This is a genomic window from Rhizobium sp. SRDI943 (assembly GCF_057653695.1).
Map to the genome: position 1 here is coordinate 3,843,301 of NZ_CM172787.1, position 57,421 is coordinate 3,900,721.

Consider the following 57,421-nt stretch of genomic DNA (forward strand, 5'->3'; position numbering starts at 1 on the left):
GATCGACGAGGATTTCCGGCCGCGAGGATTGCGGGAAGAAATTCTGCGGAATGAACTGGAAGGCCCAGAGGCTGGTGACGAAGGTGCCGAGCGTCAGCAGCAGCACGATGACGCGGTGGCGCACCGCCCAGCCGACCGTGCCGCGCAGCCGGCGATAGAAGCCGGTGTCGAAGGCGTCGTGATGCTCGCCGGCGTGATGGCGCTGCTTGAGGATCATATAGCCGAGCCACGGCGTGAAGTAGACCGCGACGAACCACGAGGTGACAAGCGCGATGCCGACGACGTAGAACAGCGAGCGCACATATTCGCCGGCCGTCGAGGCGGCGAAGCCGACCGGAATGAAGCCGGCCGTGGTTATCAGCGTGCCCGTCAACATCGGGAAGGCAGTCGAGGAATAAGCGAAGCTTGCCGCGTCGATCTTGACGAGCCCCTCCTCCAGCTTTCGCTCCATCATCTCGACGACGATCATCGCATCGTCGACAAGCAGGCCGAGCGCGATGATCAGCGCGCCGAGTGAGATGCGCTGCAGATCGATGCCGAGTTCGTACATCAGCGCAAAGGTGGCAGCCAGCACCAGCGGAATGGCGATGGCGATGACGAGGCCCGATCGCCAGCCGATCGACACGAACGAGACGACGAGCACGATGATGAGAGCTTCGCCGAGCGCATGCATGAATTCGCTGACCGCATCCGTCACCACGTCGGGCTGGTTGGCGATCTGATCGACGGCGACGCCATAGGGCAGCGCCTCCTCGAAGCGCTGATAGGTCGCCTCCACGCCCTTGCCGACATCGGTCACGTTGAAGCCCTTGGCCATCACGACGCCGACCTGAACGCTGTCGTGGCCGTTGAAACGGTACTTGCGCTGGTAGGGATCTTCGAGCCCGGAACTGACGGTGGCGATATCGCCGAGGCGCGTTACCTGGCCGCCGGCGCGAAGGCGCAGCTCGCGGATATCGGCCGCCTTCTTCACGTCGCCTTCGACCGATATGCGCACCGAGCGCAGGCCGGTATCGACCGAGCCTGCCGGATCGACATTGTTTTGGCCCTTGATGGCGTTCTGCAGATCGAGGATCGTCAGGCCGCGCTCGGAAAGCGCCTTGGACGAGACGTCGATATAGATCTTCTCAGGCTGGTCGCCGATGATGACGGCCTTTTCGACGCCCGGCGTCGTCAACAGCATGTCGCGCGCCTGGATCGCGAATTTCTTCAGTTCCGGATAGGAATAGCCGTCGCCGCTGATCGAATGCAGCGTGATGAAGGTGTCGCCGAACTCGTCGTTGAAATAGGGGCCGAGCAGGCCCTGCGGCAGCTCGTTGGAGATGTCGCCGACCTTCTTGCGCACCTGGTAGAAGGCATCCGCCACTTCTTGCGAATTCGTGTCGCCCTTGACCTGCAGGGTGATGATCGCACTGCCCGCCCGCGTATAGGACTTGACCCAGTCGATATGCGGCGTTTCCTGCAGCTTGCGCTCGATCTTGTTGACGACCTGGTCTTCCATTTCCTGGATGGAAGCACCTGGCCAGATCGCCTGAACGACCATGACGCGGAAGGTGAATTCGGGGTCCTCGCGCTGGCCCATGCGCATCAGGCCGAGCACGCCGGTGATGATGATTAGCCCGAAGAGGAAACGGGCGATGCTCGGATGTCCGATTGCCCAGCGCGACAGATTGAAGGGCCGCTTCTCGGTGGTGGCGTCCATGGTCTTTGTCCCTATCCTATGGCGCGATCAGCGGACGGTCTGGTCCGTGGCGGCCAGGGCCGATTGCTGGTCCGGCACCTTCACCTTCAGGTTTTCGCTCATGAACTGCGCGCCGGCCGAAACGACGAGATCGCCGGTATCGAGACCCTCGGTCACATGCACGCCGTCGCCGGTGAAGTCGGCAACCTTGATGTCACGGCCGTGCACGGTCGCCGTGTCGCGGTCGACGGTCCAGACCATCTGCTTGCCGTCCTTTTCAGCCAGGGCGCTGAGCGGGATCGAGACATAGCTGTTGCCGTTGCTAACATCGGCCTCTATCGTCGCCGTCATGCCGAGCAACACCTGCGGATCGTTCGGCAGGCTCACCCGAACCGCAAAGGTACGCGACTGCTGGTCGGCGCTGCCGGAAACCTCGCGCACCTTGCCGTCGAGCACCAGCCTGTCGTCAGCCCAGAAGCTGGCTTTGACTGTCTTGCCCGGCTTGAATTCGGCAATGTCGTTTTCCGGAACCGCAATCTGCACTTCCTTTTCGCCGTCGACGGCAACGGCGACGACGGGAGTGCCCGACGCAACGACCTGGCCGACATCGGCATTGATCGTCGTGACAATCCCGTTGTGGTCGGCCTTCAGCTCCGCATAACTCACCTGGTTCTTCGCCTGATCGAGCGCCGAGACGGCGGCATCGCGGCTTGAAACGGCCTGATCGTAGCTGAGCGACGCTTGCTCGAGCTGGGATTTCGGCGAAACATTCTTGTCGAACAGCTGCTGATTGCGCTTGTTCACGAGATCGGCGGTTTCGACGCCTTTTTCAGCGGCTGCGAGATTGGCTTCCGCCGTCTTGACCGCCAGCTGGTAATCGGTGGAGTCCATCCGAGCGAGCACGTCGCCCGGCTTCACTTTGTCGCCGATATCGACGAGGCGTTCGGTGATCTTGCCGGCGACGCGAAATCCTAGGTTCATCTCCGTGCGCGCCTTGACCGAGCCCGAATAGTCGAGCTTGCGGGTGTCGCCGGCCTTGGCGATCTCGACGACCTTCACCGGCCGAATGACTTGCTTGACCTCAGCCTTCTCTTCCGAGCAGGCGGAAACGCCGATGCCGATGGCGCCGAAGAGCACGAGACTGGCGACGGACGGCATGCGATGGCTGAGGGTCTTGAGCGAAAACATCTTCCGCACTCCTGGATCGTTTCGGGGGTTCCGACGGCGGCTGCCGTCCATTATTTCTTCAGCGCCCTGATCACGTAGTCGATCAGTTCGTCGACGCTCGCGCGGTTGGTTTTGGCAAGACATTGCGCCACCATCTGCGGATGGCAGAGCGTGTTCGTCGCCGCGCCGAAGCAGCGCGAGGCAACGACCGGGTCCTGCTCGGCGAACTCGCCGGCTGCAATGCCTTCAGCAATGATTTCGGCAATGAGATCATGAATGCGATCGATGTGTTTTTCGATGACGTGCCAGTCGCGATCGATCGCGACAATGATCATCTCGTGCACCTTCATCTCGTCGAGCATCACATCCAGCGTCAACTGATGCTGGGTCTCGACATAGCGGCGCAGCCGTTCGCTGGCGCTGATCGGCTGATGGCGGATGTCGTAAGCCATCTGGTAAGCGGTGGCGAGCATGCGGCCGCAGAGCGCTTGGTGGATTTCCACCTTGGAGGCGAAGAAACGATAAATATTGGCCGGCGACATGCCGAGATCACGGGCAATGTCGGCCACCGTCGTCTTGCTGTAGCCATAGTGCCGAAACAGCCGCTCGGCTGCATCCAGAATGCGCGTGACATTCTCCTGCCGCGTGATGTCGAGCGTATTTTCCGCGATGTCGTTCATGATTTTCGAGACCCGAATTATGACTGACGATTTTCGAATTTCGTCAGTCATAAAATATCAGACGTTACTTGTCAATATACTGGGGCGCAGCACAAGGTCTCGCCGGACGAGCCCGGCGGAAGCGATAACTCGATGAATGGTGAGAAGGCCTGTCCGACAGCCGATGACGTCGGAATAGGCGGACCCTGACAATGGGGGCAGCAAAATGGAAAGTGCCGCGGCGAGAAGCGCGCGGCACTTCGTCAATGGAGTGACGGGTCAGACGACCTTGACGTCGAGTGTGATCGGAACGGAGGCGAGCGCCTTCGAAACCGGGCAGCCGGCCTTTGCCTTGTTGGCGAGTTCGGTGAAGGTCGCCTCATCGGCACCGGGAATACGGCCGGAGAGCGAGAGATGGATGGCGGTAATGGCAAAACCGCCCTCGACGCTTTCGAGCGTCACCTTGGCGGAGGTTTCCATATGCTCGGCGGTAAAGCCGGCTTCACCGAGGATCAACGACAGCGCCATGGTGAAGCAGCCGGCATGGGCGGCACCGATCAGTTCTTCCGGGTTGGTGCCGGCAACACCTTCGAAGCGGCTCGCAAAGCCGTAGGGGTAATCCTTCAGGGCGCCGCTCTGCGTCGAGATCAGGCCTTTTCCGTCCTTGAGGCCACCGGTCCAATGAGCCGAAGCCGTGCGATTGATCTGCATGCCGTCCTCCTGTTTTCGATTGTGCTTTCAGAGCATGATGTCGAAAAGCGTGCGCGGTTTTCGGACAACATCATGCTCCAACTGTTTCCAGAAAGCGGCGGGGGCCGCTCCGTGCCTGCGGGAGATCAGATAGCCTTCCCGATGGGCAATATAATGCTCTATCCCGAGAAGACGACAGGCTTGTAAAAATAGCGGGATCGAAGCCCTTCAGGCAGGATGCTGCAGCACGCTGAGGCCGCCGTCGATCGTCAGGCAGGTGGCATTGATGAACGGGCACTCGTCGGAGATCATGAACACGGCCGCCATGGCAATCTCCTCCGGCGTCGCGATGCGACCGCCGGGATGCAGTTTCATCGTTTCGGCCTTTGCCGCCTCCGGATCGGGAAAGCCGTTCCAGTAATCGATCACCTTCTGAGTCGAGACATAGCCCGGCGCCAGCGCGTTGACGCGGATATTGCGGGCGGCATATTCGAGCCCCAAGGATTTCGTCATTCCGAGCAGGGCGTGTTTTGCCAGCGGATAGGGAAATGTATGCGGGATGATGGTGAAAGCGTGCGTCGAGGCGATGTTGAGGATAACGCCGCCGCCCTGTTCGATCAGGCCCGGCAGCACCGCCTTGCAGCAGTTCCATGCGCCCTTCAGATTGATGTCGAAGCAGCGGTTCCACTCCTCGTCCGTCGTCTCGAGCGGTTCGGCAAAGACATTCACCCCGGCATTGTTGACGAGCGCGTTCAGCTGTCCGATTTCTTCATTCGCCTGAGCGACCAATGTCGTGATCGTCCCGGCATCGGTAATATCGGCCGGCAGATAACCAAGCCGGCCACCACTGCTCTGGAGCTCTTTCGCCGCCCGCGCCAGCAGCGCCGCATCGCGATCAACGAGGAAGACGGCGGCATCCTCCCGCATGAAAGCCTTCGCCATCGCAAGCCCGATACCCTGCGCAGCACCTGTTATCAGGATGTTCTTGCCTTGCAGACGGCCGCCCATCTATCCCTCCTCCGACCGAACCGGCAGCGCCGACATCAGGATCGTCACCGTGCCGGCAAGCGCCTCCCCCGGCGCAAGCGGCGCGAGCCCACCGAAATCAGGCAGATGGTGGCCGTTCGGCAGATGGCTCATCGGTTCGAGGCAGAAGAAGTCGCTCCGGTTGACCGGCATATACAGCATGAAGCGATCGAGCGCACCGTCGGCTTCCAGCCCCGCCTGAATTCCAAGTTCCGGCCAGGCGATCGCAGCCCGCCCATTCCAACCCTCGAAGGCATTGTTCATCCATCTCTGCGGCAAAAGCTTTTCGGATCTGAAATCGAAATAGTCCGGCACAGAGCCAGGCATCTCCGGAAGATGGTCCGGCCGCTCGCTCCAATAGCGATCGGCCGCAATCGTCAGTCGCGTCTTTGGCGTGCGCGCGAAGAAGGGATGTTGACCGAGCCCGAAGGGAAGAGCGGTTTCGCCTCGGTTTTCCACGGAAAGCCTCAGCACCAGAGCATTGCCGGCGAGACGGATCTCCTGCCGGGTAAGATAGGCATAGGGTGAAACCCCGTCGGCGCTGCGGGAAAAGCAGAACTGCGCATGCTCCGGGCTGGAGTCTTCAAGCTGCCAGAGGCTGAGCCAGCCGTCGCCGTGCCGATAGAGCGGATCGGAAGTATTCGGCTGGAAGGCATAGTCGCGTCCGGCAAAGGACATGATATTGCCTTCCACGCGGTTGCCGAACGGCACCATCGCGAAATTCGCCATCGCGCCCTCCGGCCCGCCGGCCGCCACGAGAAAGGGCACGCCTCGATAGGTCGCGGCGGTGACGGCGGCACCCCGAGGGCTGACCCGGACGGCGAGATCGCCGTGCCTCAGTTCGATGTCATCGCCGGTTTGTCCCTGGTTCATCCGCGCCGTCCCGCAGCCGAAGACCTCAAATTGTCGAGCAACACTGCGATCAGCAGGATCAGCCCGCGTACCACATACTGATAGAACGCCTGGATATTCAAGAGGTTCATGACGTTTTCGGCGATGCCCATAATCAGCACGCCGACAATGACGCCGCTCATCGCCGCCCGGCCGCCGGCCAGCGAAACACCGCCGAGAACGCAGGCCGAAATCACCGAAAGCTCAAGCCCTGTCGCTGCATTCGGCTGGCCGGAGGTGATGCGCGAGGCAAGCAGGATGCCGGCAATGCCGCAGACGAGACCCTGCAGGGCAAAGATCCAGATCCGCATATTGACGACATTGACGCCGGCAAGCCGCGAGGCCTCCGGATTGCCGCCGATCGCCAGGGTGTTCTTGCCGAAGACGGTGCGGTTGAGCACGAAACCGAAGAGGATGAAAAGGATCAGCATGATCCAGATCGGCGTCGGCACGGTGAGAAATCGCGACAGGGCAAGCTGGTAGAAGGCGGGATCGTTGATGCCGACGGCGCGGCCATCGGAAGCGATCAGCGCCAGCCCGCGCACGATCTGCATGGTCGCAAGCGTGGTGATCAGCGCATTGATGCGAAACCGCGCAATGACGATACCATTGACGAAACCGACGACGGCGCCGCAAAGCAGGGCGGCGAGCAGCCCGACGGGAATGGAGCCCGTCGCATTCGAGACCATCACCGCGATCATGCCGGAGAAGGCGACGATCGATCCAACCGAAAGGTCGAAATCGCGCGACGCCAGGCAGAACATCATCGTGCAGGCAACGATGCCGATCGTGACGACCGACTGCAGCAGCCCCAGCATGTTTCGCTCGGTCAGGAAGTTCGGAACGAAGAGCGAGACGATCACGAAGGCGGCAGCAAAGATCACCACCAGCCCTTGTTCGCCGAGGAGAATTTTTTTCAACGAATTCATCGTCCGTATTCCCAATTCTAAAGGGTGCCTGCGGCATTCTTGTCGGGAAGCGCTGCCGTCAGGATGCTGCGCTCGTCGAAATCCGGACGGGCGACGTTGGCCGCCACCCTGCCCTGGCACATCACCATGATGCGATCGGAGATGCCCATGACTTCGGGCAACTCGCTGGAGATCACCACGATCGCCATGCCGCCGGCCGCAAGCTCATAGAGAATTTCGTAGATTTCCGATTTCGCCCCGACATCGATGCCGCGCGTCGGCTCGTCGATGACCAGCACCTTGATCCCCTGCTCGGACAGCCAGCGGCCGAGAATGACCTTCTGCTGGTTGCCGCCCGATAGATTGATGATGTCCTGCTTGCGCGACGGTGTTCGCACCCGAAGCTTGGCGATGAACCGATCTGCCAGCGCCGCCTCTTGTCTCGGGCTCAGAATGCCGAAGGGCGAAAAGTGCCGGCGTGACGAGATCGCGATATTTTCTTCGATCGATCGGCCCTGGACGATGCCGTCGAACTTGCGGTCCTCGGGGCAAAGCACCATGCCGGCATTGATCGCCGCTTTCGGATTGTTCGGCGAAACGGCAACGCCGTCGATGGTCACCTGGCCCTGATGCCTGGCATCGGCGCCGTAAAGCAGCCGCGCCATCTCGCTACGGCCAGCGCCGATCAGGCCGAAGAAACCGAGGATTTCGCCCTCGCGGACGGAAAAGCTGATCGGATGGCGCAGCCTCGGCCCCGACAGGCCGTTGACCTCCAGCCGAATGCCGCCGAACGGACGTTCGCGCCATCCCCAGACATTGCTGATCTCGCGTCCGACCATTTCCGAGATGATCTGCTCGCGCGTGGTTTCGGCGATCTGAGGATGGTGGGCGGCAAGCTTGCCGTCGCGCAGCACCGTCAGGCTGTCGCAAAGACGAAAGATCTCATCGAGACGATGCGAGACGTAGAGAATGACCGTTCCCTGCGCCTTCAGCCTGTCGATGAGCGAAAACAGGATTTCGCTTTCGCGCGAGGAAAGCGAGGAGGTCGGCTCGTCGAGCGCGATCACCCGTGCATCGAGCATGACGGCCTTGGCGATCTCGACCATCTGCCGCGCACCGATCGAAAGCGAGGCGACCTTGGCCGACGGATCGACATCGATGCCGATCTCCTCGAGCTTCGACCGCACCGTCTCGATCAGCACTTTCGTATGGATGACGCCGCCCTTGGCCGGAAAGCGTCCGAGCCAGAGATTTTCGGCGACGGTCAACTCCGGAACGAGTTGCAGTTCCTGATGGATGACGATGACGCCGGCATGGAAGGCGTCGCGGACGGACCCGTATCTCTGCTCCTCGCCGTCGATGAGGATGTTGCCGGCATCGGCGGCCTGATCGCCGGACAGTACCCGGATCAGCGTCGATTTACCGGCGCCGTTTTCACCCATCAAGCCGTGGACGGCACCCTTCTCGACAGTGAAGGACACATTCGCCAGCGCCTGCACGCCGGGATAACCCTTGGAGATATTGCTGAATTCGAGGAAAGCCATCATTGCTCCACCGAGAAGGACCCGGCGGCACGCTAGGCGGCCGCCGGACGACATCATCTTGGAAGGACGATCACTCGATGCCAAGATCCTTGCGGACCTTTTCAAAATCGCCGCGCAGTGCCAGGGAACCGGAGGTCAACGTCAGCTTTTCCGGCTCCTTGTCGTTGGCGATCCAGTCATACATGTTGAGCGCCGTCTCATAGCCGTGACGCTTCGGCGAGATGATGACGGTGCCGAAGAAGCCCGTCGCCGCCGGCTTCTTGAACTCGTTGATCGCCGATTCCGCACCGCCGATGCCGACACCGATGACGTTGGCCGCCGGAATGCCGACCGATTCGGAAGCACGGACGGCGCCGAGGACGGCTTCGTCGTTGAGGCCGAAGGCGACCCAGTATTTCACGTCGGCATGTTTGTTGAAAACGGTGGTTGCCGCGTTGAGCGCCGCTTCCGTATCCGTCTTCGCCTGTGGCGCATCATAGATGTTTTCGGCCGGGAAGCCGGCGGCCTTCAGCACCGACATCGCGCCTTCGACGCGGTCGACGGCGGTCGGCAGCTGGTCATAGGAGACCCGCACGGCGCCGACATTCTTCATGTCCCAGCCGCGCTTCTTGATTTCGTCGACGATCGCCTGGCCGACGGTCTCGCCGATCTTGGTGGCTGAAATGCCCATATGCGGCACGTCTTCCAGCGGCTTGCCGTCGGCGCTGACGAGGCGGTCGTCGACCGTCATCAGCTTCAGCTGGTTGGCTTCGGCCTTGGCGACAATGCCGGGGCCGAGCTTGACATCGGGCGTGCAGATGATGAAGCCCTGCGCACCCTGGGCACCGAGATTATCGATCGCCGACTGGACCTTCTCGCCGTCTTCGGCGCCGATCTTGACGACGGTGAAGCCTTTTTCCTTGGCGGCCTGGTCGGCGAATTTCCATTCGTCCTGGAACCAAGGCTCCTCGGGCTGCTTGACGATGAACCCTATCTTGACGTCCGCGGAAAATGCCGAGCCGGCTGCCAGAATGGCGAAAGTGCCAGCCAGAATGGCTGCTTTGAACAAGCGCATGTCTCTCTCCCTAAACTCTCAAAAACCGAGCAGCTGCCTCCCAGGCAACGTCCAATGAATTATGATAAATCATCATACCAGTCAATTGCCAATGTATGATGATTGGAATAATAGGATTATTGACGAGATGCCGGGAGGAAGCGTCGCAAAGCGGATCGAATTCGGATAATCAGGTTCGATTGCTTCGCACGCGAGACAGAGCGGAGAGGTGAGTTGGAAACAATCGAGCGACAGGGCGGGGCCGAAAGCCGCCGCATCGAGCGCCGCCCGCGCGTACGCCGCAACGTCACGGCGGCGATCGCTCAGGATATCTGTGCGGACCGCTATCCCGCGGGCTCACCGCTGCCCCGCGAGAACGATCTCTGCGAGCTCTACGGCGTCAGCCGCACCGTCATTCGCGAATCGCTGAAAGTGCTGGAATCCAAAGGCCTCGTCCGCGGTAAGCCACGCATCGGAACCACCGTTTGCGACAAGGACGATTGGAATATCCTGGACGCTGACGTGCTTGAATGGATGGGTCCCTATATCAAGGATTTCGACCTGCTCGGCTGCATCCTCGAGGCCCGCCGCACCATCGAGCCGGCAGCCGCCGAATATGCCGCCGAGCGCGCCAGCGCCCAGGAGATCGCCGATCTCGACAATGCCTGGCGGCAGATGCGCGACAGCGCTCGCGACCCGGAAAGCTTTACCGATGCCGACGTCATGTTCCACACGGTGCTGCTCACCGCCAGCCACAATCAGGTCTTCCGCCGCCTGTCGAGCGCCATTCACGCGGCACTGAAATATGCGCTGCATGCCTCCAATATCGGCGTCGAGAATCGCGAGGATGCGGTGCTCGTTCACGGCCAGCTGGTCGAGGCCCTGCGCATGCGCGACAAGGCGGGCGCCCGCGAATGCGCCAACCGCATGCTCGATCTTGCAGTGCGCGATCTTGCCGCCGCCGAAAAAGCGATCGGCAGAACGAAATGACCGATCACGACAAATCTGCGGACGCGCCGCCGATCGCAAACCCGGGAAGAGACTGAAAGAACAGCGATGAAGATCACCAAACTCACCACCTATATCGTTCCCCCGCGCTGGCTGTTTTTGAAGGTCGAGACCGATGAAGGCATCGTCGGCTGGGGCGAGCCGGTCGTCGAAGGCCGTGCGCTCACCGTTCAGGCCGCCGTCCATGAGCTGGAAGACTACCTGATCGGCAAGGATCCTTTCCTGATCGAAGACCACTGGACCGTGATGTATCGCGGCGGCTTCTATCGCGGCGGCGCCGTCCACATGAGCGCAATCTCGGGCATCGACCAGGCGCTGTGGGACATCAAGGGCAAGGCGCTCGGCCAGCCGATCCATTCCCTGCTCGGCGGCCAGCTCCGTGATCGCATCAAAGTCTATTCCTGGATCGGCGGCGACCGTCCCTCGGATGTCGCCAACAATGCCAAGGAAGTGGTGGCCCGCGGTTTCAAGGCGATCAAGCTCAATGGCTGCGAGGAAATGCAGATCGTCGACACCAACGAAAAGGTGGAGAAGGCGGTCGAGACCATCGCCGCTATCCGCGAGGCGATCGGCCCGCATATCGGCATCGGCGTCGATTTCCACGGCCGCGTCCACAAGCCGATGGCGAAGGTTCTCGCCAAGGAGCTCGATCCCTACAAGCTGATGTTCATCGAAGAGCCGGTGCTTTCCGAAAACAAGGAAGCGCTGCGCGATATCGTCAACCACACCTCGACGCCGATTGCGCTGGGTGAACGCCTCTTTTCGCGTTGGGACTTCAAGCAGGTTCTCTCCGACGGTTATGTCGACATCATCCAGCCGGATCTCTCCCATGCCGGCGGCATCACCGAATGCCGCAAGATCGCAGCCATGGCCGAAGCCTATGACGTGGCGCTGGCGCCGCATTGCCCACTGGGTCCGATCGCGCTTGCCGCCTGCCTGCAGGTCGATGCCGTCAGCTACAATGCCTTCATCCAGGAACAGAGCCTCGGCATCCACTACAACAAGGGCAACGACATCCTCGACTACATCTCCAACAAGGAGGTGTTCCAGTATGCCGATGGTTTCGTCTCGATCCCGCAGGGTCCGGGTCTCGGCATCGAGGTCGACGAGGCCTATGTCATCGAACGCGCCAAGGAGGGCCACCGCTGGCGCAACCCGATCTGGCGGCATGCCGACGGCAGCTTCGCCGAGTGGTGAAAGCGCATAACCCCGAAAATCGGAGCCGATTTTCGGAAAGGATTATGCGCAACTCAAAGTGATAGGGTCGCGCGAGCGGCCCTTTTTCATTCCCCGTGTAGGATATCGCGTGTCCCGTCCGTCATAGTGGAAGCTCAAAGAGGAGATTTCAGGATGGCCAGAGCAATCGCAATCATCGTCGCCCGCATCATCTTCAGCTTCGTCTTCTTCATGGCCGCCGGCTTCAAGTTCGCCGATATCGGCGCAACGGCGGGCTATATCACTGCCGCGGGCTTTCCGATGGCGACATTCCTTACCTGGATCGCCGCCTTCTTCGAGATCGCGCTGGCGCTCGCTTTCATATCAGGAGCCTTCTTCACCGAGGCCAGCCTGCTCGCAGCCATCTATGTGATCTTCCTCGCTTTCGCCTTCCACGGTCCGTCCCATTGGCAACAGAACCAGGCCGAGTTCGGCTTCTTCATCGATCACTTTACCTTCCTCGCCGGTCTGCTCTTTGCCGCCGTCCACGGGCCGGAGAGATGGGCGCTGAGCCATACCCTCCTCAGGAGGCTCTAGCACCGCGCTCTAGCGACCTGCTCTCCTTCGGAACCAAGAGCCGTGCCGAACATTGGCCTACCGGCAAAACGGCAAGGAGAGCCCGCCCATGGAGCTGAAGGGAAAGATCGCATTGGTAACAGGCGCCGGTTCCGGCATCGGCAAAGCGGCCGCTTTGCGGCTCGCTGCCGAGGGGGCAAGGGTCGCAGCATTGAGCCGCACCGCCGACGAGGTCGAAAAGACCTGCGCCGAGATCAAGGCCGCCAGCGGCCAGTCGATCGCGCTGACGGCAGATACCAGCGACGAAGCTCAAATGCGGGGCGCCGTCGCGCAACTGACCGACACCTTCGGCGGCCTCGACATCGTTGTCGCCAATGCTGGGATCAACGGTGTCTGGGCGCCGATCGACGATCTGAAGCCGGATGAATGGGACAAGACCATCGCCGTCAATCTGCGCGGCACCTATCTCACCCTGCATCTGACGGTTCCGCATCTGAAGCGCCATGGCGGTTCGATCATCGTCGTCTCCTCGATCAACGGCACCCGCACCTTCACCACGCCCGGTGCCACCGCCTACACCGCAACCAAGGCCGGCCAGGTCGCCATGGTCCAGCAGCTCGCCCTCGAACTCGGCCGACACGGCATCCGCGTCAATGCCGTCTGCCCCGGCGAGATCGAGACCAATATCGGCGCCAATACCGACAGCCGCCACCGCGAGGAGACGGAGGTTCCGGTCATCTGGCCTGAGGGGGATATTCCGATTGCCGGCGGCAAGACAGGCAAGAGCGAAGATGTCGCCGAAACAATCCTTTTCCTCGCCTCCGAGCGCGCCCGACACATCACCGGTACGCCGATCTGGATCGACGGCGGCCAGGGCCTGTTGCGATAGCCCTTGCAGTCAGGAACTCAGCCGTTCAGCCGGGCACTGTCGAGGGTGTAGAGTTCCTGCGCGCGCTGCACGCCGCGCAACGCATAGCGTCCGACGCAGGCGAGTGCGGTACGCTGCTGCTCCGGTATCACCGCGGCGAAATCGGAGGAGATCAACAGGTTGAGATCGACGGAACGACACATCGAGGCGATCCGGCTGACCTCGTTGACGGCAGGTCCGATGACGGTGAAGTCCAACCGGTCCTGGCTCCCGATATTGCCGTAGAAGACATCGCCGATATGCAGGCCGATATAGACGTCGGTCGTCGCCCGGCCGTCGGCCGCACGCGCGGCATTCAGCGTGGTCAGCTTTTCCCGCAGCAACGATTCGGCACTCAGCGCCGCACGACATGTCTCCGCCGGCACCTCGCCCTTAAAGATGGCGAGCACACCGTCGCCGATCAGCTTCAGCACGTTGCCGCCGGACTCGTGGACCGCCGTGATCACCGCCTCGCTATAGTCGTTGAGCAGCGGGATGATCTCCTCCGGCGGCACGCTGTCGGAGATCTTGGTGTAGTTCAGCAGGTCGGAAAACCAGAGTGCAGCGGAAATCCGTTCCGATTTGCCGCGGCTGATCTTGCCTTCCATCACCTGGCGCGCGGCGTCCTCGCCGAGATAGACCTCGGCGATTGTGCGGGCGATACGCCCGAGCGCGATACATTTGATCGCCAGCCCCAACACCGGCACCAGCTTGCGCAGGATGGCGAGGTCGTGATCGGAAAAGCCCTCAGGATGTTTCGTCGCGAAATGCGAGAAGAAGCAATCCATCTCGCCGATCGTGCCGGCCTCGGAAAAACGATGCATCATCGCCACGAAATCCGTGTGACCGGCTTCAGCGATCGTATCGAGCATGGAGAAATCGATCGGATCGCCGAAGCCGAGACGCCGGCGTATCTCCCGCTCGTTGCGAGACCAAAGATGATAGAAGGCCGAACGCTGCCAGTTCGACGCCGCCTCCCCCGAGATTGTCGGACCATATTCGAACTCGGTCTGGATTTCCTCGATGCTGTCCCAGCGGAAGGCGCGGCCCTCATGCACCGGATGCAGCGTATCCATCAGCGCCAGACCGCGGTCGAGCGGTAGGCCGGCGTCCCGGCAAGCCGAGCAGAAACCGGTCATGAGTTCGGCTTCCGAAACGCCTTTCAGTCCCTGCTCCGTGATCCAGGCTGCAATCGTGCTGACGTCGCTGTAATCCATGCCCACTCACCTTCACTCGTGTCAAAGCTGTAGCCCGAATTCGGCATCGAAGGAAAGCCAATTGGCTCAATCGGCCGCGGGCATATTGTAGGGCGTGACGATTTCGACTGATGAAAGCGAGGGCGTAACCGCGCGCGGCAAGGCAGTCGCGCGGCTCATGATCGCCCGGAAGGCCGAACGCGCATCGGTTCTGAGATCATGATGCAGCACGAAGCCGATCCGACGCGCCGCAAGCAGGGCGCGATTATCCGAGTCGAGATCATGGGCGACGAAAACGCGGACGGGGCGTTTGGCCGCGTCGAAGGCCGCAAGCACCGCCCGGTTGCCGCCGCCGATCGAATAGACGGCGTTGATGGTGGGATCGGCGGCAAGCGCTGCCGCGGCAAGCGTTCCCGTCGCAGCATCGGTGCCGTGCCCCTCGCTGATTTCGGTAATGCCGATGTCGGGATAACGGGCGCGGATGACGCGGCGAAAGCCGATTTCGCGCTCCTCCTCGCCACGGAAGCGTCCGCTCGACAGGGTCACCAGCACCTTGCCGCCGCCAGCCCCGAGAAATTCGCCGATCAGATAGGCGGCGGTCTCTCCCGCTGCCCGGTTGTCGGCGCCGGCATAGGCGATGCGGGCCGAATTCGGCAGGTCGGTCACCAGCGTCACGACCGGAATGCCGGTCGCATCCGCCCGCGCGACGGCGGCAGCCACCTCGGTGACGTCAGGCGCCTTGAGTACGATGCCGTGCGTGCCACGCAGCCGGATGCGATCGAGAAGCTGCGCCAGCTCGGCCGGCTTCATCACCTCGGCAAAATGGAAGCGACAGCGGAAGACGCCCGGCAGAAAGGTCGCCATCTCCGCCTCGAAGGCGGCGCGCACCGCATCGCTGAAACGCTGCGGTGTCTCCATGACGATATCGATTGCCAGCACCCGCCCGCTGCCCATCGCCCCGGCCTGCTGCTTCTCCAGCTCCGCGATCGCCGCCTTCACCCGCATCTCGGTCTGCCGGCGCACGCCCGGCCTGCCGTTCAGCACCCGGTCGACGGTCGCAGTGCTGAGCCCTGCCTGGAAGGCAATATCCTTGACGAGAAAGAGGTGTGCCATGCGATCGGTCTGATGGTTTTTTGATGGAATTCTGATCTATATCACCTGGTATCGCGGCGTATAGTGCCTCCATTGGAAAGACGGAGGAGCCCACCATGAAAACCGACAACCAGCAGAAACTGCGCGCCGACCGCGTCTGGCTGAGCGAAGACGCATGCGATCTCGATGAGTTTCGCGCCCTTGCGGAAAAGACGACGGCACTTGCCGATTACCCCTCGGCGTCTGCGGTCGAAAAAAACGTGCTGATCTATGATAGCCGCAAGGTGATGACGACGGCCGCAACGCCAGAAGGCCGACGCGCCGTGCTGGCGGAAATCTGCGATGCCTTCGGCGAAGGTCCTGGTGTCGTCGTGTTCAAGCGCGCTTACGAAGACACCGGCATCATCGACCGCGCCAGCACGATCTTCGATGCGATCATCGAGGAACAGCACCGCACTTCGACCGGCGGCGGCGATCACTTCGCCAAGCCTGGTGCCAACGACCGTATCTGGAACTCGCTGGAAAAACATTGCCTCGCCGATCCGGCAAATTTCGCCGAATATTACGGCAACGCCATCATCGCGCTGGCAAGCGAAGCCTGGCTCGGCCCAAGCTACCAGATGACGGCGCAGGTCAACCGCGTCAATCCGGGCGGTTCGGCGCAGTCGGCGCATCGCGACTATCATCTCGGCTTTCAGTCCTCAAAGGTGATCGAACAATTCCCGGCGCATGTGCACCGGCTCTCGCCGGTGCTGACATTGCAGGGTGCGGTCGCCCATTGCGACATGCCTCTCGAAAGCGGCCCGACACTCTTCCTGCCGCACAGCCAGACCTATGTGCCGGGTTACCTCGCGCTGAAGCGGCAGGAGTTCCTGGATTATTTCGAGACCAACCATGTCCAGCTGCCGCTCGAAAAAGGCGACCTCGTCTTCTTCAATCCCGCCCTTTTCCATGCCGCCGGCACCAACCGCTCGGCCGACATCAAGCGCGTCGCCAACCTCCTGCAGGTCTCCTCCGCCTTCGGCCGGGCGATGGAAACCGTCAACCGCGAGAAGATGAGCGCCAGGCTGTTTCCCGCTTTGAAGGCCTTGCTGGGCAGGCTCTCGCCTGACGAAATCGCCAACGCCGTCGCCGCCTGCGCCGAGGGCTACTCCTTCCCGACCAACCTCGACCGCGACCCGCCGCTTGGCGGACTGGCGCCGAAGACACAAGCGCAACTGATGCATGAGGCGCTGAAAGAAGGCTGGAGCGATGAACTCTTTACGGCAGCACTTGCCGAGCAGGCGCAGAAGAAGCTGAGCTGATTTGGAAGCTTGAGCCTCTTGCATCCGCACTGACATAAAAGCCTCCCGCACCCGCGGGAGGCCATTCGCACATCATCGCAATGGAGGAACCACATGAGCACAGACCACGGCCGCCTTGACGGCAAGATCGCCATCGTCACCGGCGGCACGCAAGGATTGGGCGCGACAATCGCCCGCCTCTTCGCCGAACGCGGTGCAAAAGGCATCGTCATCTGCGGCCGCAACGAAGCCAAGGGCAAGGCGAAGGCGGCGGAGATTTCGGCTGCGACCGGCGCCAGGATCGTCTACGTCAAGTCCGACCTCGGCAAGGTCGAGGATGCACAGAATGTCGTGCGCGCCTGCGACGAGACCTTCGGTCGTGTCGATGCGCTGGTCAATGCCGCCGCCATCACCGATCGCGGCACCATCCTCGACACCAGCCCGGAACTCTTCGACGCAATGTTCGCCGTCAATGTTCGCGCGCCGTTTTTCCTGATGCAGGAAGCGGTGAAGGTCATGCGCCGCGAAAACATCGAGGGTACGATCGTCAACATCGGCTCGATGTCGGCCAAAGCCGGCCAGCCCTTCATCGCCGCCTATTGCGCCTCCAAGGGCGCGCTGGAAACGCTGACGAAGAACACCGCCTATGCGCTCCTGCGCAACCGCATCCGCGTCAATGGTCTGAACATCGGTTGGATGGCCTCTGAAGGCGAGGACCGCATTCAGCGCGAATATCACGGCGCACCGGCCGACTGGCTGGAGAAGGCGGCGGCAAGCCAGCCCTTCGGCCGTCTCGTCGATCCGCACGAGGTGGCGCGCGCCTGCGCTTACCTGTCGTCTTCCGAATCCGGCCTGATGACCGGCTCGGTCATCTGCTTCGACCAATCGGTCTGGGGAGCCTACGACGGCTCGCCGCATCCGGTCGCGGCCCTCTGACGAAACCGGAGCCTGGCATTTCCATCGCCGGGCTCTGGCACCTCCAGCTTTTTGCCGCTAGGAAAAGAACGGCAGCATTCAGGGAGGAAACTGGCATGGGCGACAATCCGATTTATGAGATCCGCGACGAACGCTTCGGTGCAATGGTCATCGGCAGCGCCGGCCTCGAGGAGCTTTATTCCGGCTGCCGCTGGACGGAAGGCCCGGTCTGGTTTTCCGACCTGAACTGCCTTCTCTGGAGCGATATCCCGAATGAACGCATGATGCGCTGGACACCGGATGGGACGGTCTCCGTCTTCCGCTCACCCTCCAACTACGTCAATGGCAATACCCGCGACCGGCAGGGCCGGCTGGTCTCCTGCGAACATGGCGGCCGCCGTGTCACCCGCACCGAGACGGACGGCACCATCACCGTTCTCGCCGACAGCTATCAGGGCAAACGGCTGAACTCGCCGAACGACGTCGTCGTGCACTCCGACGGCGGGGTCTGGTTCACCGATCCGACCTACGGCATCCTGTCGGATTACGAGGGCCACAAGGCCGAACCCGAGCAGTCGACGCGCAATGTCTACCGGATCGACCCGGCAAGCGGCGCGATCGACGCCGTCGTCGAGGATTTCATCCAGCCGAACGGCCTTGCGTTCTCGCCCGATGAGACGAAGCTTTATATTGCCGATTCCGGCTCCGCAAAACATGAAGTGCCGCGCCATATCCGCGTTTTCGACGTCACCGACGGCAAGGCGCTTGCCAACAGCCGCTACTTCTGTAGCCTCGATGTCGGCCATCCCGACGGTTTTCGTTTCGATGTCGCCGGCAATCTCTGGACGAGTGCCTCCGACGGCGTGCACTGCTTTTCGCCCGACGGAACCCTGCTCGGCAAGATCAGGGTGCCGCAGACGGTGTCCAACCTCACCTTCGGCGGCCCCAAGAAAAACCGGCTCTTCATCACCGCGACACGTTCGGTCTATTCGATCTATATCAAGACGACCGGCGCACAATATCCATAGATCAGGCCTTCGCTTTGTCGGGACGCCCGTGCAGCGGCTCGGCCCGGTGCCAGTTTTCCAGAATGCGGCCATCGGTGTGTTTCTGCCGCGCCCAGCGGATGCCGTTCGAGATCACCTTATGCACGGTCTTGTCGTGATAGATCGGGTAGGTCTCGTGGCCGGGGCTGAAGAAGAAGATGCGCCCACGCCCGCGCTGGAAGGTGCAGCCGCTGCGGAACACCTCGCCGCCGGAATACCAGGAGATGAACACCAGCTCGTCCGGCTGCGGAATGTCGAAGGGTTCGCCGTACATTTCCGAGGCATTGACCTCGAAATAGGGCGGCAGCCCCTCGGCGATAGGATGCGAGGGATTGACCACCCAGACGCGCTCCAGGTCGCCATCAGGCGTCTCGCGCCAGGAAAGGTTGGCATTGGTCCCCATCAGCCGGCGGAAGAGCTTGGAATGATGGCCGGAATGCAGGACCAGCAGGCCCATGCCCTTCAGCACACGCTGCTGCACGCGGTCGATCAGCCCGTCGCTGACCTCCTCATGCGCCATATGCCCCCACCAGAGCAGCACGTCGGTATCATTGAGCACGGAATCCGGCAGCCCTTCATCCGGATCGTCTAGCGTACCGCGGCGGACCTCGAAATCGGGGTGGGCGATACCGGCAGCGATCGCTCCGTCGATACGATCAGGATAGATATCCTGAACTTCCTTGTGGACCTGCTCGTGGCGCCCTTCGTTCCAGATCGTGACCTTGATTGTCATGTCATTCCTCGATGTGTTTCAAGCGGTTGCCGAACGGATTACCCGGCCGGCGGAATCAAACAGATGGCAACCGGCGCGCTCGGCGGTCAGCGACACACGATCGCCCGGCCGCACCGCGATATCGCCTTCGGCGCGTACGACGATCGGCTGCTGCTGCGAACCGACTGTCAGATAGGTCTCCACGCCCAAACGCTCGACGATGACGACCTCGGCCGAAAAATCACCCTGCCCTTGGGGTGCGAGCTTCAGATGTTCCGGCCGAATGCCGAGCTTCGCCTCGCCCTGCTGCACGGCGCCATTGCCGTCTGAAAGGTCGATGGAAAGGCCGAGCGGGCTTTCCAGATGCACCTTGCCGCCATCCCGGCGCGTCGCCGTCATCGGCAGCACGTTCATCTTTGGCGAGCCGATGAAGGTTGCGACAAATTCGTTGTCCGGCTGATGGTAGAGATCCATCGGCGCGCCCTGTTGAGCGACGACGCCCTTGTTCAGCACGACGATGCGGTCCGCCATCGTCATCGCCTCCACCTGGTCGTGCGTGACGTAGACGACCGTCGCCTTCAGCTCGCGGTGCAGGCGTTGCAGCTCGGCGCGCATCTGCACGCGCAGCGCCGAATCGAGGTTCGACAGCGGTTCGTCGAACAGGATCAGCGCCGGTTTCTTGATGATGGCGCGGCCGATCGCCACGCGCTGGCGCTGGCCGCCGGAAAGGGCGGCCGGGCGGCGGTCGAGGTAGTCGGTGAGCTGCAGGATTTCGGCGACACCTTCCACCTGCCGGCGGATTTCTGCCTCCGGCACCTTCTTCAGGCTGAGCGAGAAGCCAATGTTTTCGGCAACGCTCATATGCGGATAGAGCGCATAGGACTGGAACACCATGGCAATGCCGCGCTTGTCGGGCGGCACGTCGTTGATGCGTTTGCCGTTGAGGATAAGGTCGCCGTCATCGATGCCTTCGAGGCCGGCGATCATCCGCAGCAGCGTGGACTTGCCGCAGCCGGAGGGGCCGACGAAAACCGCGAATTCTCCGTCTTCCACGGTAATGTCGACGCCCTTGATGACCTCGAGCGCGCCGTAGAATTTGCGAACGTTTCTGAGATTGATCATCTGTTTCTCTTTCTTGATCTCAGCCCTTCACGCCGCCCGAAAACGTCTGGACGAGGAAGCGCCGCGCAAAACCGAAGGCGACGACGGCGGGCAGCAGATAGATGAATGCCAGCGCGGTCAGCAGGCCGTAATCGATCTCGTTGATGCGCAGGAAGGCGCGGAAGAGACCGAGCGGCAGCGTCTGCAGCTCCGGCGACGACAGGAGGATCAGCGGCAGCAGGAAATCGCCCCAGGCCGACATGAAGGCGAAAAGCCCGGCCGCAGCCAGCCCCGGCAGCGCCAGCGGGATCAGCACCCGACGGATGCGCTGGGTGAGTGTTGCCCCATCCATCAGCGCCGCCTCCTCGTAGTCCCTCGGCAGCCCATCGAAGAAGGTCTTCATGATCCAGAGCGCCAGCGGCAATTGCATTGTCGCAAGCACCAGGATCAGCCCAAGATACCCGTCGATGAAGCCAGTCCAGCGCATGATGTCACGCGTATAGCTGCCGAAGATCGGCCTGAGCACCGCCGCTTCCGCATTGTTCAACGTCAGCAGGAATTTATAGAGCGGCACGACCAGCGCCGTCGGCGGCAGCACCCGGATGAGCAGGATTGCGTAGAGGAAAGGCAGCTTCCACCAGGCCCGGGTGCGCGACAGCGCATAACCGCCGAGCCCCGAAAGCACCATGACGAGCAGCGTCGCGCTAGCGACCACGAAGAGCGAATTGAACAGCCACTTCGCCCCGTCTTCCTTGGTGAAGACCCTGATATAGTTGGCGAAGGTCCACTGCTCCGGCCAATGCAGGAAGAGCTGCGCATTGCCGTCGAGAGAGGCAAGCAGCACCCAGAAGAAAGGTACCGCGCAGAAGATCGAGATCAGCGACAGCGTCGCATAGGCGATGAGGTCGGACCGACCTTTGTTTGCAGTTTCGCTCGGGGAAACGACGGCCATGTCAGACCTCCACCTTCATGGCCCGGACATAGGCGATACCTAATATCAGTGAGATGACGAGCGCGACGACGGCGACCGCAGCACCATAGCCCAGCTGGAACGCCGTGAAGGACTGGTTGTAGATATAGATGCTGACGACCTCGGTCGCCCCGCCCGGCCCGCCGCGCGTCAGCGCATAGACGAGGCCGAAGACGGCGATGGTGGAGACGGCCGAGATCAGCATATAGAGCAGGATCGTCGGCATCATCAGCGGCAGGGTGATGCGTCGGAACATCTGCGACGGTGTCGCGCCGTCCATGCGGGCCGCCTCGTAGATCTCCGCTGGAATGGTGCTGAGGCCGGCCGTTAATAGGATCATCGCCGTGGCGATGCCGCGCCAGGTGTTGACGACGATGATCATCGACAGCGGGAAGACCTGCAGCCAGTCCGCCGGCGTGATGCCGAAGAAGCTGACGATGCGGCTGAGTGTGGCATTGTCGCCGCCCGCCAGCATCGAGATCCACATGAAACCGGCGACGACTTCAGGGGCCGCGTTCGGCAACAGGATGATCGACGAGAACACCCGCCGAAAGCGGATCGGCCGGCGCAGCGCAATTGCCGAGATCAGGCCGAGCACGAACTGGCCGATCACCGCCGAACCGATGACGAAGACGAAGGTGACGAACAGCGAATTCCAGAACTTCGCGTCGTTGAAGAGCCGCGTATAGTTCCTGAAACCGACGAAACGGGGCCGAAGGGCCGCAGCCCCGGTCAGCGCCTCATTGGTGAAGCTCAGATAGATCGAATAGAGGGCCGGATAGATGACGAAGGCCAGAAGCAGCACCAGCGAGGGCAGCAGGATCAGCAGCCATTGCCGCTCGGCGCGCTTTTCATGAGAGTTTCGGGCCATGGAAGCTCACAACCTTGTCGAATGAAGCCGGCTTATCGAATGAAAGCGGGAAGACGCGGGCGTTGGCGCCGCGTCCCCGTCCTGGCGGAAGAGAGGGTGCCGGAGCTTACTTGACCATGTCGTCGCCGAGCGTTTCCTTGACGTAGTCGACAAGGATCTTCTGGGCGCCGGCGGCATCGGTTTCCTTGCGCAGCAGCGCTTCGGTGGCCCGCGCGACCCCTTCCGAGACCGTACCAAAACCGGAGGCCTGCTTCAGGAGCACGCCGTTCCCGGCCGCGGCATGGATCGGAACCAGTTCCGCCAGCTTCTGGAACTCGGCATTGCTAGCCGCATCCTTGCTGGCCGGGATGTTGCCGATGCGGGCGGCGTAGGAAACCTGCGTCTCGATCGAGCCGATCTCCATCAGCGCCTTGATTGCCAGTTCGGTATTGGCCGACTTGGAATTGACGGCCCACGGCGCAGCGAGATTGGCAAGCACATACTGGCCGCTGCTCTGGCCGGGAACCGTCCAGGTGCCGACCACCTTCGTCACGTCAGGGATCGGGTTCTTGCTTTCGCGACCCCAGTCGAAAATATAGCACCAGGAGCCGCAGGTAGTCGCGGCGAGCTTGCCTTCCGGGAACATCTGGTACTTCGGCACGACCCAGGGCTCGGGTCCGAGCAGCGGCTGCGTCGGCATCAGATCCTTGTCGATCAGTTCCTTGTAGACGTTGAAGACATCCTTGATGCCTTCGCCATTCAGATCGAGCTTGCCGTCGGCATCGACCAGCTGCGGCGTCTTGGAACCGACGAGCAGATGCTGGAAACCTTCGTCGAAGGCACCGCTTCCCCAGGAAACGCCGGCCGGAAAGAGTAGGCCGTAGGCGCCGGTCTTCTGCTTGATCTCGGCCGCGCGGTCGAGAAGTTCCTGCCAGGTCTTCGGCTGTTCGGTGGAGATGCCGGCTTTTTCGAGAACGTCCTTGCGGTAATAGATTTCCTGAATGCCGAGCATGAACGGCATCACATAGGTTTCACCATCCGGGCTGACGGCAAGCTCCTTGGCGACGTCATAGAGGTTGGCGTAGCCGTCCCAGGCCTTGAACTCCTTGGTAACAGGCGCGAGGTAACCGGCTTCCACCATGTCGGCGACCGCAGCCGTCGTCGGGATGGAGAACAGGTCGGGCGCGTTGCCGGCGCCGAGCTCGGTCAGGAGTTTCGTCAGGTAGTCCTTGTCGGGCGCCGGATATTCGATGACCTCGACGGTGACGCCATATTTCTTTTCGATCCGCTCGACCGTCGACTTCATCGCGTCGATGCCGGCCTGACCATGATTTGCAATTCGGATTGTTTCTGCCTGTGCCAGCGTCGAAACCGCGCTCAGCAGAATGGCGCATAGGCCGCCAAGAACCATTTTCTTCAACGGAAGTCCTCCCTTTTGTAGAGACACGGCGCCCTCCAGCACCGGTCGTGAAAATGTACACGCATTCCGAATGCTGACAAGACGGTTTTTGAAAAGATTCGATAGTTAGATTTAATATACTGATATTACTTATTTATTTAGATATTGCCATCGCCATACCGTTTGTGTAATCGTGTGCACAATGTATTCAGGGAGGAATTTCATGTCTGAGAAATTGCGCCTCGGCGTCATCGGCGCTGGCTTGAAGGCGGCGGAATATGCCGAGAGCTGGGTCAAGATGCCGGAGATCGAATTCGCTGCTCTCGCCGACACCACGGCGGCGTCGCGCCAGCGCCTGATCGACGTCTGTCTCGCCGCCGGCGCACCAGAACCGAGGAGCTTCGAGGATTATCGCCAGATGCTCGCGGAATGCCGGGACGAACTCGACATCGTCTACGTCTCAACCCCGCATGCCTTCCATGCCGAGCAGGCAACTGCCGTCGCCGAGGCTGGCCTCGATCTCTTCCTGGAAAAGCCGATGGTGACGACGGTTGCTGAGGCCGAGAGGCTGATCGCCGCACAGAAAAATAGCGGCGTCACCATCGTCACCGCCTTCCAGGGCGGCCTGTCGCCGCTGGTGCTCGACACGCGCCGGCGGGCCCTCACCGGCGAATTCGGCGAGTTGATCGCCATATCGGGCATGATCTGGGAAAGCTGGTCGTCCAATTACGACGGCCATTGGAAGCAGCAGCCTGACATCTCCGGCGGCGGCTTCATGTTCGATACCGGCGCCCATATGATGAACACCGTCTGCCTGCTCGCCAATTCGGACTTCGACAGTGTGTCCGCCTATATGAACAACCACGGCAGACAGGTCGATATCACCACGGCCGTCTCCGCCCGGCTGAAGAACGGCGCGCTGGCGACATTGACGGCCGCCGGCGAAGGACCTCCGGGCTGCGCTTCCTACATCACCTTCTTCTATTCGAAGGCGATCGTGCGCATCGACGCCTGGGGTGGCTGGCGCGAGATCAGTATCGGGCGGACCGCTGAGCCGCGCGAGGAAGCCGAGATTCTCGGCAACCCGATGAAGAATTTCCTCGCCATTCGCGAGGGAAAGATGGAAAACTCCGGCTCCGTTGAAATGGGCCTCAGATTCGCTAGGCTATGGGATGCAATCAAGGAATCGGCAGCGGCCGACGGCGCTTCCGTCAGGATCGTCGCCCAATAGGCGCTGAAGATGAGCGGAATGAACAGACGGCGGATCACTTCGAAGGAACTGGCGAAACTCGCCGGCGTCTCTTCCGCCACCATTTCCCGCGCCTTCTCGCCGGATTCGCGCATCGGCAGCGCCACGCGCGACCGCATCCTCGCCGTCGCCCGTGAACATGGCTACCAGCCGAACGCGATCGCCCGCTCGCTGAACAACCAGCGCTCGCGGCTCGTCGCCCTCGTCGTCAATGCGATCGGCAACCCTTGCGAGGCTGAGGAGCAACAGCTTCTCGTCCACCGCCTGCAGGCCAGACAATTGCTGCCGATCATCCTCTGCTGCGCCGATCATTCCGACCGGCTGCAACTGATGCGCCTTGCATCCACCTATCAGGTCGATCACGTCGTCGTCTTCTCCGACATGGTGTCGATGCAAGATGCGGTCGACATCTTCCACACGACGAAGCCGATCATCGTCTCCTTCGAGCCGCTCGACAACGAAAACGTCTCCAGCATCCGCATCGACGGCGCTGAGGCGGCCGACGAGATCATCGATAAGATCGTCCGCGACGGCAAGAAGCGTTTTGCCTACCTTTCCGGCACCAATTCAAGCTGGATCGACAAGCTCCGGCGAAAATGGTTCGTCGATGCGCTAGCCAAGCGCGGACTTGCTTTCGAGGCACAGGCCTTCGGTGACTACTCCTATGATTCCGGCTTCAAGGAAGCCGTGCTCCTGCTGCACCGGGATAAGGTCGACGCCATCATCTGCGGCAACGACGTCATGGCGATCGGCGCACGCGATGCGGCCCGCCGGGTGCTCGGCAAGAACACCCCTGATGATATCGCCATCGTCGGCCAGGACGGCATCGCCATGGCTGCCTGGGATTGCAACGACCTGACCACACTGAGCCTGAACCACGTCGCCTTCATCGATGCCGTCGTCGAATTGATCGAACGGCATGACGCCGAGATCGAAGGCCCGCACAGCATCACGCTCACCTGCACCGCCCGCTGGGGCTCGACCGCCTGAAGCATGTTGCCTGGAAGTGCACAGCGGTTGCGGGGTGACGACATGCATGAAAAAAGCTAAAGCGCGTCGCATGAATCGAATTCGCTGTGACGTATTTTAGCGGCTCGCTCATCCATTGCGTCCAGGAGGAATACCGATGACCAGATTTTCACGCGCCGAGAGGCGCCGCAATGTCCCTGATGTCGTAACCTGGAGAGCCTGAAATGCGTTCCGTCGTTTCCTTCAACGAAGGCTGGAGTTTCCATGAGGGCTTCGGCCAGCGTTTGCTCGAAGCTTTCGATGCCGCCAAGTCGGTCAGCCTGCCGCATACCGCCGTCGAACTGCCCTTCAGCTATTTCGACGAGACCAGCTATCAGCGCGCCTTCACCTATCAGAAGGTGCTGCGCTGGCTGCCGGAATTCGAGGGCCGCGAGGTTTCGCTCGTCTTCGATGCCGCCATGGCCGACAGCGTCGTCTATCTGAACGGCGAAGAAATCATTGCCCATAAGGACGGATACACGCCCTTCGAGGCCCGCCTCACCGGCAAGCTCGTCAAGGGCGAGAACCTCGTCACCGTCAAGATCGACGGCAGCGAGAACCCTGACATTCCGCCTTTCGGCGGCCGCATCGATTATCTGACCTATGCCGGCATCTACCGCGATGTCTGGCTGAAGGTCACCGACCCGGTCTCGATCCGCAATCTCAAGATCGAAACCACTGACGTTCTTCGCCCGGAGAAATCGGCGACCATCCGCGTCGACATCGCCAATCCCGAGGGCCGCAGCTTCTCGGCGACCGTCACCGCCACGCTGAAACAGGCCGACGGCACGGTGGTCGCCACTGCCGCGACCGAAACGATCGGCAGCCGCACCACGCTCTCCTTTGGCGGCCTCACCGGCATCGCCCTCTGGGACATCACCGATCCCACGCTCTATGACGTCACCGTCGAGCTCAGGACCGAACACGGCTCCGACCGTATTTCCACCCGGTTCGGCTTCCGCACCGCCGAATTCACGCCGGAAGGTTTCCTCCTCAACGGCAAGCCGCTGAAGCTGCGCGGCCTCAACCGTCACCAGGCCTTCCCCTATGTCGGTTATGCCGCCGGCCGCTCCGCCCAGGAGCGTGACGCCGACATCATGAAGACGGTGCTGAAGTGCAACATCGTCCGCACCTCGCATTATCCGCAGTCGAAATGGTTCCTCGACCGATGCGACGCAATCGGCCTACTGGTTTTCGAGGAGATCCCCGGCTGGCAGCATATCGGCGATGCCGACTGGCAACAGGAATCGATCGAAAACGTCCGCCGCATGATCGAGCGCGACTGGAACCATCCCTCGATCATCATCTGGGGCGTGCGCATCAACGAATCGCAGGATAGTCACGATTTCTACGCCGAGACCAATCGGTTGGCCCGCGAACTCGACAGCACCCGCCAGACCGGCGGCGTGCGTTATCTCACCGAGAGCGAGTTGCTCGAAGACGTCTACACGATGAACGACTTCATCCTCGGCAATGAAGAGCTGCCGGGCGCCAACCGCCCGCGCACCGCCCTGCGCGCCCAGCAGGAAAATACCGGACTATCGCACAAGGTGCCGTACCTCATCACCGAGTTCAACGGCCACATGCACCCGACGAAGATCTATGACCAGGAGCAGCGCCAGGCCGAGCATGTGCGCCGGCACCTGGAAGTGCTGAATGCAGCCCATGGCGATCCTGATATCTCCGGCGCCATCGGCTGGTGCATGTTCGATTACAACACCCACAAGGATTTCGGCTCCGGCGACCGCATCTGCTATCACGGCGTGATGGACATGTTCCGCGAGCCGAAATTCGCGGCCTATGCCTATATCAGCCAGTGCGACCCTTCCGAGGAGATCGTCATGAAGCCGGTGACCTTCTGGGCGCGCGGCGAACGCAATATCGGCGGCGTGCTGCCGCTGATCATCCTGACCAATTGCGACGAGGTGGAACTGCAATATGGCGGGCTTTCCAAGCGCATCGGTCCGGATCGCGAGAACTACCCGCATCTGCCGCACCCGCCCGTCGTGCTCGACCATCGGCACTTTACCGCCGATGAGCTCGGCACCTGGGGTCTCGAATGGATCGACGGCACCTTCACCGGCTATATCGGCGGCGAGCCGGTGGCCAGCCTGACGCTGGTGGCCGATCCGTTGCCGACGACCCTGGAAGTCGTTGCCGACAGCTCGACGCTGAAGGCCCGTGAACGCGACAGCACGCGGGTCATCATTCGCGCCCTCGACCAGCGCGGCCAGCGCCTGCCTTTCTTGAACGACAGCATTTCGCTGAAGGTTCACGGCCCGGCTAGGATCGTCGGCCCGACCAATGTCCCGCTGCAGGGCGGCACCGCCGGTTTCTGGCTGGAGGCGACCGGGTTCACCGGCGAGATCACTATCGAAGCGGTTTCCACGCGTTTTGCGTCGGTGACGCTCGGCGTGACGGCTGCCTAGCGCATAACCCCGAAAATCGAAATCGATTTTCGGAAAGGAATTATGCGCAAACTCAAACTGTTAGAGCATCCTTAGTGCGTCTTTCTAGACGCGCGGCGCTCCAACGGCCCTCACCCGATCCTGAGCTGGCTACTGGGATCGAAGAACACGGCCTTGTCGAGATTGAATGCCAGACGGGTGTTTTGTCCTGGCGCGATGCCGGTATCGGCGCGTAGGCGGGCGACGACGGATTTGCCGCCGAGCTTGGTGACGGCGAAGGTGTCGGAGCCGGCCGGTTCGACCACCTCGATCAGGCAATCGCCCTCGGTCAGCGAGCGCGCCTTGCGGTCGGCGCCATCGGGATCGGTCAGGGCCTCCGGGCGGATGCCGAAGATCACGTGTTTGCCGGTATAGGCGGTCAGGCCGTCATTGCCTGCGATGACCGGCAGCCTCAGCGGGGCGGCATTCGGCCGCTCCAGCGAGACTTCCAGCCCGCCGGCGCCGTTTTCGACGGTGGCGTTGAGCAGGTTCATCGCCGGCGATCCCATGAAGTCGGCGACGAAGATGTTGGAAGGGCTGTTATAGATCTCGGCCGGCGTGCCGAACTGCTGCAGCACGCCATCCTTCAGCACGGCGATCTTGGTCGCCAGCGTCATCGCCTCGATCTGGTCGTGGGTGACATAGACGAAGGTGGTGCCCATGCGCTGATGCAGCCGCTTGATCTCGGTGCGCATGTCGACGCGCAGCTTGGCATCGAGGTTGGAGAGCGGCTCGTCGAACAGGAAGACCTGCGGATTGCGCACCAGCGCTCTCCCCATGGCGACACGCTGGCGCTGGCCGCCGGAGAGCTGGCTCGGCTTGCGGTCGAGCAGATGGCCGATCTGCAGCATGTCGGAGACCTGGGCGATCGCCCTGGCACGCTCCTCCTTGGGAACGCCGCGGATCTCCATGCCGAAGGCAATGTTGCCCGCCACCGTCATGTTCGGATAGAGCGCATAGGACTGGAACACCATGGCGATGTCGCGCTTGGAGGGATGCAGACCGCTGATGTCGCGCCCGTCGATCTTGATATCGCCTGACGTGATCGTCTCCAGCCCGGCAATGGTGTTGAGCAGCGTCGACTTGCCGCAGCCGGACGGGCCGACCAGCACGAGAAAGCCGCCCTTTTCGAGTTCGAGGTCGATCCCCTTGAGAATGTCGACGGCGCCGAAGCGCTTTTTGAGACCGGAGATTTCGAGGAAGGCCATGGATTACCCTTTGACAGCGCCCGCCATCAGACCGCGCACGAAGTAGCGGCCGGCGAGGATATAGACGATGAGCGTCGGCACGGCGGCGATCATCGCAGCCGCCATGTTGACATTGTATTCGACGACGCCCGTCGAGGTGTTGACGACATTGTTCAGCGCCACCGTCATCGGCATGGTGTCACCGGTGCCGGCGTAAGCCGAGGCAAACAGGAAGTCGTTCCAGATATTGGTGAACTGGTAGATGACGGTGACGACGATGATCGGCAGCGAGTTCGGAAGCATGATGCGGCGGAAGATCTGGAAGAAGCTGGCGCCATCGACCTGGGCGGCCCTGACCAGTTCGGTCGGAAAGGCCTCGTAGAAATTGCGGAAGAACAGCGTCGTGAAGCCGAGGCCATAGACGACATGCACGAAGACCAGATTGACCGTCGGATTGCCGAAGCCGAAGTTGAAGCCCGTGGTATTCTGCAGCGTCATGCCGAAGCGGCCGAGGCTGCCGAGGATCGTGGCCATCGGCAGCAGCACCGACTGGAACGGGATGAAGCAGGCAAACAGCATCAGTCCGAACACCAGCGTGTGGCCGGGAAAGCGCCATTTGGTGAGCACATAGCCGTTCAGCGCCCCCATGATGGTGGAGATTGCGACGGCCGGCACGACCATCTTGATCGAGTTCCAGAAGTAGCCCTTGATGCCGGCGCAGGTGAGCCCGACGCAGGTCTCGCCCCAGGCCTTGATCCAGGGGTCGAAGGTCGGCGATTGCGGCAGCGCCAGCATGTTGCCGTTCTGGATCTCGTCCATGGTCTTGAACGAGGTGGTGAGCATGACGAAGAGCGGCATCAGATAGAGGACGGCAAAGATCAGCAGCAGGCCGTAGATGACGGTGCGGCCGATCCAGCGGGTGTTGGTGCTGTTCTGCGAGATTGCTGTCGGAGAGGTCACGCTGCTCATCGCGCCTTCTCCTTCAGTTCGGAATAGAGATAGGGAACGATGATCGCCGAGATCGTCATCAGCATGATGATGGCGCTGGCCGAGCCGACGGCCATCTCGTTGCGCTTGAAGGTGTATTCATACATGAAGTTGGACGGCAGCCAGGCCGAGCCGCCGGGGCCGCCGGAGGTCAGCGCCACCACCAGGTCATAGGACTTGATCGCCATATGGGCGAGCACGATGAAGGCGGAGAGAAAGATCGGCCGCAGCAGCGGAATGACGATGCGCCGATAGAGCTGGAAGGCAGAGGCGCCATCAATCTGCGCTGCCTTCATGATCTCGCCGTCGATGCCGCGCAGGCCCGCCAGGAACATCGCCATGACGAAGCCCGACGCCTGCCAGACGCCGGCGATGACGACGGTGTAGATGACGAAGTCCTTGTTCTTGATCCAGTCGAAGTGGAAGCTCGTCCAGCCAAAATGGTGCAGCGTCTGTTCCAGTCCGAGGCCGGGATCGAGGAACCATTTCCAGGCAACGCCTGTCACAATGAAGGAGAGCGCCATCGGATAGAGGAAGATCGGCCGCAACACGCTCTCGCCGCGGATCTTCTGGTCGAGCAGGATGGCGAGGAACAGACCGAGTGCCAGGCAGATGCCGATATAGAGAAAACCGAAGATCGCCATGTTGGTGATCGAGGTATACCAGGAAGACGGCGGATCGCTCTCGAAGGTCCAGCGCCACAGCCGTTGATAGGCGCGTGCTCCGGTCAGCGCATAGGAGGGGAATGTCTTGGAATTGGTGAACGACAGATAGGCCGTCCAGACGATGAAGCCGTAGACGAAGATGATGGTGATGACGAAGCTCGGCGCCAGCACGATCTTCGGCAGCGCATCCTGCAGCCGGCCCCTCAACGAGATCCCCGTCGATTGCCTCGGCGTCAGAACCGGATCGGTGGTCGCAACGGTGCTCATGGAATGTCATCTCCTGCCTGCAATCGGCCCCGCATGATATCGGGCATGATCGGCTCTGCATCATTGTCCGGGCATGATTGTCCGCGCATGATCGGCGCGAAGCCTGAAGCTTCCCCGCCAGCAGGGCGGGGAAGCATTGTCATAGACAGTGGTCTCAGCGGGCGTCGTCGATCGCCTGGACGAGCTGCTTGACGGCTTCGTCGGAGGTCTTGATCTGGCCGTGGACGAACTTCGAGACGACATCCTTATAGGCATTGGCGATGGCCGGCGGAGCGCCGTACCCTTGCGCCAGCGAACCGAACAGCGTGCCGCCTTCGTTGGCTGCCTTCAGGTCGGCGATACCCTTCTTGCCGCAGGCGTCGAAGTCGGTATCGGGAACGTCGGTGCGAGCCGGAACCGAACCCTTGACGACGTTGAAGGCCGACTGGAAGCTCTTCGACAGCGTTGCCGTTGCCAGCGCCACCTGGGCCGCCTTGCGGTCGTCTGGAACGTTGAACATGCCGAACATGTCGGAGTTGTAGACCACGCTGCCGTCGGTGCCGGGGAAGCGGTAGCACAGGAAGTCGGTATCCGGCGTCTTCTTGGCGGCGACGAATTCGCCCTTGGCCCAGTCGCCCATCACCTGCACCAGCGCGTCACCCTTGATGACCATGGCGGTCGCAAGGTTCCAGTCGCGGCCCGAGAAGTTCGGGTCGACATATTTGATGATCGTGGCGAGGTTATCAAACGACTTCTTCATCGTGTCGGACTTCAGCGATTCATCGTCGAGGTCGTTGAAGGCCTTCTTGTAGAACTCAGGCCCGCCGGTCGACAGGACGATGGAATCGAACATCGTCGCTTCCTGCCAGTTCTGGCCGCCAAGCGCCAGCGGGATCACACCTGCTGCCTTGGCCTTGTCGAGCAGCGCGATCAGCTCGTCGAAGGTCTTCGGCTGGGTGCCGCCGATCTTGTCCATCACCGCCTTGTTGATCCACAGCCAGTTGACCGAGTGGACGTTGACCGGGGCTGCAACCCACTTGCCGTCATAGACCGAGAACTTCTGCAGGGCCGCCGGAACCGACTTGTCCCAGCCTTCCTTCTTCGCCGTCTCGGTCAGATCGCCCATGACGCCGGCCTGAGCATAATCGAGCACGGTATAGCCCAGCATCTGCGAGGCTGTCGGATAGGTGCCGGCCGCAACCATCGCCTTCAGCGCCGTCATCGCCGCATCGCCGCCACCGCCGGCAACCGGCACGTCCTTCCAGGCAAAGCCTTCCTTCGAAAGATCCTGCTTCAGAACGTTCAGTGCTGCCGCCTCGCCGCCTGACGTCCACCAGTGCAGCATCTGCACTTCCTTAACGTCAGCGGCGTGGGCAGCACAGAGGCCAGCCATCATCACGACAGCAACAGCTGCCGAGCTCAAAAACTTGTTCATGAATTTCCTCCCGTTTGCAAATCGGCGGCGGGACCTCCCTGCCGCCCGATGCTTCCCGCCATTGCAGCGGTCAGCATACGGCCGCGCTCCTCCGCGCGGTTGCTAATTTAAAACGTTATAAATCTTTGGTCGTCAAGCCCTTTCTCGACTCCCGAGAAAAATATGGTTATTTCACTAAGCTACTGAATATAATTCATATTTAATCTATGGCTAACAAAACGCTAAAATTTAAAACGTTTCCATTCGTCGATTGCGCGCCTGATTCATCGTGTTATGGTATCGGCAATTCCAGCATGGAAAGCCAAGGGTGACCGAACCGTCCCGGCCGCAACGCGGCGAAAATCTCGATATCACGCACAAGCGCGGCAAGCCGACCTTGCGAACGATCGCCACGATCGCCGGCCTTGCGGTGACGACGGTGTCACGGGCGCTTTCCGATGCGCCGCAGATTTCACTCGAGACCCGCCAACGGGTGCATCGTATCGCCCGCGAAATCGGCTATCTCCCTGACCGGGCCGCGCAGCGCCTGAAGACAGGCCGCACCAACGTCATCGCCATCCTGCTCGATTCGCACGAGGAAGTGGTCGGTTTCAGCACCTCGATCATGTACGGCATCGCCAAGGCGCTGAAAGAGACCTCCTACCATCTTGTCGTCGCCCCGAACTTCCTGTCGACGACCGATATCGAGGCCGCCGAATACATCATCCGCAACCACCTCGCCGACGGGTTGATCTTCACGCGCACCGAGCCGCTCGATGCCCGCGTCCGCCTGCTGCTCGAAACCGGCTTTCCCTTCATCTGTCATGGCCGCACTGAATTTTCGACGCCGCACCCCTATGTCGACTACGACAATTTCAGCTTTGCCTATGAGGCGACACGCCGGCTGATCGCCAAGGGCCGCAAGAAGGTGATGGTGATCCTGCCGCCGAAGCGGCTGACCTTCTGCCAGCATATCCTGCACGGCTTCATGACGGCAGTGCGGGAGGCGGGCATCGCCTATGAGATCCCCGAGGCGGTCGATCTCGATACACCGGCAGACGCGCTGCGCGACTTCATCCGCAGCTGCACTGATGCCCCGGATGCTCCTGATGGTTTCATCTGCCCCGGCGAAGTTTCGGCACTCGCCGTCATCAGCGGCATGAGCGATGCCGGCCGCATACTGGCCGTCGATTACGATATCGTCGCCAAGGAGACGTCCCGCCTTCTCACCCAGCTGCAGCCGAAGGTCGACACGATCCACGAGGACCTGACGGCGGCCGGCGAGGATCTGGGACGCATGCTGCTGCAGCGCATCAACAATCCAGATGCCGAGGATCTGCAGCTCCTGCTGCCGCCGCAGATCAACTTTCCGATCGGTTAGACGACCTCGCGTTGGCATCAAACCTCGAAGCTACGAAAACCGCCGTGAAATCAACGTCATCTCATCCCTAAAGACGCTGACGCTTCAAAACTGTTTCCATGACGCGTGATTTGTCCTAGAAGCACCGCGCAATCCGGTCGCAGCCCACCCGGTCAAAACAAGGGATCCAAAATATGAAAACCATCGTCGTCTGCTCCGGCGGACTGGACTCCGTTTCGCTTGCCCACAAGGTAGCAGCGGAAAAACAGCTTATCGGTCTCGTCTCCTTCAACTACGGCCAACGGCATCGCAAGGAACTCGACTTCGCCGCCAGATGTGCCTCACGTCACTCCGTTCCCCATCATATCATCGACATCGCCAGCATCGGCGGCCATCTCAGCGGATCGGCCCTGACCGACAATGTCGAGGTTCCGGACGGCCACTACGCCGAAGAGACAATGAAAGCCACCGTCGTGCCGAACCGCAACGCCATCATGCTGGCAATCGCGTTCGGTTTGGCGGCCGCGCAAAAAGCAGATGCCGTTGCCGTCGCCGTGCATGGCGGCGACCACTTCATCTACCCGGACTGCCGACCGGGCTTCATCGATGCTTTCCAGCGCATGCAGAACGAAGCGCTGGAAGGTTATGCCAGCGTGAAACTGCTTGCACCCTACGTCGATGTTTCCAAAGCGGCGATCGTGGTTGACGGCGAAAAACACGGCACGCCGTTTTCGGAGACCTGGTCCTGCTACAAAGGCGGCGAGCTCCACTGTGGGCGCTGCGGAACCTGCGTGGAACGCCGCGAAGCTTTCCATCTTGCCGGTGTTCCCGATCCCACGGAGTACGAAGACCGGGATTTCTGGAGAGCGGCCGTGTCGCGATACTCGGCCACGGAGGTGGGTTGATGTACCGCATCACCAAGGAGTTTCATCTCTCCGCCTCCCATCAATTGGATCACCTGCCTGCCGACCATCAATGTGCTCGGCTGCACGGTCACAACTACATCGTCATCGTCGAGCTGGCTGCGGAAAGCCTGAATGATGATGGCTTCGTCCGTGACTATCACGACCTCTCGACGCTCAAGCGCTATATCGACGAAACTTTCGACCATCGTCACCTGAACGACGTCTTCGGCCATTCAAAAGTCACCTCCGAATTCCTGGCGAGGCACTTTTACGACTGGTGCAAGCAGCGCTTCCCGGAGACATCGTCCGTTCGCGTCAGCGAGACGCCGAAAACCTGGGCGGAGTACAGGCCGTGAGCGTGGGGAGCATTCGCGTCAGCGAGATCTTTGGCCCGACCATACAGGGTGAAGGTGCCTTGATCGGTCTGCCGACGGTGTTCGTAAGGACAGGCGGCTGTGACTACCGGTGCTCCTGGTGCGACAGTCTTCACGCGGTCGACAGCGCGTTCCGGGATCAATGGATTCCCATGTCCACTGAGGCGGTCTGGCATAAGGTCACGGAACTCTCTGGGGGAAAGCCACTGACGGTTTCCCTTTCCGGAGGCAATCCGGCGATACAGCCCTTAAGGCCACTGATCGAGCTTGGCCATTCGCAAGGATACCGCTTTGCCCTGGAAACACAGGGAAGCGTAGCCCAGGCCTGGTTTCGCGATCTCGACGTCCTGGTCGTCAGCCCCAAGCCGCCATCAAGCGGAATGCTGACGGATTGGGATCAGGTGGACAACTGCCTTCAACTGGCTGCCGGCGGACCGGAGGTCGCATTGAAGATCGTCGTCTTCGACGATACCGACTACGAATTCGCCCAGTGCGCGGGTCAGCGCTATCCCCAAATTCCCTTGTTCCTTCAGCCCGGCAATCATACGCCGCCGCCTCCCGATGACGATGACGCGCGCATTGATATCGACGGCGTGATGGATCGGATGCACTGGCTTGTCGCAAAAGTAACAGCCGACCAATGGTTTGCAGCCCGTGTGCTACCTCAACTGCATGTGCTGCTTTGGGGAAACAAGCGGGGAGTATAAGTTTCTAGCGCTCCGGAAAGGCGAAAACATCGACCGGCTCGCCGAGCCCGCGCAGCGGGAAGGTGCCGAGGCTGTCCATGTCTTTCGCGCAGCCCGCCATTTCGACGAAGGCCCGCGACAGCAGCACCGGACGCTTGACCTCCTTGGTCAGGGTTTCCAGCCGCGAGGCGACATTGACCGCCGGACCGATGACGGTGAAATCCAGCCGCCGGCGCGAGCCGATATTGCCGTACATGACGTCGCCGACATGCACGCCGACGCCGTAGCGCAGCGGTTCGCGGCCGTTGCCCGCATATTGCTGGTTCAATTGCGCCATCAACGCCTGCCCTTCGCGGATCGCCTGCAGCAGATCGAGGCAGGCGGTTTCCTTGGCTAACGGGAAGATCGCCAGCAATCCGTCGCCCATGAACTTCAGGATTTCTCCGCCATACCGTTCGATCGGATCCGACATGGCGTCGAAATAATCATTGAGCAGATGGATGACGTCGTCACGCGGCCAGAGATCGGAGATCGCCGTAAAGTCGCGCAGGTCGCAGATCATGATTGCCGCACCGACAGTCGCGCCGCTGCCGCGCGTCGTGACGCCCGACAGAATCTGTTCGCTCGCATGCGGTCCGACATAGGTCTGCAGCAACGTACGCGCCATGATGTTCTTCAGCCGGATTTCGCTGACGAGGGTCAGGGCCGGCAGCAGATCGCGCAGGAAATTGACATGCTCGCTGGTAAAACCGCCCGGCCGGCTGGTCGAAAATGTCGCGACATGCCGTTTGCCGAAAGTATGCTCGAGCGGCCAGGCGATATACTCCGTGAGGCCGTCATCGCGCAGTTCCTGATAGAATGAATCCTCGTCGCTGTCGGCTGTGCCTTCCAGATGTCTACGCACCTCCTCCGAACCCTGATGGATCGCGTTGACGGGGCTCTTCAGGAACTCCGGCGTGTTTTCGACACCATAGGCAAATGTGTTGATCTTCGCCTCTGCCAGGCCTTCCTTCCAGAGGATGCGGGCGCCGATCCATTGCGGATGGTTCGTCCTGAAATGCAATGTCGCCCGCGCCACCGGCACCCCTGCCGCCAGCAGCCTCTCGCACATTTCCACCAGGATATTGTCGATGAACCGCTCACCGCGCGTCTCGTTCACCAGCCAGTCGAGAATCCGTCTTCTGCGGATCGGCCAGACGCCTTCTTCCGCTTCGACGGCAGTCCCGGCCTTGTTCAAAAAAGACGACATCAAAAACTCCCGCTACGCCATATCGGCGAGTACCGAATTTAGAGCATGTCGCGCAAAAGTGTGCCGCGGTTTTGCGATAACGACATGCGTAAAAACAAAGGCCTAAAGCGCGAAGAGCGTATCTGAAAGATCGCGACGCGCTTTAGTTTCCGCTGAATGTGGGCGATGAGGGAGCAAATGATAAGAGGCAGACGGCGATCAAGCCTCAGAAATCCCAGTCCTCGTCCTCGGTCGCCACCGCCTTGCCGATGACATAGGAGGAACCGGAGCCGGAGAAGAAGTCGTGGTTCTCGTCGGCATTCGGCGAAAGCGCCGACAGGATCGCCGGATTGACCTTGCAGGCCTCAGCCGGGAACAGCGCCTCGTAGCCAAGGTTCATCAGCGCCTTATTGGCATTGTAATGCAGGAATTTCTTGACGTCCTCGGTCAGCCCGACGCCGTCATAGAGCGCTTCGGTATATTTCGCCTCGTTGTCGTAGAGTTCGAGCAGCAGTTCGAAGGCGAAATCCTTGATCTCCTGCTTCCGTTCCTCGCCGAGCCGCTCCAACTCGCGCTGGAACTTGTAGCCGATATAATAGCCGTGCACCGCCTCGTCGCGGATGATCAGCCGGATCATGTCGGCCGTGTTGGTCAGCTTGGCCCGGCTCGACCAGTACATCGGCAGGTAGAAGCCGGAATAGAACAGGAAGCTTTCGAGAAAAACGCTCGCAACCTTCTTCTTCAACGGATCGCCGGAGCGATACTGCTCCATGATCAGCGCCGATTTCCGCTGCAGGAATTCGTTCTCCTCCGACCAGCGATAGGCATCGTCGACATCGGGCGTCGAGCACAGCGTCGAGAAGATCGACGAATAGGAGCGCGCATGCACCGCCTCCATGAAGGAGACGTTGGAAAGCACCGCCTCCTCATGCGGCGTTACCGCATCCTCCATCAGCCGGATGGAACCGACGCCGTTCTGGATCGTGTCGAGCAGCGTCAATCCAGTGAAAACGCGGATAGTCAGCTGCTGCTCGGCCGGCGTCAGCGTTGCCCAGGAGGGAATGTCGTTGGAAAGCGGCACTTTTTCCGGCAGCCAGAAATTGCCGGTGAGCCGGTTCCAGACTTCGAGATCCTTGTCGTCCTCGATGCGGTTCCAGTTGATGGCGCGCACGCGGCTGACCGGCTTCAATTGCATGTTCATTGTGTTCCCTCTTGAGAAATGTGTCCGGATTTGCCCCTCATCCGCCTGCCGGCACCGTTGCCTGGGTCGAGCCACTGGTCTCGACCCGTCCTTCGGACCCCCGCCAGCGGGGCGAAGGGGATATGCCGCACCCTTTTCCGTCTTTATTGCCGGTTCGTGTGGCAAGTCCCCTCTCCCCGTCAAAACGGGGAGAGGGTTAGGGTGAGGGGCAAATGCTCCGGAGCGAAATATCAAATTACAGCGTACAAGACACGCAGCCCTGCACCTCGGTGCCGGACAGCGCCATCTGGCGAAGGCGGATGTAGTAGATCGTCTTGATGCCCTTCTTCCAGGCATGGATCTGCGCCTTGTTGATGTCGCGCGTCGTTGCCGTGTCGCGGAAGAACAAGGTCAGTGACAGGCCCTGGTCGACATGCTGGGTCGCCGCCGCATAGGTGTCGATGATCTTCTCCGGCCCGATCTCGTAGGCATCCTGATAATAATCGAGATTGTCGTTGGTCATGAACGGCGCCGGATAATAGACGCGGCCGATCTTGCCTTCCTTGCGGATCTCGATCTTCGAGACGATCGGATGGATCGAGGAGGTCGAGTGATTGATATAAGAGATCGAGCCTGTCGGCGGCACTGCTTGCAGGTTCTGGTTATAGAGGCCGGAGGCCATCACCGCCTTCTTCAACGCCACCCAATCTTCCTGCGTCGGAATGTGAATGCCTGACGTCTCGAACAGCGCCTTGACCCTCTCCGTCGCAGGCTCCCAGAGCCGGTCGGTATATTTGTCGAAATAGTCGCCGGAGGCATATTTCGAGTTCTCGAAGCCCTTGAAGCTCGCGCCGCGTTCGACCGCCAAAAGATTCGAGGCGCGGATCGCGTAGTAGGTCACCGTGTAGAAATAGATGTTGGTGAAATCGACGCCTTCCTCGGAGCCATAGAAGATGCGTTCGCGGGCGAGGTAGCCGTGCAGATTCATCTGGCCGAGGCCGATCGCATGGCTCTCGTCATTGCCCTTCTCGATCGAAGGGACTGAGGAGATGTGGCTCATGTCGGAAACAGCACTCAACGCCCGGATCGAGGTCTCGATCGTCTTGCCGAAATCGACCGAATCCATCGCTGCCGCGATGTTCAGCGAGCCGAGATTACAGGAGATGTCCTTGCCGAGATGTTTGTAGGAGAGGTCGTCGTTATATTCGCTCGCCTCACTCACCTGCAGGATTTCCGAGCATAGATTGCTCATCGAAACACGTCCGGCGATCGGGTTTGCCCGGTTCACCGTGTCCTCGAACATGATGTAGGGATAGCCGCTCTCGAACTGGATTTCGGCAAGCACCTGGAAGAATTCGCGTGCCTTGATCTTCTTCTTGGAGATGCGGGCGTCGTCAGCCATCTCGCGGTACTTTTCCGTCACCGAAATCTCGGTGAAGGGCACGCCATAGACGCGCTCCACGTCATAGGGCGAGAACAGGTACATGTCCTCGTTGTTCCTCGCGAGTTCGAAGGTGATATCGGGCACGACGACGCCGAGCGACAGCGTCTTGATGCGGATCTTCTCGTCGGCATTTTCGCGCTTGGTGTCGAGAAAGCGCATGATGTCGGGGTGATGGGCATTGAGATAGACGGCCCCCGCGCCCTGCCGTGCGCCGAGCTGGTTGGCATAGGAAAAACTGTCTTCGAGCAGCTTCATGACAGGGATGATGCCCGAGGACTGGTTCTCGATATGCTTGATCGGCGCGCCTGCCTCGCGGATATTCGTCAGCGACAGCGCCACGCCGCCGCCGCGCTTCGACAATTGCAGCGCCGAATTGATCGACCGGCCGATCGATTCCATATTGTCCTCGACGCGCAGCAGGAAGCAGGAAACCAGTTCGCCGCGCTGCTTCTTACCGGCATTGAGGAAGGTCGGCGTCGCCGGCTGGAAGCGGCCGGAAATGATCTCGTCGACCATGTCGCGGGCAAGGCTCTCGTCGCCGCGCGCCAAGGCCAGGGCCACCATGCAGATGCGGTCCTCATAGCGCTCGAGATAGCGCTTTCCGTCGAAGGTCTTCAGCGTATAGCTGGTGTAATATTTGAAGGCGCCGAGGAAGGTCGGGAAACGGAACTTCTTGGCATAGGCCTGGTCGAACAGATCCCGCACGAAATTGAAGGAATACTGGTCGAGAACCTCCTGCTCGTAATAGCCCTCGGTCACGAGGTAATCGAGCTTTTCCCGGAGATTGTGAAAGAACACCGTGTTCTGGTTCACATGCTGCAGGAAATACTGCTTGGCCGCCATTCGATCCTTGTCGAGCTGGATCCGCCCCTGATCGTCATAGAGGTTCAGCATCGCATTCAGCGCGTGGTAGTCGAGCGTTTCCGCTGCTTTCAAAGGGCGTTCGAGAATTCCCGTGTCCAAAACCGTTCCATTCCGTGTTTGACGTTGGCGACATCCGCTTCTGTGCCCAGCAGTTCGAACCTGTAGAGGTAAGGCACCTGGCACTTCTTTGAGATCACGTCGCCGGCGAGCCCGTATGTTTCGCCGAAATTGCTGTTGCCCGCGGCAATCACGCCGCGGATGTGTCCTCGGTTTTCCGTATCGTTGAGGAAACGGATCACCTGCTTGGGAACGGCGCCCTTGCCGCCGTCGCCGCTATAGGTCGGCACGATCAGCACGAAGGGTTCGCGGATATGGAACGCGTCTGCGCCATTTGGCGGAATGCGCGCCGCGCGCAGTCCGAGCTTGGCGACGAACCGATGGGTGTTCTCGGACCGGCTGGAATAATAGACGATCAGAGCCATCGCCTTTCCTCAGGAAAGTGCGCTGATCATGTCGGGACGGAAGCCGGCCCAATGCTGCTCGCCGGCGATGACGACGGGCGCCTGCATGTAGCCGAGGCTGCGGACCCGATCGAGCGCTTCGGCATTCTGCGAAATATCGACGATGTCATAATCGACGCCCAACCGGTCGAGGGCGCGGTAGGTGGCAGTGCATTGGACGCAGGCAGGCTTGCTGTAGACGGTGATGGTCATGATATTCCTCGTGACGACGCGATTGGGACGCAGGACATCGATCGGAAATCTCGCGATATCCGTCGAAAACACTCTGTATTTTGCAGCGATGCGGCTCGTTCAGCCGCTGGGCGTGATCCGCCCTCTACCTCTAGCGGGTGGCGGCCTGAACTGAGATACTGACATGACTTCACCCCGAAGTGGCTCAATGCGAAGGTTTCGGGGGCGGAGGCTCGGGCCTGCGAAACGCGATGCGGAGATTCCCCGCAGCCATGCAACGCGACCTTCCGGACACCCCGCCCGTGGACGTTTCGTTCGAGGCAGGTCTCCTGGCTCACGGGTCAAAGCACCCTGCCCCAGCCTTCCCGGAGCATCATGCTCCAGTGACCTGAAATCGGACAGTTGCTCGCCGCTTACAGTTGCGGGGGCAGCTCCGGCATTGCCGCGCCATGATGGCGAAACGCACCGTATTCCCGTCTTAGCCGCCGATCCTCACGAATCGACGGAACCTCGAACACTAGATATGGTACGCGAATCGCTGATGACGTCAACAAGTTGTTGTGGCAGCGCAGCAATGGCGGCAGCGAATCGCCGTGACTGTGTATGATGTGGATAACGAAGCGTTAACGGAAAAGCGCTGTGGAGAACCCGTCAGAAAAGAGCCGGCAGAAGCCGGCTCCCCGAAACGACATTCATATTTTTATTCGAAGCAGCCTGAGCGCGTTGATCGTCACCAGCACGGTGGCGCCGGTATCGGCGAGGATCGCTGGCCAGAGCCCGGTAATGCCGGCGATCGTCGTCACCAGAAACACCGCCTTTAGCCCGAGTGCGATGGTGATATTCTGCAGGATGTTGCGCATCGTGCGTTTGGAAAGTTCGATCATCCGCGCCACGTCGCCAACGCGTCCGTGCAGCACGGCGGCATCCGCCGTCTCCAGCGCCACATCGGTGCCGCCGCCCATAGCGATACCGATATCGGCAGCGGCCAGCGCCGGAGCATCGTTGATGCCGTCGCCGATCTTGGCGACGATGAAGCCTTGGCGCTTCAATTCGCCGACGACCCGCTGCTTGTCCTCCGGCATCATCTCGCCGCGCCAGTCGATGCCGAGCATGCCGGCAACGGCTGCTGCCGTCCGCTTGTTGTCGCCGGTCAGCATGATAGCCTTGACGCCTGCTGATTTGAGGGCAGCGAGCCCGGCCTCGGCATCCTGACGCGGCTCGTCGCGCATGGCGATAAGGCCGGCCACAACACCGTTGACGAGCAGCACCGACACGCTCTTGCCCTCGTCGTTCAACGCCGAGATGCGTGCATCCTGTTCAGCACTGAGCGTCCCGCGCTCGCGGGCGGCGGGTGGCGACAAGAGGTCCAGCGTCTCACCACCGACTTTGCCGCTGACGCCCTTGCCCGGCAGCGCTTCCAGCTCGAAGGCCGGCGGCACGGGAACGCCGTCCGCCTTGGCGCGGTTGAGGATCGCCAGCGCCAGCGGATGGCTGGAACCCTGTTCCAGCACCGCCGCGCGCGACAGCACCTGCGCCTCGGTCAGACCAAAGGAAATGATGTCAGTCACCTGAGGCTTGCCTTCCGTCAGCGTGCCTGTTTTGTCGAAGGCGACCATCGTCACCTTGCCGAGCGTCTCCAGCACCGCGCCGCCCTTCATCAGCAGCCCGCGCCGCGCACCGGATGAAAGCGAGGCAGCGATCGCCGCCGGCGTTGAGATGACGAGCGCGCAGGGGCAGCCGATCAAAAGGATCGCAAGGCCCTTATAGACCCATTCGCCCCATGGCCCTGCGAACAGCAGCGGCGGAACGACCGCAACCAGCGCTGCGACCACGACCACGCCGGGCGTGTAATAGCGCGAGAACCGATCGATGAAGCGCTCGGTCGGCGCCTTCGATTCCTGCGCCTCCTCCACCAGCTTGACGACGCGGGCGATGGTATTGTCGGCCGCGGCCGCCGTAACGCGAACCCTAAGCACCGCATCGCCATTCACCGTGCCGGCAAAAACGACGGCATCGACGCCCTTACGCACTGGCGTGCTCTCGCCCGTTACCGGCGCCTCGTCGATCGCGCTCTCGCCTGAGAGGATGATGCCGTCCGCCGAGATCCGATCGCCAGGACGTACCATGATGATGGCCCCGACCGAAAGGCTTTCCGCCGGCACCTCCCGTGTCTGCCCATTGTCTTCGAGCAGCGAGGTCTTCGGCACCAGCGCCGTCAGCGACTGGATGCTTTCGCGCGCCTTGCCCGCTGCCACCCCTTCCAGCAGCTCGCCAACGAGGAACAGGAACACAACGGTCGCCGCCTCTTCGCCGGCATTGATGATAACGGCGCCGACGGCGGCGATCGTCATCAGCATCTCGATCGAAAACGGTGTGCCTGAGAAGGCGGCCATGATGGCGCGCCGCGCGATCGGCACCAGCCCGATCAGCATGGCGACGATGAAGGCGTAGGACGCGATCGCCGGCACGAGATGGCCGACGGTGTAGGCGGCAACGAGTGCTCCACCCGAAAGGATGGTCAGCCGGCCCTTCCTGCTCTGCCACCAGGGACCGGCCATCGGCGCATGATCGTGCCCGTGCAACCCCTCGATTTCCTTCTCGCCATGATCGTGGGGATGGTCATGGCTATGACCTTCATGATCATGTACCGCATGATCGTCGTCATGGCCCGCGTGATCGCCGCAGCCATGTCCATGATCGTGACGATGCTGTGAGCCCTGAGTATGCGCAGGCGCAGCGTTTCCGGCAAGCGGCGCGACGGAATAGCCGAGCCCCGTCACCTTCTTCTCGATCACCTTGAGATCGCTGCTGCCATCGTGCCGCACGGTCATCGTGCCCGCCATCACCGAGACGGAAACATCGGCGACACCCGCCACGCGTCTGACCGCCGTATCGATCTTGGTTGCGCAGGCGGCGCAATCCATGCCGCCAACCCGGTATCGTGTCTCGCTCTCAGCCATCATCCGCTTCCTTGTCAAACAGAAGCATCTCTCCTACATCCTCTAGCGACTAGAGGTGCAAGAGGAAAATCATGAAAAAGATCACCATTGGCGAAGCCGCGCGCCAAAGCGGCGTCAAGGTGCCGACGGTGCGCTATTATGAAAGCATTGGCCTGCTCGCCGCCCCGAGCCGCAGCGAGGGCAACCAGCGCTCCTTCGAGCCCGCCGATATCAGCCGTCTCGCTTTCATCCGCCACGCCCGCGAACTCGGTTTCGAGATCGACGCGATCCGCACGCTGCTCACCCTGCAGGACGATCCTCACCAGTCCTGCGCCTCGGCCGACGCCATCGCCAAGGCCCGCCTCATTGAGGTCGAGCAGCGCATCCGCAGCCTGATGGCGCTGAAGGCCGAGCTGGAAACCATGGTGGAAGGCTGCGGCCACGGCCGCGTCGACCAATGCCGCGTCATCGAAGTGCTCGCCGATCACGGCCAGTGCACGCATCCGCACCACTGATCTCTGCCCTTGCAGGCGATCCGCGCCCGCACCAAAACTGAACGCAGATACAATCGGGCGAAGACATCAATGAACCAGAAGCGGATTGCGATCATCGGCGGCGGCCCGGCGGGTCTCGCGGCTGCCGAACTGCTTTCCCGTTCCGGTCATGCGGTGACGGTCTACGACGCCATGCCGACCTTTGCCCGCAAGTTCCTGCTGGCCGGCAAGTCCGGTCTCAACATTACCCATTCCGAGGATTATGCCCGTTTCACCACGCGCTTCGCCGCGGCTTCCGCCCGCCTGCGCCCCGCTCTTGATGCGTTTACCCCTGATGATATCAGGAATTGGGCAAGCGAGCTCGGGACGGAAACCTTCATCGGCTCGTCCGGCCGGGTTTTTCCGAAGGTGATGAAGGCCTCGCCTTTGCTGCGCGCCTGGCTCAGGCGGCTGGAGGCACAGGGCGCCACGCTGCGCACCCGCCACCGCTGGACCGGTTTTGCCGAAGACGGCTATGTTTTCGAAACGCCCGAAGGGCGCAGCATCGTCCATTGCGACGCGGCCCTGCTCGCGCTCGGCGGCGCAAGCTGGCCGCGCCTCGGCTCCGATGCTGCCTGGGTGCCTTGGCTGGTCGGCAGGGGTGTGGAAATTCACATTTTTCAACCCGCCAATTGCGGCTTCGTCGTCGGATGGAGCGGGAACTTCAGCGAGCGTTTCGCCGGCGAGCCGGTAAAATCGGTCACCGCAACATCCGAGGCCGGCACGTTTCCCGGCGAATTCGTCATCACCGAGAGCGGCATCGAGGGCAGCCTGATCTATGCCCACACCGCCAGCCTCCGCGATCGGCTGCTGATCCACGGCAGCGCTGCCCTGACGCTCGACCTTGCACCCGGCCGCACCATCGACAGGCTGAGCCGCGACCTTGCACGGCAGGACGCCAAATCAAGTTTTTCGAACCGCCTGCGCAAGGGCGCCGGCCTCGACGGCGTCAAGGCGGCGCTGCTGCGCGAACTCGCTCCCGAGCGCGACCGAACCGTTCCGGAGCGTCTCGCCGGCATGATCAAGGCCCTGCCGGTGCCGGTGATCGAAACCCGCCCGATCGCCGAAGCGATCTCCTCGGCCGGCGGCATCCGCTGGAGCAGCATCAACGACAGCTACATGTTGAAGGCACTGCCCGGCACCTTCGTCGCCGGTGAGATGCTCGACTGGGAAGCGCCGACCGGCGGCTATCTCCTCACCGCCTGCCTGGCGACCGGCCGGACGGCAGCCCGTGGTATCGAAGCCTGGTTGCAGCGCTAGGCGCAGGCAGTCATCAGCACCGCGTGAGATCATCCCTCAGTCAGGCCGAGGCCGGACGGAATGTCATGGCGAGCCCATTCATGCAGTAGCGAAGCCCGGTTGGCTTCGGGCCATCATCGAAGACATGGCCGAGATGCCCACCGCAGCGGCTGCAGTGCACGGCGTTGCGCACCATGCCGTAAGTCGTGTCGTTCGTGGTGCCGACGGCTTTTTCGAGCGGCGCCCAGAAGCTCGGCCAGCCGGTGCCGCTGTCGAATTTGGTGGTCGAGGAAAAGAGGTCCTGATCGCAGCCAGCGCAGACGAAATTGCCCTTTCGCTCCTCATGCAGCAAGGCACTGGTGAAGGGCTGTTCCGTCCCCGCCTGGCGCAGGATGACATATTGATCCGGCGTCAGCAGCTTGCGCCATTCCTCGTCGGTGTGGGTCACCGCAAACGTCTCGGCGGCGATCGCCTTGCCGGCTAAGTCCAAGTGAACCGCGAGCGCCCCAAAAGCGGCGCCCGTCAGCAACAATCGTCTGTTCAGCATGGTCGGATCTCCTCGTCTGGCAAACCTTGCTTCTGCAAAGAACTACGAGAAAGAGGGTCTTTTGTTACACCATGGCCACCCAAACACCGAAATGTGATTTCCGTCACTTTCGTCAGGAAGCGCCGCACGCTGACGCCCGCCAGCGCCGGCCGATTGCAAACCAGCCATTTTTCTATCAGAATGTGCTGAAATTCGATGGGAGGAGCCGATGCACGAACACTCAGCGCACGCCGAGCACGTCTACACATCTGCCCAGCGCGATTCTGCGGCGGCGAGTTCCCCTGTCGTCGCCTCATGGCGGCGGTGCATGACCATGCACCAGCTCGCCCCCGAGGACCAGCGGGCTCCACTGCGCCTGACCGACCAGGAATTCCGCCGCGCGCGCGAGCAGTCCGAACAGCTGATTGCCAGCGCCACGGAAGAGCTCGATCGTCTCTTTACCACCGTTGGCAGGGCCGGCTGCTGCCTGCTTCTGACCGACAAGAACGGCATCGCGCTGGAACGCCGGGGCGCTGCCGGAGACGACAAGGAATTCCGCGAACTCGGCCTCTGGACCGGCTCGGTCTGGACCGAGGCCAGCATCGGCACCAACGGCATCGGCACCGCACTTGCCGACGAGCGTGCCGTCGCCATCTTCCGCGATCAGCATTTTTTCAGCTCGAACACCAGCCTCAGCTGCACGACAGCGCCGATCCGCGATCATCGTGGGCAGGTGGCAGCAGCCCTCGACATCTCCGCATGCCGCGAAGACGTCAACGAGATGACGCTGGCGATCCTGACGCAGACCGTGCGCGATGCGGCGATGCGCATCGAACTCAACCTTTTCCGCTCGGCCTTTGCCGGCGCGCGTTTCCTGATGGTCCCGGCCGGAGCCAATTCCGCCACCGCCCTGCTTGCCGTCGACAGGCACGATCTCGTGCTCGGTGCGACGCGCGCCGCCCGCATCGCGTTGCAGTTGGACGACAAGCGCATCGCCGCCGGCATTCCGGCAGCCGATGCCCTGCACGAGGCTGGCGTCTCCCAGCAAGACGAGATGGTCGAGGCGGAAAAGGCGGCCCTGCTTCGGGCGCTGTCGCGTGCAGGCGGCAATGTCTCGCAGGCAGCGATCGCACTCGGCATCAGCCGTGCCACGCTGCACAGGAAGATGAAAAAGCTCGATCTCCACTGATCGGTGTAAAGGTCCCGCTCCTGGAGCAATCGTGACCCGATGCTGTCGCAGGTCTGCGACACTGTGCACTGCGGTATGGAAGACCCGCCCTAGTCCCTCCGCCAAAACATGCTCATTTTCCTCCCACTGGTTCGCTCGGGAACCTGGATCATCAAGGGAGGATGACATGCTTCATCAGAAAATCGTCGAGTCGCCGTTCAAGCTGAAATACGGCAACTATATCGGCGGCGAATGGCGCGAGCCGGTCGAGGGAAAATACTTCGAAAACCTCACGCCCGTTACCGGCGGCAAGCTCTGCGACATTCCCCGCTCCAATGAAAAGGACATTAACCTCGCACTCGACGCCGCTCATGCGGCAAAGGAAAAATGGGGTCGCACCTCGGTTGCCGAGCGCTCCAATATCCTCATGAAGATCGCCCAGCGCATGGAAGACAAGCTTGAATTGCTCGCCCAGGCTGAGACCTGGGACAATGGCAAGCCGATCCGTGAAACCATGGCGGCCGACATTCCGCTGGCGATCGACCATTTCCGTTATTTCGCCTCCTGCATTCGCGCCCAGGAAGGTTCGATCGGCGAGATTGACCACGACACTGTCGCCTATCACTTCCATGAGCCGCTCGGCGTCGTCGGCCAGATCATTCCGTGGAACTTCCCGATCCTGATGGCCACCTGGAAGCTGGCGCCCGCACTTGCCGCCGGCAATTGCGTCGTACTGAAACCCGCCGAGCAGACCCCGGCCTCGATCCTGGTCTGGGCTGAACTCGTCGGCGATCTCCTGCCGGCAGGGGTCCTCAACATCGTCAACGGTTTCGGCCTCGAAGCCGGCAAGCCGCTGGCGACCAGCCCGCGCGTCGCTAAGATCGCCTTCACCGGCGAGACGACGACAGGCCGGCTTATCATGCAATATGCCAGCCAGAACCTCATTCCGGTGACGCTGGAGCTCGGCGGCAAATCGCCGAACATCTTCTTCGCCGACGTGATGGCGGAAGACGACGACTTCCTCGACAAGGCGCTCGAAGGCTTTGCGATGTTTGCCTTGAACCAGGGCGAAGTCTGCACCTGCCCGAGCCGCGCCCTCGTCCAGGAATCGATCTACGACCGCTTCATGGAAAAGGCCGTCAAACGCGTCGAGGCGATCAAGCAGGGCAACCCGCTCGACACCGCGACGATGATCGGCGCCCAGGCCTCGACGGAGCAGTTGGAAAAGATCCTCGCCTATCTCGATATCGGCAAGCAGGAAGGCGCGGAAGTGCTGACCGGCGGCTCGCGCAACGATCTCGGCGGCGAACTGGCGAATGGCTATTATGTCAAGCCGACGATCTTCAAGGGTCACAACAAGATGCGTGTGTTCCAGGAGGAGATCTTCGGACCGGTGGTTTCGGTCACGACCTTCAAGAACGAGAAGGAAGCGCTCGAAATCGCCAACGACACGCTCTACGGTCTCGGCGCCGGTGTCTGGAGCCGCGACGCCAATCGCTGCTACCGTTTCGGCCGCGAGATCCAGGCCGGTCGCGTCTGGACCAACTGCTACCACGCCTACCCTGCCCATGCCGCCTTCGGCGGCTACAAGCAGTCGGGCATCGGCCGTGAGACCCATAAGATGATGCTCGACCACTACCAGCAGACCAAGAACATGCTGGTGAGCTACAGCCCGAAGGCACTCGGCTTCTTCTGAGATGCTTCGGTATGGCGGGAGGGAGTGTCACAACCCCTCCCCAACCCCTCCCCACAGGGGGAGGGGCTTAACCGTTGAACTGCCTCGTTCTAAAAACGTATCTTCTTGCCGAAACTTCAGCGAGGTGAGCTGTCGGAGCGGCATTATAAGTCCCTCCCCTTGTGGGGAGGGGTTGGGGAGGGGATTTCTCTCCCGAAACTCCGGAGGAAGAACAATGGAAACCACCCTCAACGGCGAACTGCGTGTTCTCGCAACCGACGCCGCCCTCGATTTGATCGCAGAAATCAAGCGGGATCATCCCGATATCCTCTTCCACCAGTCCGGCGGCTGCTGCGACGGCTCCTCGCCGATGTGTTATCCGGCTAATGAATTCATGATCGGCGACAGCGACGTCAAGCTCGGCGAGATCGGCGGCGTACCGGTCTATATCATCGCCAGCCAGTTCGAGGCCTGGAAGCATACGCAGCTGATCATCGACGTCGTGCCGGGCCGCGGCGGCATGTTCTCGCTGGACAATGGCCGCGAGAAACGCTTCCTCACTCGTTCCCGCCTCTTCGGCGGCGGCGAGGCCTGCGCAGTGCCTGATGTGAAGGTCAGGGCGATCTGATGCTCTCGCCCGTCGGGTGGGAATTTCGCCTGTAGTATTCCCATAGTACCTGCTCGCAGCAGCTCTTTGCTAATCTCCGCCTGTTGGTTTCAAAGGGAGGAAACGATGCCAGCCTCAAAGATCCTGATGATCACGGGTGATTTCACCGAAGATTACGAAACGATGGTGCCGTTCCAGACGCTGCTCGCCTGCGGCTACACGGTCGATGCCGTCTGCCCCGGCAAGAAGGCCGGCGACACCGTCGCCACCGCCATCCACGATTTCGAAGGCGACCAGACTTATTCCGAAAAACGCGGTCATAATTTCGCGCTGAACGCCACTTTCGACAGCGTGCGCGCCGAAGATTACGACGCCCTCGTCATCCCCGGCGGCCGTGCGCCCGAATATCTTCGCCTCAACGCCGACGTCATCAAATTCGTCCGGCACTTCTTCGACGCCGGAAAACCCGTTGCCGCCATCTGCCACGGCGCGCAATTGCTTGCCGCCGCCGGCGTTTTGAAGGGCCGCACCTGCTCCGCCTATCCCGCCTGCCGGCCGGAAGTCGAGCTTGCCGGCGGCATTTATGCCGACATATCAATCAGCGATGCAGTCTCGGACGGCAATCTGGTCACGGCGCCCGCCTGGCCGGCGCATCCGTCGTGGCTGCGCCAGTTCATGGCCGTGCTCGATGCCGCAGCACTGCTCGAAACCAACGCCGCCTGAGGCGGGCGGCACCGGGGAGGACGATATGTGTGAACTCTTCATCAAGGCGGATGCTCGGCTCTGGGAAAGCGCCACCCGGTCGCTGCGCATCGACGGCATGGTCACCAGCGTCAGGCTGGAGAATTTCTTTTGGGCGAAGCTCGAGGAGATCGCCCGGCGCGACGGCATGAATGTCGTCCAACTGATCACCCGGCTGCATCATGAATCGATCGATGCCGGCCACGATCTCGGCAACTTCACGTCCTTCCTGCGGGTCTGCTGCGCTCGCTATCTCGACCTGCAGCTCACCGGCGACATCCCGGCCGATGTCACCCATCCGATCTCAGGCCTCGACGCGCCTGTCATCCTCGACCGCGAACGGGCGAAATATCACTGAGATCAGCTCCGACAGACGATCAAAGACGAACGGCCCGCGGATAGCGCCGCGGGCCGTTTCGCAAACATCTGACCTTGTCTTGGGCAGGGGCTTGCGCTGCCGCGCAGCCTGGATCAACAATGCGCGGCACCGTCCAGCGCGGGCACCGTCAGGAGATCGATTGCCATGAAAGACCAGAAAGCCGTGATCGTCACGGGAGCCGGCGGCAACCTCGGCAGCGCCGTTGTCCGCGAGCTTGCCAACGCCGGCGCAAAACTCGTCTGCATGAACCGTTCGAGCCATGAACTGGAGGCTTTGGCCGGCGATCTTCCTGCCTCCACCGAGTTTCTGTCGATCGCGGGAACGGATCTCACTGATTATGCTTCCTGCGCCGCCGCTGTCGCTCGGGCCGTCAAGCGCTTTGGCGGCGTCAGCGCGTTGGTCAACACCGTCGGTGGTTTCCAGATGGGGCCGGTCGGGCCGGAGGCGCCCGCGCAGTGGGAGACGATGATGACCGCAAACGCCCGCACTGCCCTGACGATCAGCGCCGCGGTTCTCCCGACGATGAAGGCGGCCGGCTACGGCCGCATCGTTCATATCGCCGCCGCGCCCGGCCTGAAGGCCGGTGCGAAGCAGGCCGCTTACGCCGCCTCGAAAGCCGCCGTCATTCGGCTGACCGAGGCGATCGCTGCCGAATGCCGCGACGACCGCATCACCGCCAACTGCATCCTGCCCGGCACGATCGACACGCCTGAGAACCGCGCAGCCATGCCCGATGCGAAGACGGACGGCTGGGTATCGCCGCAATCGATCGCCCGCCTCATCGCCTTCCTGATTTCGCCGGCCGCAGCCGTCGTCACCGGCGCGGCAATCCCGGCGACCGGCCGCGAATAGCGGGTGACGTGGCGTGATCGGTCGCCCGCGACTGCTCCTTTGTCGAGATCCGTGGGTGATGACACGACAGAGACCTGCAAGTTTTATTCAGTGACACACGATCTGGCTTGAGCTTCGGTTCGCCTTGAGGCAGCCTCGTCTCTGCCTGCTCATGGGACGGGCAGGAGAACAGCGGGCGGACACCATGGTGTTGATGATCGCATTGCGGCGGCATTTGCCAGAAGGCGGATGGTTTCGATGACGGAGGGTCCGGCATTGCGCGCCGTCGGCGCAACCAGCCTGATGCGCGAGGAATGGTTCCTAGGCGTCAGCGTCGCGACGAGCCTGGCGTTTCTTGCCTTCCAGGAACAGCTCTTCGGCCGGCTTGCCGATCCGCTTTGGTTCACTGTCGTTTTCGCGTGGCTGTTCGCCGCCGTCCTTGGCTCCGCTCTGTCGGTTGTCCGGCATGCGGATCATTTGGCTGAGCGGCTGAAGGAGCCCTACGGCACGCTCATTCTGACGCTTGCCATCACCTCGATCGAGGTGATGGCAATATCAGCCGTCATGCTTCACGGCGAGAACAATCCGACGCTTGCGCGCGACACCCTGTTCGCAGTCGTCATGATCATCCTGAACGGCATGGTCGGCCTGTCCTTGCTGCTGGGCGCATGGCGGCGACCGGAACAGCAGCATAACCTGCAGGGCGCCAACGCCTATCTGGGTGTCATCGTTCCGCTGGCAACCCTGAGCCTGGTGATGCCGACATTTCTTGCAGGCCCGGACGGACAGCATCCATCCGCACCGAGACAACTGATACTGGGCATAATATCGGTCGGCCTTTACACTACGTTTCTGCTTCTTCAGGCGGGCCGCCATCGGGATTATTTCACTGACGACAGCAACCTTCACGAGCCTGTCAGCGAACGTGTCCCTCGCCATCGACCGGTCTGGCCTCATGCCATTTTGCTTTTCGCCCATATGGGTCCGGTCGTCTTTCTAGTCGAACAGCTTGCCCGACCGATCGATTACATTATCGAAACCCTGCACGCTCCAACGGCATTTGGCGGTGTTGTCATGGCCATTCTGGTCGCGACGCCTGAGGCAATCAGCGCCGTGCGTGCGTCCATCGCCAATAATCTTCAGCGCTCCGTCAACATTTTCCTTGGTTCGGTGCTGTCGACGATCGGGCTGACCGTACCGGCAATGCTTGTTGTCAGTCAGCTCTACGGACACCCCGTGACACTCGGCCTGGAGCATGGAGATCTGGTGATGCTCCTGCTCACTCTTGCCGTCAGCATCATCACCTTTGCCAGCGGCCGCACGCACCTCATGCAAGGCGCTGTCCATCTGGTGCTTTTCCTGGCTTACATGTTGCTGATTTTCCAGCAATGAAACCCGCTCGATGGCGGCCGCGCAAGATCAGGAAAGTAAAGAGTTCCGCGCTTGGTCTGTCTTCCGCTATGATTACGGGAGCTATTGCACAGCTTGCAAGCAATCACGGTGGCTGCAGGACCTACGCGGCGATACGGAGATGGGACTTGGGCTCACTGTTGGTTGGCGGGCTGGTATTTGTTTTTCTGTCGATGGCGACGTCGATAGGATTGATCGTGCGCGGACGCTTGCCGGATCACCATCTCAATGCAGAATCCAAGGACGTCATCAGGCTGGCGACCGCGGTGGTGGGAACGCTATCGGCTCTGGCGCTCGGCCTTCTGATCGCATCCGCCAAGTCATCCTATGACAACGCCGAAGTGGAAATGAGAACGGCGGCGGCACGGGTACTCCTGCTTGACCGCGTCATGGCGCAATACGGGCCGGAAACCGACAAGGCGCGTCAATTGCTGCGTGAACTCATCGAGAAACGGCTGAGCCGTGGCTGGACTGCCGAGACCACCGACGAGACATCCGGCAAGGCGCCGGGGGAATATCAGGACATCGAGGCGGTTCAGGCCGACCTTCGATCCCTGGCGCCGAGGGATGCCGTGCAGCACTCTCTCCAGGCGCGTGCGCTGGAAGTGAGCGGCATGTTGGCCGAGACCCACTGGCTGTTGGTCGAATCCGGCAAAGAGGGCTTGCCCTGGGCCTTCCTCACCGTTCTCGTCTGTTGGCTTTCGCTGCTCTTTGCGACCTTCGGGCTGCAGGCCCCGGCCAATCCGACGGTGCTGTCAATTCTGCTCGTCTGCGCCCTATCGGTCGCCGGCGCCATCTTCCTGGTTTCGGACATGGCCAACCCATATGTCGGGCTGATCCGTGTTTCGGATGCACCATTACAGTTTGCCATCGAGCGGCTCGGGAAACCGTAGCCGCATCATGGCATCCGTCGAGGATGAGCTCACAGTTTAATTGTGCACCAGCAGCTATTGCAATTTTTAGCAATGCCGCGACATAATATCGCATGCCCGGAACTTTTCGGAGAGGGGTCGTCTCCGCCGAGGCACGCATGAAGACTACAGCGCCGCGCGTCTTTTCAGACGCGCAAAGGACGTTGTATGCCTTTGAAATAGCTCGTAAAACATCGGGGCGGCGGCAATGCGTGTGAGATTGTATCAGGGTCTGCACCTGTCCGTGATGCTTGCCGGTATGGCAATTCTCGCTGGCTGTGAGGAAAGTGGCAATAATTACGTTGCCCCTCCTCCACCTCCGGTTCGTGTCGCCCAGCCGGTCCAGCAACCGGTGACGCTCTATTTCGAACTCACCGGCAACACGGCGCCGCTCAACTCCGTCGATATCGAGGCGCGCGTCCAAGGCTACGTCCAATCGATCGACTACCAGGACGGCATGACGGTGATGAAGGGAACCAAGCTCTTCGGAATTGAGCGCAACACTTATCAGGCGCAACTGGATCAGGCGAAGGCATCACTCGCCTCGCAACAGGCGTCTCAGGTCGGCGCGCAGCAGGAATACGACCGGCAGCTCAATCTGTCGAAGCAACAGGTCACCACCCAGACCGCGGTTGACAGCGCCAAGGCGACGCTCGACGAGGCGAATGCATCCATCCTCAATGCCCAGGCCAATCTCGATCTTGCGACGATCAACCTCGGATATACGGAGGTGCTTGCCCCGTTCGACGGCACCGTCACCGATCATCTCGTCGATATCGGCGCGCTTGTCGGCGTATCCGGTCCCACCAAACTCGCCAGCATCGTTCAGACCGATCCGCTTTATGCCTATTTCAACGTCAGCGAAACTCAGGTGCTGATGATCAAGGAAACCCTGGCAAGGCAGGGGCGTACCTTCAAGCAGACGGATCTTCCGAGCATTCCGGCAGAACTCGGCCTGCAGACCGAGGAAGGCTACCCGCATAAGGGACATCTCGACTATGTCTCACCGCAGCTCGATGCCTCTACAGGCACGCTTCAGGTGCGCGCCCTGTTCGACAACAAGGACCACGCCATGCTGCCTGGTCTCTTCGTGCGCGTCCGGGTGCCGGTCGGCCACAACGACAAGGCTCTGCTGGTGCGCGACGACGCCGTCGGGACAAACCAGCTGGGCAGCTACCTGCTCGTTCTCGGCAAGGACGACGTCGTCGAACAGAAACAGGTCAAGACCGGCCAGCGCGAAGGTGCGCTCCGTGTCATCGATTCCGGCCTCGATCCCGCCGACTGGGTCGTAACCCAAGGTATCCAGCAGGCCATCCCCGGCAGCAAGGTCACGCCCGAGAAGATGGAAATGAATCCACCGGCAGCTGCCGCCGGCGATGCCAAGGCCAAGACCACCACGCAATGAACCCGCCGCCATGCTTCATCTGAACGTCTAAGGACAACAGCATGATCTCGCGTTTCTTCATCGAGCGACCGATACTCGCCAATGTTCTGGCGTTGGTTTTCGTGCTCATCGGCGCGGTGGCCCTGTTCCAGCTGCCTGTGGCGCAATATCCGAATGTCGTCCCGCCGACGGTGCAGGTAACGACACGCTTTCCGGGCGCCAGCGCCCAGACCCTCGTCGACACCGTCGCGCTGCCGATCGAGCAGCAGGTCAACGGCGTGCAGGACATGCTCTATATGCAGTCGACGAGCGCCAGCGACGGCACCTATTCCCTGACCGTGACCTTTGCCATCGGAACGGATCCGGACCAGGCGCAGGTTCTGGTGCAAAACCGCGTCGCCATAGCGATGTCATCGCTTCCCGAAGCGGTGCAGCTTCAGGGCGTGACGACGCAAAAGAAATCGACGGCGATCCTCGGCTTCGTCAGCCTGACCTCGCCCGACAGTCGCTATGACAGCCTGTTCCTGTCGAACTACGCCGTCATCAATCTGCAGAATGAACTCGCCCGCCTGCCGGGTGTCGGCAACGTCACAGTATTCGGTGCCGGCCAGTATGCCATGCGCATCTGGATGGATCCGAACCTGCTGCAGGCGCGCGGCCTGACGCCGCAGGATGTGGTCAGCGTCGTGCAGCAGCAAAGCCAGGAGGTTGCCGCCGGCCAGATCGGCATTCCGCCGGTGCCGAAGGGGCAGGTCTTCCAATACACGCTGAACGTCAATGGCCGATTGAACGAGGCGGCCGACTACGAAAACATCGTCGTCAAGGTCGAGAGCGGACAGGGTGGCCGCATTACGCGCATCCGCGATATCGGCCGCGTCGAACTCGGCGCCCAGACCTACAGCCAGTCCTTCATGCAAAACGGCCGGCCGGCAGCCGGTATCGGCATTTTCCAGCTGCCGGAGGCGAATGCCATTGCGGTGGCGCAGGCGGTGAACACAAAAATGCAGGAGCTCTCGAAGAGCTTCCCGCCGGGCCTCGAATATCACGTGCCGTTCGACACGACGAAATTCGTCGAGGCTTCCATCGACGAAGTTTACGTCACCTTGATCGAGGCCGGCGTTCTCGTTCTCATCGTCATTCTCGTTTTCCTGCAGGATTGGCGGGCGATGCTCGTGCCGGCGACCACAGTTCCGGTCACCATCATCGGCGCCTTCGCGGCCATGGCGGCACTGGGTTTCACCGTCAACCTGTCGACACTGTTTGCCATCGTTCTCGCCATCGGCATCGTCGTCGATGATGCCATTGTCATCGTTGAAGGTGTCGCCCGACACAT

At 61.3% G+C, this 57,421-nt stretch carries 53 protein-coding genes and 1 riboswitch (2 of these 54 running past the window's edge); of the genes, 26 read left to right on the forward strand and 27 right to left on the reverse strand.

Annotation, left to right across the window (positions count from 1 at the left end; genetic code table 11):
* The 9 genes from AC245Y_RS19425 to AC245Y_RS19465 all read right to left on the reverse strand — a co-directional run.
* Positions 1–1,702: the 5' portion of an efflux RND transporter permease subunit gene (locus AC245Y_RS19425; RefSeq protein ID WP_017995248.1), read on the reverse strand. The gene continues 1,442 nt to the left of window position 1, outside the view; the window shows 1,702 of its 3,144 coding nt (coding positions 1–1,702); its start codon is at positions 1,700–1,702; its stop codon lies beyond the left edge, outside the window.
* 27 nt (positions 1,703–1,729) lie between these two features.
* Positions 1,730–2,869 carry an efflux RND transporter periplasmic adaptor subunit gene (locus AC245Y_RS19430; RefSeq protein WP_017995249.1) on the reverse strand — a complete coding sequence of 380 codons (1,140 nt, stop codon included), beginning with the start codon at positions 2,867–2,869 and terminating at the stop codon, positions 1,730–1,732.
* Between the two features lie 50 nt (positions 2,870–2,919).
* Positions 2,920–3,528, reverse strand: coding sequence for a TetR/AcrR family transcriptional regulator (locus AC245Y_RS19435; RefSeq protein WP_017995250.1), 609 nt, complete (start codon positions 3,526–3,528; stop codon positions 2,920–2,922).
* 258 nt (positions 3,529–3,786) lie between these two features.
* Positions 3,787–4,218 carry an OsmC family protein gene (locus AC245Y_RS19440; RefSeq protein WP_003543147.1) on the reverse strand — a complete coding sequence of 144 codons (432 nt, stop codon included), beginning with the start codon at positions 4,216–4,218 and terminating at the stop codon, positions 3,787–3,789.
* A gap of 207 nt (positions 4,219–4,425) precedes the next feature.
* The gene (locus tag AC245Y_RS19445; RefSeq protein WP_012759080.1) at positions 4,426–5,205 is read right to left on the reverse strand and encodes an SDR family oxidoreductase; all 780 of its coding nucleotides are present in this window, start codon (positions 5,203–5,205) and stop codon (positions 4,426–4,428) included.
* A complete protein-coding gene (locus tag AC245Y_RS19450) occupies positions 5,206–6,096 on the reverse strand; it encodes an aldose 1-epimerase (RefSeq protein ID WP_017995252.1) in 891 nt (296 codons plus the stop codon).
* Positions 6,093–7,043 (reverse strand): L-arabinose ABC transporter permease AraH, encoded by a 951-nt coding sequence (gene araH, locus AC245Y_RS19455; RefSeq protein ID WP_003543150.1) that lies wholly within the window; start codon positions 7,041–7,043, stop codon positions 6,093–6,095. The genes AC245Y_RS19450 and araH overlap by 4 nt, the downstream gene beginning before the upstream one ends.
* A 17-nt stretch (positions 7,044–7,060) precedes the next feature.
* Positions 7,061–8,566 (reverse strand): L-arabinose ABC transporter ATP-binding protein AraG, encoded by a 1,506-nt coding sequence (gene araG / locus AC245Y_RS19460; protein ID WP_012759083.1) that lies wholly within the window; start codon positions 8,564–8,566, stop codon positions 7,061–7,063.
* Positions 8,567–8,636: 70 nt separating this feature from the next.
* Complete coding sequence (locus AC245Y_RS19465; protein ID WP_017995254.1) at positions 8,637–9,620, reverse strand: arabinose ABC transporter substrate-binding protein; 984 nt, start codon at positions 9,618–9,620, stop codon at positions 8,637–8,639.
* 213 nt (positions 9,621–9,833) lie between these two features.
* Here AC245Y_RS19465 and AC245Y_RS19470 point away from each other — a divergent pair, with 213 nt between their 5' ends.
* From AC245Y_RS19470 to AC245Y_RS19485, 4 genes are all read left to right on the forward strand, one after another.
* Positions 9,834–10,589, forward strand: a complete 756-nt coding sequence (locus tag AC245Y_RS19470) for a FadR/GntR family transcriptional regulator (protein WP_017995255.1) — start codon at positions 9,834–9,836, stop codon at positions 10,587–10,589.
* Between the two features lie 66 nt (positions 10,590–10,655).
* Positions 10,656–11,804, forward strand: a complete 1,149-nt coding sequence (dgoD, locus tag AC245Y_RS19475) for a galactonate dehydratase (protein WP_011653629.1) — start codon at positions 10,656–10,658, stop codon at positions 11,802–11,804.
* Between the two features lie 153 nt (positions 11,805–11,957).
* On the forward strand, positions 11,958–12,359 hold the full coding sequence (locus AC245Y_RS19480; protein ID WP_012759085.1) for a DoxX family protein: 402 nt from the start codon (positions 11,958–11,960) through the stop codon (positions 12,357–12,359).
* An 88-nt stretch (positions 12,360–12,447) separates the two neighbouring features.
* Complete coding sequence (locus tag AC245Y_RS19485; protein WP_017995256.1) at positions 12,448–13,227, forward strand: SDR family oxidoreductase; 780 nt, start codon at positions 12,448–12,450, stop codon at positions 13,225–13,227.
* 17 nt (positions 13,228–13,244) lie between these two features.
* Here the strand turns inward: AC245Y_RS19485 and AC245Y_RS19490 are convergent, their stop codons facing one another.
* Entirely contained in the window at positions 13,245–14,462 is a 1,218-nt protein-coding gene (locus AC245Y_RS19490; RefSeq protein WP_012759087.1) for an adenylate/guanylate cyclase domain-containing protein, read from the reverse strand.
* Between the two features lie 66 nt (positions 14,463–14,528).
* Positions 14,529–15,554, reverse strand: coding sequence for a LacI family DNA-binding transcriptional regulator (locus tag AC245Y_RS19495; protein WP_017995257.1), 1,026 nt, complete (start codon positions 15,552–15,554; stop codon positions 14,529–14,531).
* Positions 15,555–15,649: 95 nt separating this feature from the next.
* Between AC245Y_RS19495 and AC245Y_RS19500 the strand changes: the two genes are divergently transcribed.
* From AC245Y_RS19500 to AC245Y_RS19510, 3 genes are all read left to right on the forward strand, one after another.
* Complete coding sequence (locus AC245Y_RS19500) at positions 15,650–16,837, forward strand: phytanoyl-CoA dioxygenase family protein (protein ID WP_012759089.1); 1,188 nt, start codon at positions 15,650–15,652, stop codon at positions 16,835–16,837.
* Positions 16,838–16,930: 93 nt separating this feature from the next.
* Entirely contained in the window at positions 16,931–17,752 is an 822-nt protein-coding gene (locus tag AC245Y_RS19505; RefSeq protein WP_017995258.1) for an SDR family oxidoreductase, read from the forward strand.
* Positions 17,753–17,847: 95 nt separating this feature from the next.
* A complete protein-coding gene (locus tag AC245Y_RS19510) occupies positions 17,848–18,759 on the forward strand; it encodes an SMP-30/gluconolactonase/LRE family protein (RefSeq protein WP_017995259.1) in 912 nt (303 codons plus the stop codon).
* Between the two features lies 1 nt (position 18,760).
* Here the strand turns inward: AC245Y_RS19510 and AC245Y_RS19515 are convergent, their stop codons facing one another.
* The 5 genes from AC245Y_RS19515 to AC245Y_RS19535 all read right to left on the reverse strand — a co-directional run bounded on the left by AC245Y_RS19515 (position 18,761) and on the right by AC245Y_RS19535 (position 23,830).
* Entirely contained in the window at positions 18,761–19,510 is a 750-nt protein-coding gene (locus tag AC245Y_RS19515) for a ThuA domain-containing protein (RefSeq protein WP_012759092.1), read from the reverse strand.
* 18 nt (positions 19,511–19,528) lie between these two features.
* Positions 19,529–20,611, reverse strand: a complete 1,083-nt coding sequence (locus AC245Y_RS19520) for an ABC transporter ATP-binding protein (protein ID WP_012759093.1) — start codon at positions 20,609–20,611, stop codon at positions 19,529–19,531.
* Between the two features lie 19 nt (positions 20,612–20,630).
* Positions 20,631–21,542, reverse strand: coding sequence for a carbohydrate ABC transporter permease (locus AC245Y_RS19525; protein ID WP_012759094.1), 912 nt, complete (start codon positions 21,540–21,542; stop codon positions 20,631–20,633).
* Between the two features lies 1 nt (position 21,543).
* Positions 21,544–22,431 (reverse strand): carbohydrate ABC transporter permease, encoded by an 888-nt coding sequence (locus AC245Y_RS19530; protein ID WP_012759095.1) that lies wholly within the window; start codon positions 22,429–22,431, stop codon positions 21,544–21,546.
* A 106-nt stretch (positions 22,432–22,537) separates the two neighbouring features.
* Positions 22,538–23,830: an ABC transporter substrate-binding protein gene (locus AC245Y_RS19535; protein ID WP_017995260.1), complete on the reverse strand. Its 1,293-nt coding sequence runs from the start codon at positions 23,828–23,830 to the stop codon at positions 22,538–22,540.
* Between the two features lie 202 nt (positions 23,831–24,032).
* Between AC245Y_RS19535 and AC245Y_RS19540 the strand changes: the two genes are divergently transcribed.
* The 3 genes from AC245Y_RS19540 (at position 24,033) to AC245Y_RS19550 (ending at position 28,495) form a co-directional block, all read left to right on the forward strand.
* A complete protein-coding gene (locus tag AC245Y_RS19540; RefSeq protein ID WP_026157483.1) occupies positions 24,033–25,040 on the forward strand; it encodes a Gfo/Idh/MocA family protein in 1,008 nt (335 codons plus the stop codon).
* Between the two features lie 9 nt (positions 25,041–25,049).
* Positions 25,050–26,048: a LacI family DNA-binding transcriptional regulator gene (locus AC245Y_RS19545; protein ID WP_017995262.1), complete on the forward strand. Its 999-nt coding sequence runs from the start codon at positions 25,050–25,052 to the stop codon at positions 26,046–26,048.
* A 203-nt stretch (positions 26,049–26,251) separates the two neighbouring features.
* A complete protein-coding gene (locus AC245Y_RS19550) occupies positions 26,252–28,495 on the forward strand; it encodes a glycoside hydrolase family 2 protein (protein WP_017995263.1) in 2,244 nt (747 codons plus the stop codon).
* A 110-nt stretch (positions 28,496–28,605) separates the two neighbouring features.
* On the opposite strand, the gene AC245Y_RS19555 is transcribed toward AC245Y_RS19550, so the two are convergent.
* The 4 genes from AC245Y_RS19555 to AC245Y_RS19570 form a co-directional block, all read right to left on the reverse strand.
* Positions 28,606–29,721, reverse strand: coding sequence for an ABC transporter ATP-binding protein (locus AC245Y_RS19555; protein WP_017995264.1), 1,116 nt, complete (start codon positions 29,719–29,721; stop codon positions 28,606–28,608).
* 3 nt (positions 29,722–29,724) lie between these two features.
* The gene (locus AC245Y_RS19560) at positions 29,725–30,669 is read right to left on the reverse strand and encodes a carbohydrate ABC transporter permease (protein WP_017995265.1); all 945 of its coding nucleotides are present in this window, start codon (positions 30,667–30,669) and stop codon (positions 29,725–29,727) included.
* Positions 30,666–31,619: a carbohydrate ABC transporter permease gene (locus AC245Y_RS19565; RefSeq protein ID WP_012759101.1), complete on the reverse strand. Its 954-nt coding sequence runs from the start codon at positions 31,617–31,619 to the stop codon at positions 30,666–30,668. Before AC245Y_RS19565 ends, AC245Y_RS19560 begins: the two co-directional genes overlap by 4 nt.
* A 154-nt stretch (positions 31,620–31,773) precedes the next feature.
* Positions 31,774–33,033, reverse strand: a complete 1,260-nt coding sequence (locus AC245Y_RS19570) for an ABC transporter substrate-binding protein (RefSeq protein WP_017995266.1) — start codon at positions 33,031–33,033, stop codon at positions 31,774–31,776.
* A gap of 307 nt (positions 33,034–33,340) precedes the next feature.
* Here AC245Y_RS19570 and AC245Y_RS19575 point away from each other — a divergent pair, with 307 nt between their 5' ends.
* The 4 genes from AC245Y_RS19575 (at position 33,341) to queE (ending at position 36,358) form a co-directional block, all read left to right on the forward strand.
* Entirely contained in the window at positions 33,341–34,393 is a 1,053-nt protein-coding gene (locus tag AC245Y_RS19575; RefSeq protein WP_017995267.1) for a LacI family DNA-binding transcriptional regulator, read from the forward strand.
* A gap of 173 nt (positions 34,394–34,566) precedes the next feature.
* On the forward strand, positions 34,567–35,277 hold the full coding sequence (queC, locus tag AC245Y_RS19580; RefSeq protein WP_017995268.1) for a 7-cyano-7-deazaguanine synthase QueC: 711 nt from the start codon (positions 34,567–34,569) through the stop codon (positions 35,275–35,277).
* Positions 35,277–35,633 (forward strand): 6-carboxytetrahydropterin synthase QueD, encoded by a 357-nt coding sequence (gene queD / locus AC245Y_RS19585; RefSeq protein ID WP_026157484.1) that lies wholly within the window; start codon positions 35,277–35,279, stop codon positions 35,631–35,633. Before queC ends, queD begins: the two co-directional genes overlap by 1 nt.
* Positions 35,630–36,358, forward strand: a complete 729-nt coding sequence (gene queE, locus AC245Y_RS19590; protein WP_017995270.1) for a 7-carboxy-7-deazaguanine synthase QueE — start codon at positions 35,630–35,632, stop codon at positions 36,356–36,358. Before queD ends, queE begins: the two co-directional genes overlap by 4 nt.
* Positions 36,359–36,362: 4 nt before the next feature.
* On the opposite strand, the gene AC245Y_RS19595 is transcribed toward queE, so the two are convergent.
* From AC245Y_RS19595 to AC245Y_RS19620, 6 genes are all read right to left on the reverse strand, one after another.
* The gene (locus AC245Y_RS19595) at positions 36,363–37,586 is read right to left on the reverse strand and encodes an adenylate/guanylate cyclase domain-containing protein (protein WP_017995271.1); all 1,224 of its coding nucleotides are present in this window, start codon (positions 37,584–37,586) and stop codon (positions 36,363–36,365) included.
* Between the two features lie 205 nt (positions 37,587–37,791).
* Positions 37,792–38,766 carry a class 1b ribonucleoside-diphosphate reductase subunit beta gene (gene nrdF, locus AC245Y_RS19600; protein WP_017995272.1) on the reverse strand — a complete coding sequence of 325 codons (975 nt, stop codon included), beginning with the start codon at positions 38,764–38,766 and terminating at the stop codon, positions 37,792–37,794.
* Between the two features lie 235 nt (positions 38,767–39,001).
* Positions 39,002–41,083 (reverse strand): class 1b ribonucleoside-diphosphate reductase subunit alpha, encoded by a 2,082-nt coding sequence (gene nrdE, locus AC245Y_RS19605; RefSeq protein ID WP_244432260.1) that lies wholly within the window; start codon positions 41,081–41,083, stop codon positions 39,002–39,004.
* Between the two features lie 38 nt (positions 41,084–41,121).
* Entirely contained in the window at positions 41,122–41,535 is a 414-nt protein-coding gene (gene nrdI, locus AC245Y_RS19610; RefSeq protein ID WP_012759109.1) for a class Ib ribonucleoside-diphosphate reductase assembly flavoprotein NrdI, read from the reverse strand.
* 9 nt (positions 41,536–41,544) lie between these two features.
* Complete coding sequence (gene nrdH / locus AC245Y_RS19615) at positions 41,545–41,766, reverse strand: glutaredoxin-like protein NrdH (RefSeq protein ID WP_012759110.1); 222 nt, start codon at positions 41,764–41,766, stop codon at positions 41,545–41,547.
* 281 nt (positions 41,767–42,047) lie between these two features.
* A riboswitch (cobalamin riboswitch) is annotated at positions 42,048–42,273 on the reverse strand.
* Between the two features lie 164 nt (positions 42,274–42,437).
* Positions 42,438–44,705 carry a heavy metal translocating P-type ATPase gene (locus AC245Y_RS19620; protein ID WP_017995275.1) on the reverse strand — a complete coding sequence of 756 codons (2,268 nt, stop codon included), beginning with the start codon at positions 44,703–44,705 and terminating at the stop codon, positions 42,438–42,440.
* Between the two features lie 71 nt (positions 44,706–44,776).
* Between AC245Y_RS19620 and AC245Y_RS19625 the strand changes: the two genes are divergently transcribed.
* On the forward strand, positions 44,777–45,199 hold the full coding sequence (locus tag AC245Y_RS19625) for a MerR family transcriptional regulator (RefSeq protein ID WP_012759112.1): 423 nt from the start codon (positions 44,777–44,779) through the stop codon (positions 45,197–45,199).
* 69 nt (positions 45,200–45,268) lie between these two features.
* Positions 45,269–46,477 (forward strand): TIGR03862 family flavoprotein, encoded by a 1,209-nt coding sequence (locus tag AC245Y_RS19630; protein ID WP_012759113.1) that lies wholly within the window; start codon positions 45,269–45,271, stop codon positions 46,475–46,477.
* Positions 46,478–46,517: 40 nt separating this feature from the next.
* Here the strand turns inward: AC245Y_RS19630 and msrB are convergent, their stop codons facing one another.
* On the reverse strand, positions 46,518–47,003 hold the full coding sequence (gene msrB / locus AC245Y_RS19635) for a peptide-methionine (R)-S-oxide reductase MsrB (RefSeq protein ID WP_012759114.1): 486 nt from the start codon (positions 47,001–47,003) through the stop codon (positions 46,518–46,520).
* Positions 47,004–47,211: 208 nt separating this feature from the next.
* On the opposite strand from msrB, the gene AC245Y_RS19640 reads away from it, so the two are divergent.
* The 10 genes from AC245Y_RS19640 to AC245Y_RS19685 form a co-directional block, all read left to right on the forward strand.
* Positions 47,212–48,171 carry a helix-turn-helix domain-containing protein gene (locus tag AC245Y_RS19640; protein WP_017995276.1) on the forward strand — a complete coding sequence of 320 codons (960 nt, stop codon included), beginning with the start codon at positions 47,212–47,214 and terminating at the stop codon, positions 48,169–48,171.
* A gap of 166 nt (positions 48,172–48,337) precedes the next feature.
* Positions 48,338–49,846 carry an aldehyde dehydrogenase gene (adh, locus tag AC245Y_RS19645; protein ID WP_017995277.1) on the forward strand — a complete coding sequence of 503 codons (1,509 nt, stop codon included), beginning with the start codon at positions 48,338–48,340 and terminating at the stop codon, positions 49,844–49,846.
* A 214-nt stretch (positions 49,847–50,060) separates the two neighbouring features.
* Entirely contained in the window at positions 50,061–50,453 is a 393-nt protein-coding gene (locus AC245Y_RS19650) for a DUF779 domain-containing protein (RefSeq protein ID WP_017995278.1), read from the forward strand.
* A gap of 105 nt (positions 50,454–50,558) precedes the next feature.
* Positions 50,559–51,155 (forward strand): DJ-1/PfpI family protein, encoded by a 597-nt coding sequence (locus tag AC245Y_RS19655; RefSeq protein ID WP_017962243.1) that lies wholly within the window; start codon positions 50,559–50,561, stop codon positions 51,153–51,155.
* A 25-nt stretch (positions 51,156–51,180) separates the two neighbouring features.
* Entirely contained in the window at positions 51,181–51,531 is a 351-nt protein-coding gene (locus tag AC245Y_RS19660; RefSeq protein ID WP_017995279.1) for a ribbon-helix-helix domain-containing protein, read from the forward strand.
* Positions 51,532–51,696: 165 nt separating this feature from the next.
* Positions 51,697–52,404: an SDR family NAD(P)-dependent oxidoreductase gene (locus tag AC245Y_RS19665; protein WP_017995280.1), complete on the forward strand. Its 708-nt coding sequence runs from the start codon at positions 51,697–51,699 to the stop codon at positions 52,402–52,404.
* Positions 52,405–52,641: 237 nt separating this feature from the next.
* On the forward strand, positions 52,642–53,775 hold the full coding sequence (locus tag AC245Y_RS19670; protein WP_026157485.1) for a calcium:cation antiporter: 1,134 nt from the start codon (positions 52,642–52,644) through the stop codon (positions 53,773–53,775).
* Positions 53,776–53,921: 146 nt separating this feature from the next.
* Positions 53,922–54,686 carry a bestrophin-like domain gene (locus AC245Y_RS19675; protein WP_017995282.1) on the forward strand — a complete coding sequence of 255 codons (765 nt, stop codon included), beginning with the start codon at positions 53,922–53,924 and terminating at the stop codon, positions 54,684–54,686.
* Between the two features lie 226 nt (positions 54,687–54,912).
* Positions 54,913–56,109 (forward strand): efflux RND transporter periplasmic adaptor subunit, encoded by a 1,197-nt coding sequence (locus AC245Y_RS19680; RefSeq protein WP_017995283.1) that lies wholly within the window; start codon positions 54,913–54,915, stop codon positions 56,107–56,109.
* A 41-nt stretch (positions 56,110–56,150) separates the two neighbouring features.
* Positions 56,151–57,421 carry the 5' portion of an efflux RND transporter permease subunit gene (locus AC245Y_RS19685; RefSeq protein ID WP_017995284.1) on the forward strand. It continues 1,876 nt past the right edge of the window, so only the first 1,271 of its 3,147 coding nucleotides appear in the window; its start codon is at positions 56,151–56,153; its stop codon lies off the right edge, out of view.

Excerpts from the sequence above, each read along its gene's own strand:
- AC245Y_RS19540 (WP_026157483.1), top strand. The coding sequence starts at position 24,033 with ATGTCTGAGAAATTGCGCCTCGGCGTCATCGGCGCTGGCTTGAAGGCG.
- AC245Y_RS19495 (WP_017995257.1), bottom strand. The coding sequence starts at position 15,554 with ATGGCACACCTCTTTCTCGTCAAGGATATTGCCTTCCAGGCAGGGCTC.
- AC245Y_RS19640 (WP_017995276.1), top strand. The coding sequence starts at position 47,212 with ATGCACGAACACTCAGCGCACGCCGAGCACGTCTACACATCTGCCCAG.
- AC245Y_RS19655 (WP_017962243.1), top strand. The coding sequence starts at position 50,559 with ATGCCAGCCTCAAAGATCCTGATGATCACGGGTGATTTCACCGAAGAT.
- AC245Y_RS19550 (WP_017995263.1), top strand. The coding sequence starts at position 26,252 with ATGCGTTCCGTCGTTTCCTTCAACGAAGGCTGGAGTTTCCATGAGGGC.
- AC245Y_RS19650 (WP_017995278.1), top strand. The coding sequence starts at position 50,061 with ATGGAAACCACCCTCAACGGCGAACTGCGTGTTCTCGCAACCGACGCC.
- AC245Y_RS19570 (WP_017995266.1), bottom strand. The coding sequence starts at position 33,033 with ATGAACAAGTTTTTGAGCTCGGCAGCTGTTGCTGTCGTGATGATGGCT.
- AC245Y_RS19670 (WP_026157485.1), top strand. The coding sequence starts at position 52,642 with ATGACGGAGGGTCCGGCATTGCGCGCCGTCGGCGCAACCAGCCTGATG.
- AC245Y_RS19530 (WP_012759095.1), bottom strand. The coding sequence starts at position 22,431 with ATGGCCCGAAACTCTCATGAAAAGCGCGCCGAGCGGCAATGGCTGCTG.
- AC245Y_RS19430 (WP_017995249.1), bottom strand. The coding sequence starts at position 2,869 with ATGTTTTCGCTCAAGACCCTCAGCCATCGCATGCCGTCCGTCGCCAGT.
- AC245Y_RS19500 (WP_012759089.1), top strand. The coding sequence starts at position 15,650 with ATGAAAACCGACAACCAGCAGAAACTGCGCGCCGACCGCGTCTGGCTG.
- AC245Y_RS19490 (WP_012759087.1), bottom strand. The coding sequence starts at position 14,462 with ATGGATTACAGCGACGTCAGCACGATTGCAGCCTGGATCACGGAGCAG.
- AC245Y_RS19515 (WP_012759092.1), bottom strand. The coding sequence starts at position 19,510 with ATGACAATCAAGGTCACGATCTGGAACGAAGGGCGCCACGAGCAGGTC.
- AC245Y_RS19435 (WP_017995250.1), bottom strand. The coding sequence starts at position 3,528 with ATGAACGACATCGCGGAAAATACGCTCGACATCACGCGGCAGGAGAAT.
- AC245Y_RS19565 (WP_012759101.1), bottom strand. The coding sequence starts at position 31,619 with ATGAGCACCGTTGCGACCACCGATCCGGTTCTGACGCCGAGGCAATCG.
- AC245Y_RS19660 (WP_017995279.1), top strand. The coding sequence starts at position 51,181 with ATGTGTGAACTCTTCATCAAGGCGGATGCTCGGCTCTGGGAAAGCGCC.
- nrdE (WP_244432260.1), bottom strand. The coding sequence starts at position 41,083 with ATGCTGAACCTCTATGACGATCAGGGGCGGATCCAGCTCGACAAGGAT.
- queC (WP_017995268.1), top strand. The coding sequence starts at position 34,567 with ATGAAAACCATCGTCGTCTGCTCCGGCGGACTGGACTCCGTTTCGCTT.
- nrdH (WP_012759110.1), bottom strand. The coding sequence starts at position 41,766 with ATGACCATCACCGTCTACAGCAAGCCTGCCTGCGTCCAATGCACTGCC.
- AC245Y_RS19560 (WP_017995265.1), bottom strand. The coding sequence starts at position 30,669 with ATGAGCAGCGTGACCTCTCCGACAGCAATCTCGCAGAACAGCACCAAC.
- nrdI (WP_012759109.1), bottom strand. The coding sequence starts at position 41,535 with ATGGCTCTGATCGTCTATTATTCCAGCCGGTCCGAGAACACCCATCGG.
- AC245Y_RS19520 (WP_012759093.1), bottom strand. The coding sequence starts at position 20,611 with ATGATCAATCTCAGAAACGTTCGCAAATTCTACGGCGCGCTCGAGGTC.
- nrdF (WP_017995272.1), bottom strand. The coding sequence starts at position 38,766 with ATGAACATGCAATTGAAGCCGGTCAGCCGCGTGCGCGCCATCAACTGG.
- adh (WP_017995277.1), top strand. The coding sequence starts at position 48,338 with ATGCTTCATCAGAAAATCGTCGAGTCGCCGTTCAAGCTGAAATACGGC.
- queD (WP_026157484.1), top strand. The coding sequence starts at position 35,277 with ATGTACCGCATCACCAAGGAGTTTCATCTCTCCGCCTCCCATCAATTG.
- AC245Y_RS19485 (WP_017995256.1), top strand. The coding sequence starts at position 12,448 with ATGGAGCTGAAGGGAAAGATCGCATTGGTAACAGGCGCCGGTTCCGGC.
- AC245Y_RS19555 (WP_017995264.1), bottom strand. The coding sequence starts at position 29,721 with ATGGCCTTCCTCGAAATCTCCGGTCTCAAAAAGCGCTTCGGCGCCGTC.
- AC245Y_RS19595 (WP_017995271.1), bottom strand. The coding sequence starts at position 37,586 with ATGTCGTCTTTTTTGAACAAGGCCGGGACTGCCGTCGAAGCGGAAGAA.
- AC245Y_RS19440 (WP_003543147.1), bottom strand. The coding sequence starts at position 4,218 with ATGCAGATCAATCGCACGGCTTCGGCTCATTGGACCGGTGGCCTCAAG.
- AC245Y_RS19545 (WP_017995262.1), top strand. The coding sequence starts at position 25,050 with ATGAGCGGAATGAACAGACGGCGGATCACTTCGAAGGAACTGGCGAAA.
- AC245Y_RS19465 (WP_017995254.1), bottom strand. The coding sequence starts at position 9,620 with ATGCGCTTGTTCAAAGCAGCCATTCTGGCTGGCACTTTCGCCATTCTG.
- araH (WP_003543150.1), bottom strand. The coding sequence starts at position 7,043 with ATGAATTCGTTGAAAAAAATTCTCCTCGGCGAACAAGGGCTGGTGGTG.
- AC245Y_RS19525 (WP_012759094.1), bottom strand. The coding sequence starts at position 21,542 with ATGGCCGTCGTTTCCCCGAGCGAAACTGCAAACAAAGGTCGGTCCGAC.
- AC245Y_RS19510 (WP_017995259.1), top strand. The coding sequence starts at position 17,848 with ATGGGCGACAATCCGATTTATGAGATCCGCGACGAACGCTTCGGTGCA.
- AC245Y_RS19450 (WP_017995252.1), bottom strand. The coding sequence starts at position 6,096 with ATGAACCAGGGACAAACCGGCGATGACATCGAACTGAGGCACGGCGAT.
- AC245Y_RS19620 (WP_017995275.1), bottom strand. The coding sequence starts at position 44,705 with ATGGCTGAGAGCGAGACACGATACCGGGTTGGCGGCATGGATTGCGCC.
- AC245Y_RS19480 (WP_012759085.1), top strand. The coding sequence starts at position 11,958 with ATGGCCAGAGCAATCGCAATCATCGTCGCCCGCATCATCTTCAGCTTC.
- AC245Y_RS19665 (WP_017995280.1), top strand. The coding sequence starts at position 51,697 with ATGAAAGACCAGAAAGCCGTGATCGTCACGGGAGCCGGCGGCAACCTC.
- AC245Y_RS19680 (WP_017995283.1), top strand. The coding sequence starts at position 54,913 with ATGCGTGTGAGATTGTATCAGGGTCTGCACCTGTCCGTGATGCTTGCC.
- araG (WP_012759083.1), bottom strand. The coding sequence starts at position 8,566 with ATGGCTTTCCTCGAATTCAGCAATATCTCCAAGGGTTATCCCGGCGTG.
- AC245Y_RS19445 (WP_012759080.1), bottom strand. The coding sequence starts at position 5,205 with ATGGGCGGCCGTCTGCAAGGCAAGAACATCCTGATAACAGGTGCTGCG.
- AC245Y_RS19505 (WP_017995258.1), top strand. The coding sequence starts at position 16,931 with ATGAGCACAGACCACGGCCGCCTTGACGGCAAGATCGCCATCGTCACC.
- dgoD (WP_011653629.1), top strand. The coding sequence starts at position 10,656 with ATGAAGATCACCAAACTCACCACCTATATCGTTCCCCCGCGCTGGCTG.
- msrB (WP_012759114.1), bottom strand. The coding sequence starts at position 47,003 with ATGCTGAACAGACGATTGTTGCTGACGGGCGCCGCTTTTGGGGCGCTC.
- AC245Y_RS19625 (WP_012759112.1), top strand. The coding sequence starts at position 44,777 with ATGAAAAAGATCACCATTGGCGAAGCCGCGCGCCAAAGCGGCGTCAAG.
- AC245Y_RS19630 (WP_012759113.1), top strand. The coding sequence starts at position 45,269 with ATGAACCAGAAGCGGATTGCGATCATCGGCGGCGGCCCGGCGGGTCTC.